At 60.3% G+C, this 57,671-nt stretch carries 49 protein-coding genes and 2 pseudogenes (1 of these 51 cut by a window edge); 13 read left to right on the forward strand and 38 right to left on the reverse strand.

What is annotated here, in order from left to right; genetic code table 11:
• The 10 genes from gspF to ftsY all read right to left on the reverse strand — a co-directional run.
• Nucleotides 1-72, reverse strand: the start of a protein-coding gene (gene gspF, locus CMG77_RS04985) for a type II secretion system inner membrane protein GspF (protein WP_024461571.1). 1,161 nt of this gene lie to the left of the window's left edge; the window shows 72 of its 1,233 coding nt (coding positions 1-72); its start codon is at nucleotides 70-72; the stop codon falls past the left edge of the window.
• Between the two features lie 26 nt (nucleotides 73-98).
• Complete coding sequence (gene gspE, locus CMG77_RS04990) at nucleotides 99-1,646, reverse strand: type II secretion system ATPase GspE (RefSeq protein ID WP_286903725.1); 1,548 nt, start codon at nucleotides 1,644-1,646, stop codon at nucleotides 99-101.
• An 18-nt stretch (nucleotides 1,647-1,664) separates the two neighbouring features.
• Nucleotides 1,665-3,653 (reverse strand): type II secretion system secretin GspD, encoded by a 1,989-nt coding sequence (gspD, locus tag CMG77_RS04995; RefSeq protein WP_286806096.1) that lies wholly within the window; start codon nucleotides 3,651-3,653, stop codon nucleotides 1,665-1,667.
• A gap of 27 nt (nucleotides 3,654-3,680) precedes the next feature.
• On the reverse strand, nucleotides 3,681-4,742 hold the full coding sequence (gene gspC / locus CMG77_RS05000; protein WP_286806094.1) for a type II secretion system protein GspC: 1,062 nt from the start codon (nucleotides 4,740-4,742) through the stop codon (nucleotides 3,681-3,683).
• 302 nt (nucleotides 4,743-5,044) lie between these two features.
• The gene (gene trmB / locus CMG77_RS05005) at nucleotides 5,045-5,770 is read right to left on the reverse strand and encodes a tRNA (guanosine(46)-N7)-methyltransferase TrmB (protein WP_286806092.1); all 726 of its coding nucleotides are present in this window, start codon (nucleotides 5,768-5,770) and stop codon (nucleotides 5,045-5,047) included.
• Between the two features lie 43 nt (nucleotides 5,771-5,813).
• Nucleotides 5,814-6,194 (reverse strand): DUF423 domain-containing protein, encoded by a 381-nt coding sequence (locus tag CMG77_RS05010; protein ID WP_024461576.1) that lies wholly within the window; start codon nucleotides 6,192-6,194, stop codon nucleotides 5,814-5,816.
• 85 nt (nucleotides 6,195-6,279) lie between these two features.
• Nucleotides 6,280-7,137, reverse strand: a complete 858-nt coding sequence (rpoH, locus tag CMG77_RS05015; RefSeq protein WP_286806091.1) for an RNA polymerase sigma factor RpoH — start codon at nucleotides 7,135-7,137, stop codon at nucleotides 6,280-6,282.
• 297 nt (nucleotides 7,138-7,434) lie between these two features.
• Nucleotides 7,435-8,442, reverse strand: a complete 1,008-nt coding sequence (gene ftsX / locus CMG77_RS05020) for a permease-like cell division protein FtsX (RefSeq protein ID WP_286875392.1) — start codon at nucleotides 8,440-8,442, stop codon at nucleotides 7,435-7,437.
• Nucleotides 8,439-9,107: a cell division ATP-binding protein FtsE gene (gene ftsE, locus CMG77_RS05025; RefSeq protein ID WP_024461579.1), complete on the reverse strand. Its 669-nt coding sequence runs from the start codon at nucleotides 9,105-9,107 to the stop codon at nucleotides 8,439-8,441. Before ftsE ends, ftsX begins: the two co-directional genes overlap by 4 nt.
• 17 nt (nucleotides 9,108-9,124) lie before the next feature.
• On the reverse strand, nucleotides 9,125-10,303 hold the full coding sequence (ftsY, locus tag CMG77_RS05030) for a signal recognition particle-docking protein FtsY (RefSeq protein ID WP_286804659.1): 1,179 nt from the start codon (nucleotides 10,301-10,303) through the stop codon (nucleotides 9,125-9,127).
• Nucleotides 10,304-10,505: 202 nt separating this feature from the next.
• Between ftsY and rsmD the strand changes: the two are divergent.
• The 3 genes and pseudogenes from rsmD (at nucleotide 10,506) to CMG77_RS05045 (ending at nucleotide 12,512) form a co-directional block, all read left to right on the forward strand.
• Nucleotides 10,506-10,997, forward strand: a pseudogene (gene rsmD, locus CMG77_RS05035) (16S rRNA (guanine(966)-N(2))-methyltransferase RsmD).
• 82 nt (nucleotides 10,998-11,079) lie between these two features.
• Entirely contained in the window at nucleotides 11,080-11,571 is a 492-nt protein-coding gene (gene coaD, locus CMG77_RS05040; RefSeq protein WP_286903696.1) for a pantetheine-phosphate adenylyltransferase, read from the forward strand.
• Nucleotides 11,572-11,573: 2 nt separating this feature from the next.
• The gene (locus tag CMG77_RS05045) at nucleotides 11,574-12,512 is read left to right on the forward strand and encodes a DMT family transporter (protein ID WP_286903697.1); all 939 of its coding nucleotides are present in this window, start codon (nucleotides 11,574-11,576) and stop codon (nucleotides 12,510-12,512) included.
• Here the strand turns inward: CMG77_RS05045 and mutM are convergent.
• The 5 genes from mutM to CMG77_RS05070 all read right to left on the reverse strand — a co-directional run bounded on the left by mutM (nucleotide 12,503) and on the right by CMG77_RS05070 (nucleotide 17,196).
• Nucleotides 12,503-13,315: a bifunctional DNA-formamidopyrimidine glycosylase/DNA-(apurinic or apyrimidinic site) lyase gene (gene mutM, locus CMG77_RS05050; protein WP_286903698.1), complete on the reverse strand. Its 813-nt coding sequence runs from the start codon at nucleotides 13,313-13,315 to the stop codon at nucleotides 12,503-12,505. The genes CMG77_RS05045 and mutM overlap by 10 nt on opposite strands.
• Before the next feature lie 175 nt (nucleotides 13,316-13,490).
• A complete protein-coding gene (phoR, locus tag CMG77_RS05055) occupies nucleotides 13,491-14,780 on the reverse strand; it encodes a phosphate regulon sensor histidine kinase PhoR (RefSeq protein WP_286903699.1) in 1,290 nt (429 codons plus the stop codon).
• Nucleotides 14,781-14,841: 61 nt separating this feature from the next.
• A complete protein-coding gene (gene phoB, locus CMG77_RS05060; protein ID WP_286875395.1) occupies nucleotides 14,842-15,537 on the reverse strand; it encodes a phosphate regulon transcriptional regulator PhoB in 696 nt (231 codons plus the stop codon).
• Between the two features lie 136 nt (nucleotides 15,538-15,673).
• Complete coding sequence (ubiA, locus tag CMG77_RS05065; protein ID WP_286875397.1) at nucleotides 15,674-16,597, reverse strand: 4-hydroxybenzoate octaprenyltransferase; 924 nt, start codon at nucleotides 16,595-16,597, stop codon at nucleotides 15,674-15,676.
• Nucleotides 16,594-17,196 (reverse strand): chorismate--pyruvate lyase family protein, encoded by a 603-nt coding sequence (locus tag CMG77_RS05070; RefSeq protein ID WP_286805958.1) that lies wholly within the window; start codon nucleotides 17,194-17,196, stop codon nucleotides 16,594-16,596. Before CMG77_RS05070 ends, ubiA begins: the two co-directional genes overlap by 4 nt.
• A 167-nt stretch (nucleotides 17,197-17,363) precedes the next feature.
• Here CMG77_RS05070 and CMG77_RS05075 point away from each other — a divergent pair, with 167 nt between their 5' ends.
• Nucleotides 17,364-18,626 (forward strand): dicarboxylate/amino acid:cation symporter, encoded by a 1,263-nt coding sequence (locus CMG77_RS05075; protein WP_286903700.1) that lies wholly within the window; start codon nucleotides 17,364-17,366, stop codon nucleotides 18,624-18,626.
• 14 nt (nucleotides 18,627-18,640) lie between these two features.
• Here the strand turns inward: CMG77_RS05075 and CMG77_RS15780 are convergent.
• The 4 genes and pseudogenes from CMG77_RS15780 to CMG77_RS05095 all read right to left on the reverse strand — a co-directional run bounded on the left by CMG77_RS15780 (nucleotide 18,641) and on the right by CMG77_RS05095 (nucleotide 24,576).
• A pseudogene (locus CMG77_RS15780) lies at nucleotides 18,641-19,177 on the reverse strand (acyl-CoA thioesterase).
• Nucleotides 19,178-19,922: 745 nt separating this feature from the next.
• Nucleotides 19,923-21,452 carry an aminoacyl-tRNA deacylase and HDOD domain-containing protein gene (locus tag CMG77_RS05085; RefSeq protein ID WP_502691749.1) on the reverse strand — a complete coding sequence of 510 codons (1,530 nt, stop codon included), beginning with the start codon at nucleotides 21,450-21,452 and terminating at the stop codon, nucleotides 19,923-19,925.
• Between the two features lie 100 nt (nucleotides 21,453-21,552).
• Nucleotides 21,553-23,643: an ATP-dependent DNA helicase RecG gene (recG, locus tag CMG77_RS05090; RefSeq protein ID WP_286903702.1), complete on the reverse strand. Its 2,091-nt coding sequence runs from the start codon at nucleotides 23,641-23,643 to the stop codon at nucleotides 21,553-21,555.
• Between the two features lie 12 nt (nucleotides 23,644-23,655).
• Nucleotides 23,656-24,576: a hydrogen peroxide-inducible genes activator gene (locus CMG77_RS05095; RefSeq protein ID WP_024461613.1), complete on the reverse strand. Its 921-nt coding sequence runs from the start codon at nucleotides 24,574-24,576 to the stop codon at nucleotides 23,656-23,658.
• 76 nt (nucleotides 24,577-24,652) lie between these two features.
• Here CMG77_RS05095 and CMG77_RS05100 point away from each other — a divergent pair, with 76 nt between their 5' ends.
• Nucleotides 24,653-25,510, forward strand: coding sequence for an SDR family oxidoreductase (locus CMG77_RS05100; RefSeq protein WP_286903703.1), 858 nt, complete (start codon nucleotides 24,653-24,655; stop codon nucleotides 25,508-25,510).
• Between the two features lie 9 nt (nucleotides 25,511-25,519).
• Here CMG77_RS05100 and CMG77_RS05105 read toward each other — a convergent pair whose 3' ends face one another.
• The 9 genes from CMG77_RS05105 to CMG77_RS05145 all read right to left on the reverse strand — a co-directional run bounded on the left by CMG77_RS05105 (nucleotide 25,520) and on the right by CMG77_RS05145 (nucleotide 42,166).
• The gene (locus CMG77_RS05105; protein WP_286903704.1) at nucleotides 25,520-26,746 is read right to left on the reverse strand and encodes a Dol-P-Glc:Glc(2)Man(9)GlcNAc(2)-PP-Dol alpha-1,2-glucosyltransferase; all 1,227 of its coding nucleotides are present in this window, start codon (nucleotides 26,744-26,746) and stop codon (nucleotides 25,520-25,522) included.
• On the reverse strand, nucleotides 26,743-28,566 hold the full coding sequence (gene recQ, locus CMG77_RS05110; protein WP_286903705.1) for a DNA helicase RecQ: 1,824 nt from the start codon (nucleotides 28,564-28,566) through the stop codon (nucleotides 26,743-26,745). The genes CMG77_RS05105 and recQ overlap by 4 nt, the downstream gene beginning before the upstream one ends.
• A gap of 577 nt (nucleotides 28,567-29,143) precedes the next feature.
• A complete protein-coding gene (locus tag CMG77_RS05115; RefSeq protein ID WP_286903706.1) occupies nucleotides 29,144-31,642 on the reverse strand; it encodes a glycoside hydrolase family 9 protein in 2,499 nt (832 codons plus the stop codon).
• 1,347 nt (nucleotides 31,643-32,989) lie between these two features.
• Complete coding sequence (locus CMG77_RS05120; RefSeq protein WP_286903707.1) at nucleotides 32,990-34,990, reverse strand: glycoside hydrolase family 6 protein; 2,001 nt, start codon at nucleotides 34,988-34,990, stop codon at nucleotides 32,990-32,992.
• 199 nt (nucleotides 34,991-35,189) lie between these two features.
• Complete coding sequence (locus CMG77_RS05125; RefSeq protein ID WP_286903708.1) at nucleotides 35,190-36,587, reverse strand: cellulase family glycosylhydrolase; 1,398 nt, start codon at nucleotides 36,585-36,587, stop codon at nucleotides 35,190-35,192.
• Between the two features lie 522 nt (nucleotides 36,588-37,109).
• A complete protein-coding gene (locus tag CMG77_RS05130; RefSeq protein WP_286903709.1) occupies nucleotides 37,110-39,164 on the reverse strand; it encodes a discoidin domain-containing protein in 2,055 nt (684 codons plus the stop codon).
• A gap of 736 nt (nucleotides 39,165-39,900) precedes the next feature.
• Entirely contained in the window at nucleotides 39,901-40,662 is a 762-nt protein-coding gene (locus CMG77_RS05135) for an ABC transporter permease (protein WP_286903710.1), read from the reverse strand.
• Nucleotides 40,659-41,585: an ABC transporter ATP-binding protein gene (locus CMG77_RS05140; protein WP_286805213.1), complete on the reverse strand. Its 927-nt coding sequence runs from the start codon at nucleotides 41,583-41,585 to the stop codon at nucleotides 40,659-40,661. Before CMG77_RS05140 ends, CMG77_RS05135 begins: the two co-directional genes overlap by 4 nt.
• A 59-nt stretch (nucleotides 41,586-41,644) precedes the next feature.
• Nucleotides 41,645-42,166, reverse strand: a complete 522-nt coding sequence (locus tag CMG77_RS05145) for a GyrI-like domain-containing protein (RefSeq protein WP_286805215.1) — start codon at nucleotides 42,164-42,166, stop codon at nucleotides 41,645-41,647.
• A gap of 252 nt (nucleotides 42,167-42,418) precedes the next feature.
• On the opposite strand from CMG77_RS05145, the gene CMG77_RS05150 reads away from it, so the two are divergent.
• Entirely contained in the window at nucleotides 42,419-43,393 is a 975-nt protein-coding gene (locus tag CMG77_RS05150; protein ID WP_286903711.1) for a helix-turn-helix transcriptional regulator, read from the forward strand.
• Nucleotides 43,394-43,418: 25 nt separating this feature from the next.
• On the opposite strand, the gene CMG77_RS05155 is transcribed toward CMG77_RS05150, so the two are convergent.
• From CMG77_RS05155 to radC, 6 genes are all read right to left on the reverse strand, one after another.
• Nucleotides 43,419-43,763, reverse strand: a complete 345-nt coding sequence (locus CMG77_RS05155; RefSeq protein WP_286805219.1) for a YciI family protein — start codon at nucleotides 43,761-43,763, stop codon at nucleotides 43,419-43,421.
• A gap of 147 nt (nucleotides 43,764-43,910) precedes the next feature.
• Entirely contained in the window at nucleotides 43,911-44,639 is a 729-nt protein-coding gene (locus tag CMG77_RS05160; RefSeq protein ID WP_286805220.1) for an RNA polymerase sigma factor, read from the reverse strand.
• Nucleotides 44,640-44,669: 30 nt separating this feature from the next.
• Nucleotides 44,670-45,251 carry an outer membrane beta-barrel protein gene (locus tag CMG77_RS05165; RefSeq protein ID WP_024461629.1) on the reverse strand — a complete coding sequence of 194 codons (582 nt, stop codon included), beginning with the start codon at nucleotides 45,249-45,251 and terminating at the stop codon, nucleotides 44,670-44,672.
• 192 nt (nucleotides 45,252-45,443) lie between these two features.
• Nucleotides 45,444-45,599, reverse strand: a complete 156-nt coding sequence (gene rpmG, locus CMG77_RS05170) for a 50S ribosomal protein L33 (protein WP_024461630.1) — start codon at nucleotides 45,597-45,599, stop codon at nucleotides 45,444-45,446.
• Between the two features lie 12 nt (nucleotides 45,600-45,611).
• Nucleotides 45,612-45,848, reverse strand: a complete 237-nt coding sequence (gene rpmB, locus CMG77_RS05175; protein WP_024461631.1) for a 50S ribosomal protein L28 — start codon at nucleotides 45,846-45,848, stop codon at nucleotides 45,612-45,614.
• Between the two features lie 382 nt (nucleotides 45,849-46,230).
• Nucleotides 46,231-46,905, reverse strand: coding sequence for a RadC family protein (radC, locus tag CMG77_RS05180; protein ID WP_024461632.1), 675 nt, complete (start codon nucleotides 46,903-46,905; stop codon nucleotides 46,231-46,233).
• Between the two features lie 133 nt (nucleotides 46,906-47,038).
• Here radC and coaBC point away from each other — a divergent pair, with 133 nt between their 5' ends.
• From coaBC to slmA, 4 genes are all read left to right on the forward strand, one after another.
• On the forward strand, nucleotides 47,039-48,235 hold the full coding sequence (gene coaBC / locus CMG77_RS05185) for a bifunctional phosphopantothenoylcysteine decarboxylase/phosphopantothenate--cysteine ligase CoaBC (RefSeq protein WP_286805223.1): 1,197 nt from the start codon (nucleotides 47,039-47,041) through the stop codon (nucleotides 48,233-48,235).
• A gap of 1,001 nt (nucleotides 48,236-49,236) precedes the next feature.
• Entirely contained in the window at nucleotides 49,237-50,748 is a 1,512-nt protein-coding gene (locus CMG77_RS16120; RefSeq protein WP_502691758.1) for a phosphomannomutase/phosphoglucomutase, read from the forward strand.
• Nucleotides 50,749-50,792: 44 nt separating this feature from the next.
• Entirely contained in the window at nucleotides 50,793-51,707 is a 915-nt protein-coding gene (argB, locus tag CMG77_RS05195; RefSeq protein WP_286805227.1) for an acetylglutamate kinase, read from the forward strand.
• Nucleotides 51,708-51,845: 138 nt separating this feature from the next.
• Nucleotides 51,846-52,454: a nucleoid occlusion factor SlmA gene (gene slmA / locus CMG77_RS05200; RefSeq protein ID WP_024461636.1), complete on the forward strand. Its 609-nt coding sequence runs from the start codon at nucleotides 51,846-51,848 to the stop codon at nucleotides 52,452-52,454.
• 16 nt (nucleotides 52,455-52,470) lie between these two features.
• Here the strand turns inward: slmA and CMG77_RS05205 are convergent, their stop codons facing one another.
• The gene (locus CMG77_RS05205) at nucleotides 52,471-53,082 is read right to left on the reverse strand and encodes a hypothetical protein (protein ID WP_286805230.1); all 612 of its coding nucleotides are present in this window, start codon (nucleotides 53,080-53,082) and stop codon (nucleotides 52,471-52,473) included.
• A gap of 41 nt (nucleotides 53,083-53,123) precedes the next feature.
• On the reverse strand, nucleotides 53,124-53,765 hold the full coding sequence (gene pyrE, locus CMG77_RS05210; protein WP_286805231.1) for an orotate phosphoribosyltransferase: 642 nt from the start codon (nucleotides 53,763-53,765) through the stop codon (nucleotides 53,124-53,126).
• Nucleotides 53,766-54,018: 253 nt separating this feature from the next.
• On the opposite strand from pyrE, the gene CMG77_RS05215 reads away from it, so the two are divergent.
• Nucleotides 54,019-54,792: an exodeoxyribonuclease III gene (locus CMG77_RS05215; RefSeq protein ID WP_286805232.1), complete on the forward strand. Its 774-nt coding sequence runs from the start codon at nucleotides 54,019-54,021 to the stop codon at nucleotides 54,790-54,792.
• Between the two features lie 100 nt (nucleotides 54,793-54,892).
• Here the strand turns inward: CMG77_RS05215 and rph are convergent, their stop codons facing one another.
• Nucleotides 54,893-55,627, reverse strand: coding sequence for a ribonuclease PH (gene rph / locus CMG77_RS05220; RefSeq protein WP_286805233.1), 735 nt, complete (start codon nucleotides 55,625-55,627; stop codon nucleotides 54,893-54,895).
• Nucleotides 55,628-55,755: 128 nt separating this feature from the next.
• Between rph and CMG77_RS05225 the strand changes: the two genes are divergently transcribed.
• Nucleotides 55,756-56,622, forward strand: a complete 867-nt coding sequence (locus CMG77_RS05225) for a YicC/YloC family endoribonuclease (RefSeq protein WP_286805234.1) — start codon at nucleotides 55,756-55,758, stop codon at nucleotides 56,620-56,622.
• Nucleotides 56,623-56,875: 253 nt separating this feature from the next.
• Here CMG77_RS05225 and CMG77_RS05230 read toward each other — a convergent pair whose 3' ends face one another.
• Complete coding sequence (locus CMG77_RS05230) at nucleotides 56,876-57,097, reverse strand: MbcA/ParS/Xre antitoxin family protein (protein ID WP_286805235.1); 222 nt, start codon at nucleotides 57,095-57,097, stop codon at nucleotides 56,876-56,878.
• A gap of 85 nt (nucleotides 57,098-57,182) precedes the next feature.
• Here CMG77_RS05230 and CMG77_RS05235 point away from each other — a divergent pair, with 85 nt between their 5' ends.
• The gene (locus tag CMG77_RS05235; protein ID WP_286805236.1) at nucleotides 57,183-57,398 is read left to right on the forward strand and encodes a hypothetical protein; all 216 of its coding nucleotides are present in this window, start codon (nucleotides 57,183-57,185) and stop codon (nucleotides 57,396-57,398) included.
• Nucleotides 57,399-57,671 lie beyond the last annotated feature (273 nt).

Below are 57,671 nucleotides of genomic sequence, written 5' to 3' on the forward strand. Positions count from 1 at the left end.
GGAGTCTCCCTCGAGAATGCCTTTGACCGTTTTACCGGCCTCATTCAATGCTTGATAACTGTAGGCACCCATGGCGTATCGTCTCGCGGTTACGTCGGCTAGCTGGCGGTGGTGACCCGGAGCACTTCCTCCAGGCTGGTCACCCCGTCGAGCACGCACTGGCGACCATCATCACTGATGGACGGACTGTTCTTGCGCGCCTCGGCAATCAGTTCGTGTTCACCGGCCTGTTCGTGGATCAGGTGACGCATCCGCTCATTGATTTCAATCAGCTCGTAGATCCCTTTACGACCCCGATAACCCATGTTGTTGCACTGCTTGCAGCCCACCGGTTTGTAGATGGTGGCTCCCTCAGGCAGATTCATCAGTTCCCGCTCCGCCTGATCGGCCTGATGGGGCTCCCGGCAGGCCTGACACAGTTTGCGCACCAGGCGCTGGGCCATGACCACTTCGAGACTGGAGGCCAGCAGGAAGGGTTCAACCCCCATGTCTTTCAGGCGCATCACCGCACCGATGGCGGTGTTGGTGTGCAGGGTGGAGAGCACCAGGTGACCGGTCAGACTGGCCTGAATGGCAATTTCGGCGGTCTCACCGTCGCGGATCTCACCCACCATGACCACGTCCGGGTCCTGACGCAGAATCGCGCGCAGCCCGCGGGCGAAGGTCATGTCGACCTTGGAGTTGACCTGGGTCTGGCCGATGCCCGGCAAGAGGTATTCCACCGGGTCCTCAATGGTCAGGATATTGCGGCTGCGGGTATTGATGTGGCTCAGGCCCGCGTACAGGGTGGTGGTTTTACCCGAACCGGTCGGACCGGTCACCAGAATGATGCCGTGGGGCTTGAGCAGGGCTTTGGCCAGCCGGTCGCGCACAAAGGGCGGCATGGCCAGCTGGTCCAGGGTCAGTTGCCCGGCCGCCTGGTCGAGCAGGCGCAATACAATCCGTTCACCGTGGGCCGAGGGGATCGTGGACACCCGGATGTCTACGGCGTGGCCCGCCAGGCGCACGGTAATCCGGCCATCCTGGGGCAGGCGCTTCTCGGCGATATCCAGGCGCGCCATAACCTTCAGGCGCGATACCAGCACCGGGGCGAGCTCGGCCTTGGGGGACAGGATTTCACTCAGTACCCCATCAATACGGAAACGCACCGACACCCGATCTTCAAACGGTTCCAGGTGAATATCCGAGGCGCCCTCGCGCACCGCCTGGGACAGGATGGCATTGATCAGGCGGATGATCGGGGCATCGTCATTGCCCGCCAGCAGGTCGGTTCGATCGGCCAGGTCCTCGGCCATGGACGACAGGTCGTACTCGGCCCCCAGATCCTCGGCCGCCTGTTGCGCGGCGCCATCGCCACTTTGGTAGACCTGGGTCAGGCGCCGCTGAAAATCTTCGGTGGGAATTTCTTTCAGGCGAAATTTGGTTCCAAGGTATCGTTGCAGTTCGAGCAATACATTGAGATTGAGCCCGGGACGATAGAGCAGGGTGGCTTCGGTTTCTTCCTCGTCCAGCATCACCCCATGAGTGGAGGCAAAGGAAAAGGGCAGACGCGCGTGGGCCGCGTCCTCACCGGCGCTGGCGGCCTGAACCTCCTCTTCCTCCGGCAGCTGCGGTGAAGCGTTGTTCTCTTCAAACTCGTCCAGCATCGACTCTACCGCCACAGGTTACTCCTCTTCCGCCTCGTCGGCCTGATCGTCCTCGCGCTCCTCGCTCATCATGCGAATGCGTTCGGCATCGTCGACCTTTTCTTGCCATTCGGGCAGCATCGGAATGTCGTCAGTGCTGAACAGCATGCCACCTGCGCGGCGACGGTTTTCCTGCTGTTCCCGCAGCGCCTTGTACTTCTCCGCGGTGGCGCCTTTAAGCAGCTGGTCATCCTCGATCACCGTAGCGCGAATGAACACCAGCAGATTGGTTTTCGACAGGGAGTCCACCTGATTGCGGAACAGGCGGCCCATGATCGGTACATCGCCCAGGAACGGCACTTTCTGCACCGAGGTCTGAATTTCTTCTTCGATCAAACCACCGAGAACCACGGTTTCACCGTTCGCCGCCAACACCTGGGTTTCCAGTTTGCGCTGGTTGGTGATCGGACCGTCGGAGTTGTTCAGGTTGGACAGGCTGGACACCTCCTGGGAAATATCCAGCACCACACTGTCGCCCGCGTTCACATGAGGAGTCACTTCCAAGAGAATACCCACGTCGCGCCGCTCAATGGTCCGGAAGGGGTTGCCCGGGTTGCTGTTACCGCCGGTGGAGGCGTAGGAGCCGGTGGCGAAGGGCACGTTCTGGCCCACGGAAATCGACGCTGTGTGATTATCGGTGGTCAGCAGGTTGGGCGTCGAGAGAATATTGGTAGAGCTGTTTTCCTGCAGCATATTGAGAATGCCCAGAAAATCGGTGCGCTCGCCAAGTCGACCTATGCCGAATATCTGTCCCTGAGTCTGGGACAGTGTCCCCGCCAGACTGACCAGTCCGTTGTCGTTATCATCATTATTGTCCAGTGCACCAACACCAATAGCGCCAAGCTGACCGCTACCAGTGGTGGAGCTGCCGAAGCCGCGCTTGTCGTCGCGGTACATCCACTGAATGCCCAACTCCCGACCATCAGTGTCTTCCACTTCCACGATGATTGCTTCGACCAGCACCTGGGCGCGACGAATATCGAGGCTGTCGATCACCGCCAGCAGTGACTCCATGGTATCGCTGTTGGCGGTGATCAGCAGGGAGTTGGTGTCTTCATCGGCCTGGACATTGGTCTCCTGACGACGGGCATTGTTGTTGCCGCCCTCTTCCGAACGGGCGATGTTCTGCATCACGCCGTTGAGCACTTGCGCCACATTTTCCGCTTTCGCGTACTTGAGATAGACCACCCGAACATTACTGTCTTTGGTGCGCGGCCGGTCCAGACGCTCAACCAGTTGGCGAATGCGTTCGCGCTGGAGATCATCGCCGTGCACCAGCACCGCGTTGATCCGGTTGTCCGGCACCACGGTGAGTTCGGATTGACCGCCGTCTCCGGCGCCGGGCTTTTCAATCTGGGTCACGGCGCGGGCCACGTCTTCGGCCAGCGCAAACTCCAGCTCGATCAGCTCGGTTTCCACCACAGAGGACTGATCAATCTGGGAAATGATTTCTTTCAACCGAAGGATATTGGAGCGGGTGTCGGTGACGATGATGGCATTGCTGGGATCGTAGGCGGACAGGTGGCCGTGTTGGGGAACCAGCGGACGAAGGGTAGGCAGTACCTTGGAGGCACTGATATTTTCCAGCTTCAACACCTGGGTCACGTAGGTGTCATCCCCGAGCGGGTTGGAGCCCAGGTCCGTGGGGACCGGCAACGACCGGGCGTCCCGGTTGGGAACGATACGCACCACATTGCCATTCTCAACAGCGGTGAACCCCTGCACATCCATCATGGACAGGAACAGCTCGTACAGCTCTTCTTTATTGACCGCGTCCTGGGACATGACCCGCACCTGGCCCCGCACTTTGGGGTCCACCAGGATGGTCTTGCCGGTGGCATCCGCAACGAACTTGATCACTTCCTGGATGTCGGTGTCCTTGAAGTTCACCGTCCAGGTCTGCTGCGCCCAGGCATTGAGGCTGACGCAGAACAGAGCCGCTGCTAGAGTTCCTGCCAGACGTTGCACACACACTTTCACTGGTCTTCCTCGCTGTTATTCGAGCTCGATGTCGATTGAGACTTCCTGGCCATCCCGGTCAATCAGAAGGCTGGCGGAACGGGCATCACCCATTTCGCGATAAATTTCCATGACGCGCTGCGGGCTGGTGAGTTCAACCCCATTGACCGCCTTGACCACGTCGTCGGCCTGCAGGCCAAGTGAATCAAACAGTTGCCGATCCCGACCGGGGCGGATCTTGTACCCGACGATCTGACCGTTCTCCCGGTGAATACTCATGGACACCACATCGGACAATGACTGGCTGCCCACCCGTGCGGCAACCTCATCGGCGGCGTCTTCAAGCTCCTCCTGCGGCGCTTCCCCGGTGTTACCGGGCGTCTCCGCCGGGGTATCGTAGACCGGCTCTTCGTCGCCCTCCCAGCTGCGCCCCGGGGTATCGGGCACTGGTTGGCTGGCAGCGAGGCTGCTGCTCCAGTCGTCGTCGGTATAGAGCCACAGAGATTCGTAGCGCCCGGCGTTGTTCAGGATGACCCGCAGGGGCAGTACCTTTTCCAGGGTCACGCTGCCTCGCACCGGCAACTCGTCACCGGGCGCATATATCGCCTGGTCTTTGCCATCGGCAATGATCGCACGGGCAGCGGTCTCGTCATTACTGCCCATCACGCCCCGCAGTACCAGCTTAAGGTCGGTATCTACCGCCTGATCCTCAATACTGGGGCCGCTCGCGGGACCCGCGGCTTCCCCGTCCAACGCACCGGGCTCCTCGTCGGCCGAGGCCTCTCCAAAGATATTGAGTGACGCCAGCGCCGCGATATCCACGGCTCTGGCCGAGCCGCCACTGCGCTCGGAGGTCACCGCATTCGGCGCCACTTGCGCTTTGGGAATCTCCGGCGCCGGTATCAGTACCCACAGCAGTTGGGCCAGGGTGTAGCTGAGCCACAGGACAATGAGAAATTTGGCACCAAAACGCCAGACACCGGACGGCACCCGAGCCAGCCATACGCCACCCTGACGCAGCCACTCGGCCAGTCGTTCACTGCGCCAGTCGGTCCCTGCGGATGCCGACGGATTGTGTTTCCTTTCTGTGTTCGACAATTGACTACTCCACGCACGCTCGAACGCGCTACCACTGGCGATCTGCCTGCGCCACGATGGTTTTATTCTTATCCGGCCACGACCACGGATTGTACCCCAGATCAGTCAGGCCAGGAAAAAGACGCCAAAGCGCAAGAGGCCTTGTAACCGATGGTTATGACACTATTATGCCAAGGTAAATTCCGCTCGCGGAAAAAACGCTCGGCGAGCATACCGTCTCTGCCCCGGAATTGAAACCGAAACCCCTCCGGAATCGCGACCAGGGTCACGTTTGGCGGGGTCTGCCGGCCATTCCCGGGCCGCTACTCAGAGGCCGGGGCCCGGTACAACAAATCCCACACACCGTGCCCCAGACGGGCACCGCGCTGTTCAAATTTGGTGATGGGGCGGTAGTCGGGACGCTCCGCGTATTGCCCCGGTGCCACCGCATTGGTGAACCCCGGAGCCGCCTCCATCACCGCCTGCATATGCTCGGCGTAATTCTGCCAGTCCGTCGCCAGATGAAAAATACCGCCGGGCTTGAGCTTGGTGCGCACCTTTTCGACAAAAGCCGGCTGTACGATACGCCGTTTATGGTGTTTCTTTTTGTGCCAAGGATCGGGGAAATACAGTTGAAAGCGATCGATGCCGCCCTCCGGGATGCAGTCATCCAGCACATCAATGGCGTCCGCCATATACACCCGGAGGTTATCCAGCCCGGCATCGGCGGCGCCTTTGATGAGTCGCCCCACGCCGGGCGGATGCACCTCGATGCCGATAAAGTCTTTGTCCGGTTCCTGCTGTGCCATGGCCAGCAGGGAATCTCCCATCCCAAAACCGATTTCCAGCACCCGAGGGGCCACGCGGCCAAAAGTGGCCTCCAGATCCAATCGTCCATCGTGAAGGCTCAGCCCGTAACGGGGCCAGCAATCGTCAAAGGCCGCCCGCTGCCCCTCGGTAATCCGCCCGGCCCGAATCACGTAGCTTCGAATGGCCTTGGGTTTGTACTCCGGGCGAATCATCAGCCGGCTGTCATCTTGTTCAGTCATGAATTCCACTATCGTCGAATGAGTTGAGGCTTCCCAGGTCGCCTCAGGTTTTCAGGGCCCGAATGCCCACCGCCAGCAACAGGACCCAGCCCACCATGAAACACAGGCCACCCAGAGGTGTCACCGGCCCCAGCCAGCGCGGACCGCCCAGAGCCAACCCATAGAGGCTACCGGAGAACAGCAACACCCCGAGGACAAAGGTCCAACCGGCGGTCAGCAGGGAGAGCGTCGGGCCGAACCAGCGCAGCAGCGCAACCACCGCCAGCAGCGCCAGAGCGTGGTACATCTGATACTGAACCCCGGTCTCAAACGCCGACAGGGCGGACGCCGGTAGCCGGGCTTTCAGCCCGTGGGCGGCGAAGGCGCCGAGCATGACCGATAGCAGACCAAACAACGCGGCCAACACCAAAAACACAGCCGCCATAGCGCACCGCTCCCCATAAAAAGTTCAGTTACACAAAAAAGCCGCGCGAGGCGCGGCTTTTTCGAGGGCCATTGGTAGCGCTTGATCAGGCAGCCAGTATGGCAGTTTTCACCTTCTTCATGGCGTTCTTCTCCAACTGACGGATGCGCTCGGCGGATACGCCGTACTCATCGGCCAGCTCGTGCAGGGTGGCCTTGCTTTCGCTCAGCCAGCGCCGCTGCAGAATCGCCCGGCTTCGATCGTCCAGGGTTTCCAGCGCCTTTTCCAGGTTATTGACGCTGTTTTCCTCCCAGTTGGCGTCTTCCAACTGGGTGGCGGGATCGTACCGCTTGTCTTCGAGGTAGTGGACCGGGGCCACGTAATGGCTGTCATCATCGTCTTCTTCACCGGCATCGAAGGCCGCATCGTAAGAGGAAAGACGTCCTTCCATCTCACGCACGTGCTTGACATCAACGCCCAGATCCTCGGCCACCGCTTCGGCTTCATCGTTGTTCAGCCACGCCAGGCGCTTTTTGGCACCGCGCAGGTTGAAGAACAGCTTGCGCTGGGCCTTGGTGGTAGCCACTTTCACAATGCGCCAATTGCGCAGAATGAACTCGTGAATCTCCGCCTTGATCCAGTGCACCGCAAAGGACACCAGACGCACGCCCTTCTCCGGGTTGAACCGCTTGACCGCCTTCATCAAGCCAACGTTGCCCTCCTGGATCAGATCCCCCAGGGGCAGGCCGTAACCGTTGTAAGAACGAGCGATGTGTACCACAAAGCGCAGGTGCGACATCACCAAGTGACGCGCCGCCTCGAGGTTGCCGTTGTAATACAGGTCCTCCGCCAGCTTCTGCTCCTCTTCCGCGGCCAAAACCGGGAAGGCGCTGACAGCCTGAACGTAGGCATTTAAGTTTCCACCGGGAGACAGTACCCCGGCCGGCATCAGGCTAGTGCTCATTCACTTACCTCCTGAGAATTTTTGGACATTGAGTGTAGCACTGCAGGGTTAGACTGCCAAGCCCTGAAAAGTTCCCTTGCCTTAGCATAAAAACCTTATGAATCAGTGAGTTAAGTTAAAAATAGAGATTGGGGTGACGGTGGATGCGGGTTTTGCCGCTGCGCTCGGACCCTGCGGTTGACGGCGGATGCGCTTCGCTTATCCGCCCTACGGCCGAGCGCAGCGGTATAAATCCACGTAGGGCGGATAAGTGCGTAAGCACGCATCCGCCGCCACCACGCTATGACACTGAATACGTCAACGCGGCTCTATCTGGATCAAATGCCGCGCCACCGCCAACCAGGCCCCCACCAACCCGAGCAGGCCGGACAGCAGCACCAATTGCAGGCTCTGGGTCAGGTCCAGCCCCCGAAGGCGAAAGTCACTCTGATACAGATCCGCCAACCGGGCCACGGGCCCGGACAGCCACCACAGGCCCAACGCCAACAACCCCAGCGCCAGAACGCCGCCTCCAAGTCCGTACCAGAAGCCGGTGTAAAGAAAGGGGCGACGCACAAACGCATCGGTGCCGCCCACCAGCTTGACCACCAGAATCTCGTCCCGGCGGTTCTCGATGGCCAGGCGGATGGTATTGCCCACCGCCAGCAGCACCCCCAGGGCCAGCAGCGCCGCCAGCGCGAGCACCACCCGCTGGCCTAGCACCATCATTTCTTGCAGGCGCTTGACCCAGGCCATATCCAGGCGCGCTTCGGCCACGATGGCCTGCCCGGACAGGTGATCGCGCAGCTCGGTGAGCGCCTCGGGGTCATTGGTGGCCGGGCGCACCAGCAGCACATCCGGCAGCGGGTTTTCATCCAGCCCTTCCAGCACCCGGCCGAGGCCGGAGTAGGACTTGAACTCCTCCAGTGCCGCACTGGGCGGCACATGCTCCACCTGGTCCACTCGCGCATCCTCGTTCAGGGAGGTGCGCAGCGCTTCAATCGCCTCGGGACGGGAGTCGCGCACCAGAAACACCGACATCTGCCCGGAGTCCTGCCAGCTGTAGCCCAGATTCTGGACGTTGCTCAACACCAGGTACAGCGCGGCGGGCAGGGCCACGGCGACGGCCACCACCAGCCACGTAAGAAGGCTCTGCAGGGGCGTGCGAAACAGCCGCTGCAGACTCTCCACTGCGGTGGTGCTGTGGTGGGCCTGCCAGGAATCCAGTCGGTCGGTCAGGCGGGTACGACTCTGGCTCGCGCCCTGGCTGCGAGGCTTCGCCGCCGGAGCGGCGGTTTTACGGGCGGTGGGTCGACGGGGGCTCACGGCAGGACTCCATCGTGAGCCACCTGACCGCCGGAGAGGCCGAGCACCCGCTTGTTCATACGCTTGAGCAGGGCCAGGTCGTGGCTGGCGATCATCACCGTCACGCCCACTTCGTTGAACTGTTCGAACAGATTCATGATGTCGGCAGACAGTTCCGGGTCGAGGTTACCGGTCGGCTCATCCGCCAGTAGCAGCGGCGGTTTGTTGACCACGGCCCGGGCAATACCCACCCGCTGCTGTTCACCGCCGGAGAGCATGATCGGATTGTGCCGCTCTTTACTGAGCAGCCCCACCTTGTCCAGCGCCGCGCGCACCCGACGGCCCACTTCCGAGGCCTGATAGCCGGCAATCTGCAGGGGCAGGGCGACGTTATCGAACACCGTGCGGTCGAACAGCAACTGGTGGTTCTGAAAGACCACGCCCACCTTGCGGCGGAAGTAGGGAATATGTCGGCGGGACAGCCGGTTGAGGTTGCGATCGTCGATGAACACCTGCCCCTGGGTGGGCCGTTCCATCAGCATGATCAGCTTCATCAGGGTACTTTTACCCGCCCCGGAGTGACCGGTGAGAAACAGCATCTCCCCCCGGGCCACGTCGAAGCTGACCCGGGAAAGGGCATCCTGGCCGCTGCCGTAGCGTTTGCTGACGTTATCGAACCGAATCACGCGGACACTCTCCTCGGTCAGCCGCGCTGCTCGCCAAACAGGGCATTGACGAACGGCTCGGCGGCGAAGGGTTGCAGATCATCCACCCCCTCGCCGACGCCGATAAAGCGCACCGGCAAATTGAACTCCTTGCTGAGCGCGAAGATCACACCGCCCTTGGCGGTGCCATCAAGTTTGGTCAGCACCAGCCCGGTGACGCCGGCGGACTGAATGAATTCCCGCGCCTGACTGACCGCGTTCTGGCCGGTGCCTGCATCGAGCACCAGGAGCACTTCATGGGGGGCGGTCTCGTCAATTTTGGCCATGACCCGTTTGACCTTGGCCAGCTCGTCCATCAGGTGACTTTTGTTGTGCAGTCGACCGGCGGTATCGGCAATCAGCACGTCGGTACCGCGGGCCTTGGCGGCCTGTAGCGCGTCGAACACCACCGAGGCGCTGTCCGCCCCGGTGTGCTGGGCGATCACCGGCACATTATTGCGTTCACCCCAGACCTGGAGCTGCTCGACGGCGGCCGCCCGGAAGGTATCCCCGGCGGCGAGCATGACTTTTTTGTCCTGGTTTTGCAGATGCTTGGCCAGCTTGCCGATGGTGGTGGTTTTACCCACGCCGTTCACACCCACTACCAGAATCACGTAAGGGGTTCTGGATGAGTCAATCACCAGGGGCGACTCCACCGGCGCCAGCAGTTCGGACAACTGCTCGCGCAGGGCCTTGAAGAGGGACTCGGGGTCATTCAACTGCTTGCGGGCGACCCGGTCGGTCAGGTTGTCGATGATGTCGGTGGTGGCCTCATAGCCCACATCCGCCACCAGCAATTGGGATTCGATTTCTTCCAGCAGCTCATCGTCGATGGTCTTGCTGCCCAGAATTAGATTCCCCAGCCCCTCGGAAAAGTGGCTGCTGGTGCGGCTCAGGCCGGCCTTGATACGGGCGAACAGGCCTTTTTTGGGCTTGGGGTCTTCCGGGGTGTCGCGGGCCGGGTCGGACGCAGCCTCTTGGGGCTCTGCCTCTCCAGACTCTGCGGGCTCTCTATACGCTGAGGGCTCCCCAGACGCTGAGGGCTCTTCAGGCGCTGAAGGCTCTCTATACGCTGAGGGCTCTACCGACTCAGGCGCCTCCGGTGACGATGCCTCGGATGAGGGTTTCTGGCCTTCGGACGCCTCGGGCGTAGGCTTCTTGCGTTTGAAAAACAACATAAGCGAACGGGTCTACCTTTAAGGAACGGGCGGAAAGGCGCTATCCTACCACTTCTACCCGGTTCAGAGAGAGGCCCCATTGACCCGCACCCGAAAAGCGCCCCAGCGAAGCGTGACCCAATCCGCAAAACCCACCCCGGGCAGCCAGCCCCTGCGCATTATTGGCGGTCAGTGGCGGGGCCGCAAACTCACCTTTCCGGCGGTGGACGGGCTGCGCCCGACCGGCGATCGGATTCGCGAAACGCTGTTCAACTGGCTGGCCCCCTTCCTGCCCGGCGCCCACTGTCTGGACCTGTTTGCCGGNTCCGGNGCCCTGGGGTTTGANGCCCTGTCCCGGGGCGCNGATGAAGCCCTGCTCCTGGAGCGNGANNCCANCGCCGCCGCTCAGTTGCGCGANAANCTCAANACGCTNAAAANTACCGCCGGCGAGGTGATTCAGNCCGACAGNCTCGAGTGGCTCACCACCGCGCCGGCCACNCCGTTTGATGTGGTCTTTGTCGACCCGCCGTTTCAACACNACCTCTGGCAGATCAGCATCGANCGCCTGNCCGAGGGCGGNTGGCTGACNCCGGATGCCGCGGTCTATATCGAGTCAGAACCGGACACCCCCATNGTCGTCCCNGANCACTGGCACCTGCANCGGGACAAAANCAGCGGNCAGGTGCGCTATCGNCTATATTTCGTAGACCGCTGACCGNCNNGCACCGGAAACTGGCGCCCCGGGGGCAAATTCATTACCATCACCGCCTTTGATGACCGCAACCAAGAGACTTCCCATGCGCACAGTGGTTTATCCCGGCACTTTCGACCCGATTACCAATGGCCATANCGACCTGGTGGANNGGGCCTGCCGACTGTTTGATCGGGTGATTATCGGTGTCGCGGAAAGTCCGCGTAAGCGCCCNCTNTTCAGNCTGAACGAGCGCGTCTCCCTGGCCCGGGACACCCTCAGCCACCTGAGCAACGTCGAGGTGTGCGGTTTNGATTCNCTNCTGGTGGACTTTGTCCANGANAAAAANGCCCAGGCCGTGCTGCGCGGTTTACGNGCGGTTTCCGATTTCGAATACGAATTCCAGCTGGCCAATATGAATCGCGCCCTGGAACCCAACATGGAAAGCCTGTTTCTGACGCCCGCCGAACACCTGTCTTTTATCTCNTCATCNATTGTNCGGGAGATCGCCAGCCTCAACGGCGACGTCAGCAAGTTTGTTCCCCACCAGGTTGAAACGGCNCTGGCCCANAAGTTCGGCCACAAACCCCACCACTGAGNATGATCCGCGACTCGCNNTTCGGTCGCCGCCNCTGGGTCATCGCCACGGCGGTGTTCTGCTGTTTTCTNTGGGGTAGCGCCTATCCCGCGATCAAAACCGGCTACCAGTTGATGGCCATGGCGGCCNCCGACACCGCCTCCCAGATGCTGTTTGCCGGCTACCGGTTTCTCGGCTCCGGCGTCATTCTGCTGGTATTGGCGGCCCTGATGGGCAANTCNCTGTGGCGNTTCTCCGCNCGCGANTGGGGNCANCTCGCNCTGCTAGGGCTGCTGCAGACCACGCTTCAGTATGTGTTNTTNTANATTGGCCTGGCNNACGCCACNGGCGTCAANGCGGCGNTCATGAANTCCACCGGCACCTTCTTTACGGTNCTGCTCGCGCATTTNATTTACCGCAACGACAANCTNAGNACCGGCCGNAGCCTCGGATGCCTGATCGGCTTTGCGGGGGTGGTNCTGATCAACCTGGGGCAGGGNCCNCTGGACTTTGATGTCACNCTGCTGGGNGAGGGTTTTATCGCCATCGCNGCCCTGGTGCTATCGATCTCGCTGATCTACGGCAAGCGCTTNTCCCAACACATCGACCCGATGGTCATGACCGCCCAACAGNTGACCATCGGCGGCGTGGTTCTGATTGGTATTGGGTTGAGCGGCGGNGGAGANATTCCCCGGCTTACTGCCACCAGCGGGGTGTTGTTTTTCTATCTGATGGCACTGTCCGCCGCGGCCTTTGCGCTGTGGAGCTTCCTGCTCAAGCACAACCCCGTGGGNCAGGTGATTCCCTTCCAGTTTCTGATTCCGATCTTCGGCGCGGGCCTCTCNGCGCTGTTTCTCGGGGAAACCATCCTGGCCTGGAAAAACCTGCTGGCNNTGNTNTTGGTNTGCGGGGGGATCTGGTTGGTGACGCGGCCCGCATCACCCGTGANCGTTCAGCGCTGACAGTCGGTGCAATACACCGTCGTCCGGTTNTTCATCCGGATTTCTTTCAGCGCCTTACCGCACTGCTTGCAGGGCTCGGTGCCTCGNCCATAAACCAGCAACTGCTGTTTGAAGTAGCCCGGCTGGCCATCGCCGCCAACGAAGTCCCTCAACGTAGTGCCACCTTGATCAATGGAGCGTTGCAGCACAAATCGAATTTGCGCAACCAACAGTTCGCTCTGCCGCTTGGTCAGCGTTGAGGCTTTCCGGATGGGCTTGATTCCCGCCATATACAGCGCCTCGTTGGCGTAGATGTTTCCCACCCCCACGACGGTTTTGCTGTCCATCAGAAACTGCTTGATGGGAACCCGGCGCTTGCGGCTGCGCTGGAATAAGTANTCAGGCGTAAAGTCCTCTCCCAGCGGTTCCGGCCCGAGGCTTGCCAGCAGGCTGTGCCCGTAGGGGTCCGATTCTACCCAGAGCAGACAACCAAACCGGCGCGGGTCACAGTAGCGCAGCACACGGTTGCCAAAGGCGATATCGAAGTGATCGTGAAAGCGCGGCGGCTCGTCAGGTTTTACGATGCGCAGACTGCCGGACATACCCAGGTGAATCAGTGCNGTGCCACTGTCGAACCCCAGCAGCAGGTATTTCCCCCGACGTCCGACCTCGCGCAGTCGCTTGCCCTGTATTGCCGCCGCGAGCGGTTCGGATACNGGCCAGCGCANCTTGGGNTGNCGGANNGCGACCTCGGTAACGNTTCGGCCTTCGATNTGGGGNGCGATGCCCCGGCGGGTGGTTTCGACTTCGGGTAGTTCGGGCATAGNNNNCTGGGNNNTGNNNNTTTGAGNNGAGCNTACTATAGCACGCTCNGNGGTNGNGTTNANCGNNGGNGGTTTTATGNNANGNCNTGCGNGNCCTGCGGTTGGGTNACGGCGGATGCGGCTNNGCCTTATCCGCCCTACGCGGCCCACGGGTGTGGGGCGCCGCATGGGCGCCTTACTCGGTGGGGGGCTGGCTGAAGATGCAGGTGAAGGTGCTGCCCACGCCCACTTCGCTGCTGATCTGCAGCTCGCCGTCGTGGCGCAGCAGGACGTGTTTGACGATGGCCAGGCCCAGGCCGGTGCCACCGGTGCCGCTGTTGCGGCTCTGTTCCACACGGTAAAAGCGCTGGGTNAGGTGCGGAATGTGTTTGCTATCGAAACCCGGGCCGTTGTCCTGCACGGAGAAAAAGATCTGCCGGTGCGCCTGCCACAAGCGCATGGCAATCTTGCCACCGGCCGGAGTGTATTTCACGGCATTGGTAACCAGGTTGGAGAAGGCACTGTGCAGTTCTTTTTCGTTGCCCATAAGCTGCAAGTCGGGCGACTCGCATTTCAGTGAAATTTCATGCCCCCGTTCGCCACTGAGAGCCGTGGCCTCGGAGCGAATCGCTTGCAGTAACGGTTCCAACTTCACCGGCTTGTGGTTGTAACCCGACTCCGTGGTTTCGAGTTTGGACAAGGTAATCAAGTCGTTGATCAACAGCGACATGCGCTTTGATTGCTGCTGCATCTGATCCAGCGCCCGCCGCCATGGCGGCGTCAGATCGGTACCGCTGTCCGACAGGGTTTCCAGGTAGCCACTGATGACGGTCAGCGGGGTGCGCAGCTCGTGGCTGACGTTGGCCACAAAGTCCTGACGCATCTGTTCCAGCTTATGCAGTTGAGTCACATCACGCACCACGATCAGTCGTTCGTTGCGGCCAAAGCGGGTGATCTGAAACTGCAGACGNTTGGAGGTGAAACGTGGCGAGGGAATTTCCAGCGGCTCGCTGTAGNTGCCCTCTTCGAAGTAATTCACAAACTTGGGGTGGCGAATGAAGTTGATGACCGATTTGCCCTGNTCACTGCTGTGAAANCCGAGCANCCNTTGNGCNGAGGGNTTCCACCANTCCAGACAGCCGCGCCAGTCGAGCACAATCACGCCATCGCGCAGCGCCGCGCTGGTTTCCTGAACACGGTTGATGACCGCCTGCAGGCTGTTTTTCTCCTGCACCTGACGGCGTTGCAGGTGATAGATATTGTCGAACAGGTCGCCCCANATACCGCTCGATTCCGGTGGCGGCTCGTCATTGTTACGCAGCANCCATTTATTCAANCGGCGGATCTGCCACACCATCCAGGAGACGTACAGNAGACTGCCCGCCAGTAGNGCCCACACCACATGNTCGAACCAGAAGCCGACCAGGGCGCACAGGNAAAGGATTATCAGCAGGCGCCGAACTTCGACGCTGTAACCACGCAGCAAAATAACCGGCCTCTTCAGGGAGCCAATGCACAGGCCCCGCGATTCAACGGATGTTCAGGGATCAACCTGCCTGGGTCGAAAACCGGTAGCCGGTGCCGCGTACGGTCTGCACCAGATTCTCGTGGTCGTCTATGGCCAGAGCCTTGCGCAGGCGCCGGATGTGGACATCCACCGTGCGCTCCTCGACATAGACATTGCCACCCCAGACATGATCGAGCAACTGGCTGCGAGTATAAGCTCTTTCCTGGTGCGTCAGGAAGAACTCCAGCAACCGATACTCGGTCGGGCCAATATCCACCGGCCGGTTGTTGATGGTGACCCGGTGGCTGGCGGGGTCTAGGCACAGGCCCTGAACCCGGATGGGATTGCCGTTGACCTGAGGGTCGGCCCGGCGCAATACCGCTTTGAGGCGCGCCACCAACTCCCGGGGAGAGAAGGGCTTGGTGATGTAGTCGTCGGCACCGACCTCCAGCCCCTGGATCTTGTTATCTTCCTCACCCTTGGCGGTGAGCATGATGATCGGAACTTCCGCGGTCACTTCCTCACGCTTGAGCCGGCGGGCCAGCTCAACGCCACTGGTGCCGGGCATCATCCAGTCCAGCAGCACCAGGTCGGGCCGCTCGTCGACGATCAGCTCCAGCGCCTCCTGGGCATTGCTGGCTTCAAGACACTCGTAATCCGCCATCTCCAGGGCCACCCGGAGCATGTCGCGAATTGCGGCTTCGTCGTCAACTATGAGAATCCTGCGCCCTGCCATAATACCTGCCTGTCATCAGTGAACGATCGGGACGGCGGCATAACGCCGGCGCCCCGAGGTTGGAAATCAACCTTCGCGCCAGCGTATTTAATAAACTCAGTGTTACACAATTATGACAAAGCGGAAATGAATAAGGTTATTGTGACACCATGAAGTCAATCACGATGCCCGCAAAAATGACAAAGCCCACCCAATTGTTGTTCAGAAAGGCTCGAAAACAGGGGTCCCGTTCCCGAAAGCGGATCAGGTACTGATGGTAGCCAAAGAGCCCGGCCGCCGCGACCAGCCCCAGATAATAGGGAACACCCAGCTCAAAGCGCCCGCCCACCATCACCAGCGCGTACAGGGTCAGCCCCTGCAGCACCGCCACCATGGCCCGGTCCAGATCGCCAAACAGGACCGCCGTGGACTTTATGCCCACCTTGAGGTCATCGTCCCGATCCACCATGGCATAGAGGGTGTCATACACCACCGTCCAGAGCAGCACGGCGGTGTACAGCAGCCAGACATCCGTGCCCAGACTGCCGCGCTGGGCGGCAAACGCCATCGGAATCGCCCAGGCAAACGCGGCCCCGAGCACCACCTGGGGCAAGTGGGTGTAGCGCTTCATGAAGGGGTAGCAAAAGGCCAGGGCGACCCCGCCCAGGGAGAGCTTCACGGTGAACGCGTCGGTGAACAGCACCAGGACAAAGGCCAGCAGACAGAGCCCCACAAACAGACTGAGCGCTTCCCGCTCCGAGACTTCGCCAGTGGCCATAGGGCGGGCTTTGGTCCGTTTGACATGGCCATCGAAATGCCGATCGGCATAATCGTTGATCACGCAACCAGCCGAGCGCATGACAAACACCCCCAGCACAAAGATGACCAGCAGATCCCAGTCCGGCAGGCCGCCGGCCGCCAGCCAGAGCGCCCAGAGGGTAGGCCAGAGCAACAGAAAACTGCCGATGGGACGGTTCAACCGGGTCAGGCGCAGATAGGCGGACAGCCTCCCGCGCCAATCGATTCGGGACGAACTCGAGCCACCACGACGGCGGGGGCTTTGAGCTGACGGTCGTTTCATAGACTTACACGCTCCAAAAAGGCGGGCAAAAACACTTCACTGACCAGCAGCGGGCGCCCCTCCAGGCGAAAGACGGACCGCCTTCCCCATAGGGTCTCACCCCGCTGCAATGACGGCGGCACATAGCGCTGGCCGGGCTTCAACCGGCTGATTTCCATCGGCTCGCGCTCCAGGTCGGGCTGGCGAAACAGAAAGCCCCCCAGGGGCCGAGTGTTCAAATGACGCAACTGGCGCAACCGCCCCTTGAGGCTGCTCAGGGGCAGGAGGCTGCGGGCAAATACCCAGGGTTCGCCCTTGCCCATCAGGATCACTTCCCGCACCAACACCCAGCGGCCGGGGCCAACCCCCAGACAGCGGCGCTCGGATACATCCGGCCGGGCCAACCCCTGACGCAACACGCGGACCCGGAACTCCCCCTGACTGAACGCCATCAGCTTGGCCGTCAGAGAGCCCCGATCCAACAGCCAGGGCCTGAGGGCCACCGGCCAGCAGCCCTGTCGACCCTGGCGGGCCGGCTGCCAGCGCGGCGCCTGCAGGCCCGGCGCAAATCCTCCGGCCGCCGGGCGACTGGCCGGTAATACTGGAATGTCCTGTGTCAAAAATGCCTCCCACTGGCATGGCGTTCGCCGTAGCTGGCCGGCGCTGCATAAGCTCACATCGGCGGCTATTCTAACAGCTTCCCTCAGCCCTGCAGGCGGCGGGCGACTTTACCCGGCCGGCCGGGATTGCTTTAATGGCCGATTCTTTATACCGATAAGAGTCCGCTATGACCCTGACCAAACGCATTCTGCTCGCCATGATTCTCGGTGTCGGCACGGGGGTGCTGATTCACCTGATCGCACCCTCCGAGGATCATTTTCTGCGCGCCTGGCTGGCCCGGGGTCTGTTCGATGGCGTCGGCCAAGTGTTTATCGCCTCCCTGACCCTGTTGGTGGTTCCGCTGGTATTCGTCTCTCTGGTGTGCGGTAGCGCCGCGCTGGGAGGGCACAGCCGCATGGGAGCCCTAGCGATCAAGACCATTGGCCTCTACCTGGCCACCACGGCGGTGGCCATTACCCTCGCCCTGGGCATTGGGCAACTGGTGAAACCGGGGGAAGGCATTGACATGCCCGGTGAAGTCGAGGAGTTTGAAGTCGCCGACAAGCCGTCCCTGAAAGACACCCTGGTAGGCATCTTCCCCAGTAACCCGGTGGAGGCCATGGCCGAGGGCAACATGCTGCAGATCATCGTCTTTGCCCTGCTGCTCGGCATCGCCATCTCCCGCAGTGAGCACAAAGCCTCCCACTACATGCAGGAATTTTTCGGGCACCTGAACACGGTGGTCCTGAAGCTGGTGATGATTCTGATGCACCTGGCGCCCTACGGTGTCTTCTGTCTGCTCGCCAAACTGTTTGCCGATCTGGGCTGGAGCGCCATCGCCGACCTGGCCCTGTACTTTTTTACCCTGCTGTTTGTGNTGCTCNTNCAGNGGCTGGGGGTTTACAGCCTGTTGCTCAAACTGCTCACGGGGCTGAGTCCGGCGATTTTTCTGCGCAAGATGCGCTCGGTGATGGTGTTCGGTTTCAGTACNGCNTCCAGCAANGCGACCATACCCGTNACCCTGCGNACNGTGGAACAGGANCTNGGGGTGGACAACCGGGTGGCNTCNTTNTCNGTGCCGCTGGGNGCCACCATCAATATGGATGGCACCGCCATCATGCAGGGCGTNGCNACNGCNTTTATCGCCCAGGTGTACGGTATCGATATCGGCCTGATGGGTTANCTGATGGTGGTGCTGACCGCGACCCTGGCGTCGATCGGGACCGCCGGGGTGCCCGGCGTCGGGATGATCACCCTGGCGATGGTGTTGCAGCAGGCCGGCCTGCCGGTGGANGGCGTCGCGCTGATCATCGGGGTGGACCGGNTGCTGGATATGGTGCGTACCGCGGTCAATGTGACCGGTGATGCGATGGTGTCGACGGTGGTGGCNAACAGCGAAAAGCTGCTCGACCGGAAGCAGTTCGAGCNCCCGATCTCCAACGAGGACTGACGCTCACNACTCAATCAGGAGGCAAACCACGCCCGAACGGANTCGGGCANNGGNCGGGATTTNCCNTCGGCACCGACCCAGACCACCTTGGANTGGGCTTCNGCGCAGGGNTGTTCNAGGTTGTCGGTGGTATANAGCNNGTANNAGGCCACAAAACTGGAGCGNCCCGGCTCCGCCGCGTAGCAGTCGATACGGANGGTCGCCGGGTANACCACCGGNCGCAGNAAGGTACATCCNACGGTCACCACCACCGGGTAGCTNTCCGCCGCCAGCGTGATGCCAGCNCGGGACAACCATTGNAAACGNGCNTCTTCGCAATAGCGCAGATACANCGTGTTATTGACGTGCCCNAAGGCATCCATATCNCCCCANCGCAGNGGAATATCACAGGAAAANTTGGGTTNTTCGGGTAACTNGTCGGCTTTCATCCGGCGTNTCTCCGNCCCTGAATCACGCTTCAATGCGNGCCTTNAATGACACGCTGATTTCCCCCAGCTCACCGAACTGGACCCGCACCGGCTCNTCCATNGGCGCCTCGAGCACNCCGGCATAGGAGCCGGTAATGATGATNTCACCGGCTTTCATNCCNTGCCCTCGGCTGCGCAGGAANTCCACCAGCCAATACAGCGGCGCCCGAGGCNGGGTNTTGGGATGGCGCCCCTGGTGGTGCTCGGGNCCNGCGCTGCGGGTGTGCAGNGTNATGGGNAGCTCGCTCGCNTCCAGNGCCAACTCCGGGTCCACTTCCGGGCCGATGAACANNCCCTGATTCAGCAGGCCGTCAGCCANCATNTCGGGAAACGCCGCNTCGGCCGGATCNGCGTANCGGCTGTGAATCANNTCGAGNACCANGTGGGTGTGGGCAATGGCCTGATCCACTTCGCTATCGCTGTAGGGGTANTCTCTGGGCGGCAGGNCCCGACCCAGCACAAAAGCCAACTCCGGCTCAATCCGCGCAAANCCCTCCGGCGCCCANACNGAAACCGGGGNNCCCCGGTGAATGTCCTCNGCATGAATCGGTGCCACCACCAGGCGGCCNGGCGGTGGNTCNAGGCATTTCCAGCCACCGANCTNCGCCCCCAGATCCCGGGTGACCTCGGCCTGAATGGCNAGGGCAGACTCAAGATCCTCGGGGCGACANTCCTTGGGCAGGCGTTCCGCCTGAACNCCACTGCGACGTCGTTCTGCCAGAATACGGGCCGCCTTGGCGATCCCTGACGGGTNCAACATAGCGTCTTCTCTCGACTGAAGGAGCCACCTTGGTGGTTGGCCCCGCGCTAACGATGGTGGCGACGGCGGTTAGCGGGGGCTGAGCTGTAAAGCAATGTGGTCCAGATCGTCCAGGGNCTCCATCACGTTAGTGACGGTCGCCTGAGCCTTGTCCGGATCGAGGTGCAGATCGGCAAACACCGAGGCCGGGATTTCCAGCTTCGGCCCCAGACCCACGCCCTGCTGAAGCAATAACCGTTCGGCGACATAAATCAATTTGGCGTACTGGTGGTGCTCGCCCTGGTAGCGGGGATTGTTCTGGTGACGCAAGGCAACAACCACCTCGTCCGGCATGGACCAGAGCGACATCAGGGTGCTGGCGAGCTGCTCGCGAGTCACNCCCAACAGGTGTCGTTCGATCGGCTGGTGCGTACTGTGCGGATTGGCTTCGGTCATCCGGCAGTACTGACTGAAGTAGGGGGGAAACAGCTCTGCGAGAATCAGGAAGCCGAAGTTATGCAGCAGACCGGACAGGTAAGCCATGCCGAACGTGGGNCGCTGCTCTCGGGGAATCGCGGTCACCAACCCTTCAATGGTGGCCGCCATGTACACCGACTTTTGCCAGTAACCCAGATACCCCTCCGGGCCGTCTTTGGGCATGCTCAGGCTTCGTCCCAGGGCAAGNCCCAGNGCCAGGTTGAGCACCATATCAAAGCCCAGTACCCGGACGATGGCNTCGTGNATGGATTTGATTTTGCCGGGGGCGGAATAGTAGGGCGAAGCCGCCCAGCTCACCACCTGAGCGGCCAGNCTCGGGTCGGTTTCCACCACCTGGGCCAGGTCGCTGATGTCGGCGTTGGGNTCCACCCGCAGGTTGATGATCCGCTGCGCCGTTTCGGACANNGGCGGCANNTCCAGNGTTTCCTCCAGGCGCTGCCGNNTNCGNAGNTGCGTAAAGTTNCGCACCGCNCCGAGAATCTGTTCCTCATCCCGCTCCGCACTGATATCCACTTCCAGTGGGTCCAGAGGCGTGGCGATATCACAGATGATGGCGTCTTCNAGAACCTGCTGAAAATCATCCCGGTTGATGTGCAACAACTGGGNATCGTCNCCGGAGTCGAGCAGCAGNCTTTCCCGGCNNANCAACTGTTTGTCCACCANCGTTGGNAGACCGGCCAGNTTGGGCAGCGCGGGCACCGACTGCAGGCTGTAGGTATCACAGAACTGACGCACCGCANCCTGATTGGTCGCCCGAAGCTCCCGATCCATCTGCCGATTGACGGCGTTCAGATCGAGCAGCGTGTCGGCGGAAATCACTGCGAGGATGCGACCTTTTTCNTCTTCNAGAAGAACCGCTTTGGCGGCCCCGACATTGCGCAGATGCTGNTCGTGCCACAGCGGTTGATTGTTGGNATCCACCGGGGCGGTGGCCAGGTCATAGTGNATATTTTGGCTGTTCAGCAACGATTCNACGCTGGTGGGTAGCGGCACGTTTGACTCCTTTTTGTTCAACAGACGCCCGTTCTTGATCTGGCTTCGGCCAGTGTCGCCGAAANTTACGACTCCAATGTGACGTTCAGTGTGTAAGAAGCCGGGCGCTTGATCAAGCGTTTTATGCACAGGTTCTGTTTATTGAAGCCCGCCAGNCGCGGGCTGTATCTGTTNTTCAGTTTAGTCGATGTCCGCCGGACCGNTGTCGACTGGTGCACAGTTTGGCGTCTTATACCTGAAAATATCGTCGGTTATCCCCCANCCAACGTTCCATGATGGCATTGCACAGCGCCGGGTGCCGACCGAGCAGCTGTTGGGCNCCCGCCTGNACGCGGGGTAACAGATCGGCATCGCGCTGCAGATCCGCNATCCGGAACTGCATCTCCCCGGTCTGCCGGGTGCCCAGCACCTCACCGGGGCCGCGCAATTCCAGATCCCGCTCGGCAATCACAAAACCATCGCTGGAATCGCGCATCACCGCCAGNCGCTCCCGACTCTGGCGCGANAGCGGCGAGCCGTACAATAAAACGCAGTGACTGGCCTCGGAGCCNCGCCCCACCCGNCCGCGCAACTGNTGCAACTGNGCCAGGCCGAGTCGNTCGGGATTTTCGATGATCATCAAACTGGCGTTGGGCACATCCACNCCCACCTCGATCACCGTGGTGGCCACCAGCAGATCCAGCTCCGCCGCCTTGAACGCCGCCATCACCGCCTCTTTTTCCTTGGCCTTGAGCCGACCGTGCACCAGCCCTACCCGCAGGTGCGGCAGGGCAGCCGCCAGGTTCTCCGCNGTGGCNTCCGCCGCCTGGGCGGCCANNGTTTCGGATTCCTCAATCAGCGTACAGACCCAGTANGCCTGNCGGCCCTGCTCACAGGCACGGCTGACCCGCTCAATCACTTCCGGACGGCGTTGCTCGCTGATCACCACCGTGGTCACCGGCGTGCGGCCCGGGGGCAACTCATCAATCACCGAGGTATCCAGATCGGCNTAGGCNCTCATCGCCAGGGTCCGGGGGATGGGTGTGGCGGTCATGATCAANTGNTGGGGNCGCAGCCCGGTGCGACTGCCTTTCTGNCGCAACTCGAGGCGCTGGTGCACCCCGAAGCGATGCTGCTCGTCGATAATCACCAGCCCCAGATTGGCAAATTCGACCTCCTCCTGAAACAACGCATGGGTGCCCACCACAACCCTCGCCTCGCCGCTTGCCAGGCGGGCCAATTGCTCCCGGCGCCGGGCGGCGGTCAGCCGTCCGGTCAGCCAGCCCAGCTCAATCCCCAAAGGCTCAAGCCAGNCGCCAAAGTTGTTGCGGTGCTGCTCGGCCAGGATTTCCGTCGGCGCCATGATCGCCGCCTGATAGCCACTGGCCACGGCGGTCAGCGCCGCCAGAGCCGCCACCAGGGTTTTGCCCGAACCGACNTCCCCCTGAACCAGGCGCAACATGGGGATGGGTTTGACCAGATCTTCGGCAATCTCCCGGCTGACCCGCTGCTGCGCNCCCGTCAGNTGAAAGGGCAGCTGGCTGAGAAACTGTTTGTGCAGCGCCGGATCCGGGGCCAGCGAGGGCGCACCCTCCGCCTGGGTCTGCTGACGCAGTACCAACAGGCTCAGGTGATGNGCCAGNAGCTCTTCAAACGCCAGNCGCTGCTGNTAGGGATGGGTNCCGTCCATCAGCCGCGCCACATCCGCCNGCCGGGGCGGCGCGTGCAGGTAGCGCAGGGCATCNGCCANGGGNACNTGATCCANCTCNCGNCGNAGATCNTCNGGCAGNAGCTCGGTCAGCGGNTGTCGATCGAGAAAGGTCAGGGCCTGGCTGGCCAGAGCGCGGATGCGCTGCTGGGTGAGCCCCTCGGTGGCGGGATAAACCGGGGTCAGCCGGTCATCCAGGGCCACGGCCTCGGCGCCGTCGAGAAATTCATACTCCGGGTGATAGAACTCCAGACCCGAGGCGCCCCGACGGCTCTCGCCAAAACAGCGCAGACGGGTACCCGGAGTCAGGCGCTGCTTCTGGGCGCCGGAGAAGTGATAAAACCGCAGGGTGGTGGTGCCCGAGCCGTCCTGCAGTCGGCAGACCAGGCTGCGGCGGCGTCCGTAGACCACATCCACCGCCCGAATCTCACCCTCAATCACGGCATTGACGTTGGGCTGCAGGGCCCCGATGGGGGTCACCCGGGTGCGGTCCAGGTAGCGCAGCGGCAGATGAAACAGCAGATCCTGAAGGGTGTTGATCCCCAGCTTGCCGAGCTTTTCCGCCAACTTGCCACCGACGCCTTTCAGGGCGGTGACGGATACTTGATCCAGGTTGGCCGGGTCCTTGGTCACGCAGCGCTCCGGTTATTTGGCGTCGGCGAGCCGGCACATATTGATGGCTTTGCGCAGTGCCTCAATGGCCTTGTAGCGAGGGAAGCTGGCCCGCCAGGCCAAGGCCACGGTGCGACTCGGTGCCGGCTGGGTAAAGGGACGCGTCACCAACATGTTGTTGGAGTAGTTGGCCGTGACCGCCGCAGACATCGGCAGAATGGTGATCCCCAGCCCGGAGGCCACCATATGGCGCAGGGTTTCCAGAGAGCTGCCCTCGGCGGCGGTGCGGATGCGGCTGTGGGGGTCGTCCATGGACGACTGCAGGTTCGGGCAGGTGGCCAGCACCTGATCCCGGAAGCAGTGTCCCTCGCCGAGCAGGAGGACATTTTCGGCGTCCAGCTCGTCGGGGTGGATCGCCTCCTTTTCGGCCAGCGGATGATCGTGGGGCATCAACACGACAAAGGGCTCGTCGAACAGCGGCTGGGTCACCACGTCCGCCTCGGTAAAGGGCAGGGCCACAATGATCACGTCCAGCTCGCCTTTGCGCAATTTCTGGCGCAGCGTCGCGGTGTAACCCTCTTCCACGTACAGCGGCATTTTGCTGGCAATCTTCTGCAGTTCAGGGATAAAGTGCGGCAACAGGTAGGGACCGATGGTAAATATGGCCCCCACATGCAGGGGGCTGCTCAGTTGGTCCTTGCCGGCGTTGGCGATATCCTTGATGGCGGCGGTCTGCTCCAGCACCAGATTGGCCTGGGCGACGATCTTCTCCCCCAGAGGTGTGGCCTGGACCCGGGACTTGGACCGCTCGAACAGGGCAACCCCCAGTTCTTCCTCCAGTTTCTTGACCGCGATGCTGAGGGTCGGCTGACTGACAAAACAGCGCTCGGCCGCGCGACCGAAATGCTGTTCCTGAGCGAGGGTTACGATATAGCGCAGTTCTGTTAAGGTCATGCTGATCCCGTAGTAGCTCTGACGCCCGGCGGAACCGCCCGGCACTCCGATAATCTGACCACAAGTTTGCCCTGTTATGATCGAAGACGCAAAGGTAAATAGCCAGAAACTATTGATTGTCGGTTGCGGCGATCTGGGCCGTCGCCTGGCGGAGCGCATGGCGCCCCTGGGGTACCGGGTCACCGGTCTGCGCCGCCAGCCGCCCGCCGACACCGAGAGCCTCCATTACCGGGCGGTGGATACCGCCGATGCGGTCGCACTTGAGCAGGTTCTGGCCGAGGGCTTTGACGTGATTGTGGTGACCATGACCCCCTCGGAGCGCGGCGATGAAGGCTACCGCCGGGCCTATGTGCAAACCTGCGAGCATCTGATGGCCGGGCTGAACGCCACCGNAGCCGNGCCNCGNCTGATTCTGTATGTGTCCAGCACCGGTGTCTATGGCCAGAGCGACGGTGAGTGGGTGGATGANCANAGCCCAACCCAGCCAAGCCGCGCCAGCGGCGANCGTCTGCTGGANGCNGAACAGATNATTGCCCGGAGCGGTTTCGAGCACTGCNTTGTGCGCTTCAGCGGNATTTACGGCCCCGGCCGGGACCGCATGCAGACGCTGGTGCGCCAGGGCCGAGCCACCCTGAGCGGCCGCTACACCAACCGCATCCACGCCGATGATTGCGCCGGGGTGATGGCGCACCTGATTGAACGCCATCGCCAGGGACGCCCCATAGAATCACTGTATCTGGCGAGCGACGACGAGCCCGCCCCCATGGCGGAGGTGGTCAACTGGCTGGCCATGCAGATGAAAGTGGATCAGGCGCGCTTTGCTCCGGATGACGGCGGCCTCGGCAAGCGCTGCNACAATCGTNNGCTCAGAGCCAGCGGCTACGAATTNCGNTATCCAAGCTACCGCGAAGGATATGAGGCGTTGCTCAGGTAGGCCACTGGATTACAGGAAAAATAGCCCGGTTACCGTGCCATACATGANAAACGCCGCCAGGGGAATGTATCCGGCGAGCGTCGCNAGCTCCACTCCCTGTGGCAGCGCGGGTCGCCACAGNTTGATCAGCAGATANGCCGGNAAATAGTAGCGCGGGTCCACCATCGGGTGCGCCACCACGGCCAGAGGCGCAATGAGCAACAACCAGTAGCAGCGCCGATCCGGGTAGGGCATGACCGCCAGCGTCAGCGCCATCCAGGCCATGGGCACAAANAGCAGCCCACGCAGCCACAGATACTCCTCCAGCAGATGCAGCCAGCCNTTGTGCACAAAGAAGGTGTANTGNGTNCGGTTATAACCGTGNTCGTTCGNNTANAAGCTCATATAAANCGCGAACGCCNCCAGCAGCAGCCCCCATACCCAGGGGCGCCGCANCAGNCGGACAATGCGGGGCANCTGCTGAAGGCACAAGGGCAGAAACAGCANCCAGGCACAGAACAGAAAGCCATAGAGGTTNCTGAGGTTGAANCGCATCATNGGGTGGCTGCCNCTGTCCCCGATCGCCACNCCACCGTTGATCANCACAAAACCGATGAACGCNNCAAACAGCGCCAGAAAAACCGCCCCCCGCAGCANCGCATCCCGAAGCACGGCACGCCANGCAAAAGGNCGACTCAGCGTCAGGTGTTCCGTGGCCATATACAGGTAGGCNAGCCCCAGCCAGATGATGGCATCCTGNCGGATCAACACCGCCCCGAAACCAAACANGCCTGCCAGCCAGGGCCTGCGNTCAAGCACCGCCAGAAANCTGAGCGCAANAAGCAGCAGTGCCCACAGGTCGGTGTAGACCAGAAAGTAATAGGGAAATATNAGCGGTGCGAACAANAGTTGCGCGGTNCGGGCCGAGGCGGTGGCGGGCCGATAACGNCGCACCATGCGGTNAAACACCGGCAANAGNCACAGCGCCACCAGCAGNTTGACCAGGCGCAGCAGATAATCGTGGTAGTANCCGATCAGGTTCATCACCGAGGCGATGATCTGGTGATAGAAGGTGGGCGTGGTGATGGTGTCAAAGGGCTCGTTGCCCCCGACGTAGTAGTGCCAGATCTGATGCGCGTGGAAGCCCTCGTCCGAGGCCGGTCCACCCAGCACGCAGGAGGCCGCGTAGCCGAAGACCACGCCGGCCCAGACAACCAGCCAGAGCGCACCGCGGTTCGCCCCGGCGTCTGCCGTCACTGGGCGTGCTCCACAGCCTCCGGAGTGCCCTGGAGCACCTCGAGGAAGTCGGCGCCAAAGCGCTCCAGCTTGCTGTCCCCCACACCGCTGACATCGAGCAGCTCACCCGGGGTCTGGGGCCGTCGCTCCAACATATCCCGCAAGGTCACATCGTGAAAAATGACGTAGGGAGGCACCCCGTGCTCTTCCGCCAGCCGGCGCCGGCAGGCGCGCAACGCCTCCCACAAAGGACGATCCGCCTCGGTAATATCGGCATCGGGGCGACGGGCGGTGCGGGTGCTGGTGGGCTTGCGGGTACGGATATCCCGGCGCAGGTGCACCCGCTGCTCGCCGCGCAGAATCGGTCGGCAACTCTCGGTCAGTTGCAGCCCGCCAAAGCCTTCCGGGTCCACATCCAGATAACCGGCCGCGACCAGTTGGCGCAACACGGCCCGCCACTCATCGGCGCTCATATCCTGACCAATACCGTAGGTGGACAGCTTGTCATGCCCCTGAGNCAGCACTTTTTCGTTACTGCTGCCGCGCAACACATCGACAATATGGGTGGCGCCAAAACGCTGGCCGGTGCGGTACACGCAGGAGAGTGCCTTCTGCACCGCCTCGGTGGCATCCCAGGTCTGGGGCGGGGTCAGGCAGGTGTCGCAATTGCCGCAGGGCTCATCCAGCGTATCGCCAAAATAGCGCAGCAGAATCTGCCGTCGGCAACTGGTGACTTCACACAGGCCCAGCATGGCGCTCAGGCGCTGCTGCTCCTGGCGTTTGAACTGGTCATTGCCTTCGGACGCGCCCATCATCTGGCGCAGCTTCACCACATCCTCCAGCCCGTACAGCAGCAGCGCCGTGGCGGGCTGGCCATCGCGTCCGGCCCGGCCGGTTTCCTGATAGTAGGCTTCAATGCTTTTGGGCAGATCCAGATGGGCGACAAAGCGCACATCGGGTTTATCAATGCCCATGCCGAAGGCGATGGTGGCCACCATTATGATGCCGTCCTCGCGCAGGAATCGGCTCTGGTGGGTTTCCCGCAGGTTCCCCGGCAGGCCCGCGTGGTAAGGCAGGGCGTTAAACCCCTCTTTCTGCAACCACTCGGCGGTCTGCTCCACTTTTTTGCGGGACAGACAGTAGACGATGCCCGCCTGCTGGGGGTACTCGTCTTTGAGAAAACCCAGCAACTGGCGGCGCGGATTGTCTTTCTGCTGCACCCGATACTGAATATTGGGCCGGTCAAAGCCGACGATAAACTGCCGGGCCTCTTCGAGCTGCAGCCGCTCAATGATCTCTTCCCGGGTGCGCATATCCGCGGTGGCGGTCAGGGCGATACGCGGTACCTGGGGGAATTCGTTGTGCAGCAGATCCAGACGCAGGTAGTCGGCCCGGAAATCGTGCCCCCACTGGGCCACGCAGTGCGCCTCGTCAATCGCAAACAGGGCGATGTTGGCCTGGTGCAGNAGATCAAGGGTGCGCGGCTGGATGAGTCGTTCCGGGGCGATGTACAGCAGGTCCAGCTCACCATCGAGCAGGGCCCGCTCGGTGTCCACTACATCGGGCCAGGCGAGGGTGGAGTTCAGAAAACCGGCGCGCACGCCCAGCTCCCGCAGAGCGGTCACCTGGTCTTGCATCAGGGCGATCAGGGGGGAGATGACGATACCGGTGCCCGATCGGGCGAGAGCAGGAATCTGATAACAGAGGGATTTGCCGCCGCCGGTGGGCATGAGCACGAGGGCGTCCTGGCCTTCGATAACGGCGTTGACGATGCGTTCCTGCTGGCCGCGAAAGTCGTGATAGCCGAAGACGTGCTGAAGAATGTCCTGAGGGTTCTGCATGGCGGGCAGTATACTGGGCGCCCCCTTTAAATGGTAGGCCACCCGAGGAAGAACGCGTAGGTCGGATTAGCGATAGCGTAATCCGACGAATGGTTTTTGGACTTCGCTCCGAATGCTACGGGAGGGTATACCTGTCCAAGACACGGACTCAGCGCATCTCCACACAAAGCCTATCGGTTTGCATCACGTTCGGGCCAAGGAGGGGAAGCCCTTTCAAGACACGCCGTAAACCCGGTCCCCTTCGCGCTCCCGGCGCTTCGGGACACTTCCCACATCCATGTGGGGCGTCCACGGGGGCTCGACGCGCGGAGTCCCTCCGCTTACGGTCTTGAAAGGGCTTCCCCTCCTCGGCCCTAAATGCCTAATCTAACCCTATTTATGAACACCATAAGTGTCAAAACAAAAGGGGCTATTTCCCGAGACGTAAAGCCCGCTCCGCGGAGGGAGGGTATACCGTTTCGGGACCGTCACCCGCCTGGACGGCGGGTGTCGAGCCCCCATGGATGGGTTTACGGCGTGTCCCGGAACGGTATACCCTCCCGCAGCACTCTAGTCGAAGCACAATGCAACGACAGAGTCAGTCACACACGCTTCCATTTACCTCTGGCACTTGCGCGGAACCGCTGCCGCCCTTGCTCACCTGGAAGCCGAACTCCACGGACTGGCCCGGTTGCAGGGTGCCGTTCCAGCCCAGATCGGTGGCGGTATAAGGGTTGCTGCCAGAGACCTGTGCGTTCCAACTGTTGGTGACCGACGAGCCATCCGAATACTCCCAGTTCACCGACCAGCCATTGATCGCCTGGGCTCCCGTGTTGCTGATCAGAATAGCCGCAGTGTAGCCCGTGCTCCACTCATTGCTGATCTGATACTCACACTCGGCCAGGCCACCATTGTCGGAACTTGAACTCGAGCTGGACGACTCACTGCTCTCGGATTCGCTGCTGCTCTGACTGCTCTGCGAACTGGAGCTGGACGAGGAGCTGCTGTCGTCACCGACAATACCATAGGGGTCCGGCTGGGACTCGCAGGTGCTCGGCGCGATGCAGCTCTGGTTATCCTCCCAACCCCAACCGCTCTGGGTCTGTTCGCACAGCGGGTACAGCGTGCCGTACCAGTTGCACTGTTGCCCTGCGGGTTCGGAAGACGAGGAGCTGGACGACGAACTGCTGGAGCTGCTACTGGAACTAGACTCGCTGCTCGACGAACTGGAGGATGAACTGCTGGACGAGGAGCTCGAGGAAGAGCTGGATGAATTGCCCCCTTCGGCGTAGTCATCATGGAAGGCGAGCACCCAGGCCAGCGCACTGTTCCAATTGATGGTGATCTCGTTGGTGGACCAGGCCTCGATATCATCCAGGTAGCAGGTGGCCGGAGCCGATTCGCAGCCGCTCAGGGCATTGCGGGAAACGTCGTCCTCCAGGCCGTANTTCGGNCCGCCNGCCAATGCACCGGGCGGTAGCCACGGATAGCTGCCATCAAGNGCGCCGGCCCAGAACCGGTGGTGCGGTTCGGTCAACGCGTCTTCGCCGTGCCCGGAGACAAACGAGAACGACAGGGTATTGCGACCGAAGAGGTAATCAATCCCCGAACCCACACCGTGAGCATACTGATCGTCTCCGGTGAAGTCGTAGGCCANCCCCAACAGGAACAGCTTGTTGGCGATCACATTGTTCGACCCCCAATAGTATTCCTCATCAGTATTGGGCACCCGATAGCCGGTGTTGGCAATGGTGATCAGATGCGTGTCGGCCACCGACTGGATGTACTGTCGTGCATCGCTGCGCAGGCTGGCGGTGTGCTCGGNCGGCACCGTGGCAAGGGACATGACCCCNGGCAGTTCCGTATCGGGCCAACCCCAGTCGATACGCTCCAGTTCATAGTTCTGCAGCGTCGGCAGGTAACGGCTGTCACCCGTGGTGATGTAAAGCTCTGCGGCGGCCCAGTAGAACTCATCGGCGGGNTCGTCGTCGCCGTAGGCGCCGCCACCGTTGTCGTAACCGCTGGTGTAGACATCCCCCGGATTCGCCTCGGCGGCNTCCCAGGCGCGCTCGGCGGCGGTCAGGCAACGATCGGANAANTCNCTGTCGATGNCGGCCCANATACGGGCACATTGCGCCGCTGTTGCCGCCAGGTTCAGGGTGGCGGTCACACTCGGNGGTACCAGNGCCCGGGCACTGCTGTCTTCGTGCGGCGCCANNGGCAGACCGGTCCAACCAACNTCATGCATTTTGTGGTGCGCCATACCGGCTTTGGCTTCNCCCTGNGGNACCTGCATGGACAGCAGGAACTCCATTTGCCANCGCACNTCGTCGAGCAGATCGGGGNTNCCGTTACCGCTCTCGGGAATGTTCANCGTNCCGTCGGCAAAGCGATCCAGGTTGCCGCCCAGGTGCAGNGCGCGCTCATACATATTGAGCAGCTTCCAGGCNGAGATGCCGCCATTGACCACATACTTGCCGTGATCGCCNGCGTCATACCAGCCNTTGGTCACATCGAGGGAATAGTTACAGGTNCCNTCCCAACAGGGNACNTCGTANTCGCCCTGNTTGACGCCCTGNTTCAGATGGCCGGCCGGACGNGNCCAGCGGGCATCGCTCGCGTAGCTGGTGTTGCCACCGCCGGTGTACTGGGTTTCGATCTCGATGCCGCTGCGGTTGTGGTAAAANTATTTCAGCGAGTCNTATAANGGNCCGGTNAAGTTNTCGGCCNAAATGGANAACGGGTAGCTCTCATCNCCGTCGATCATCAGCACATAGCCGTCNCCTTCCACCGTGACATCGGAAAAGCCCAGNTGGTGTACGTGATCACCGGACGCCGGNTCCTGGCCGACCGGCACGGTTGTGCCNTCGGCGACCAATGAGCCNTTCTGATACAGACNCCAGGCTTTGCCTACCGTGCTGTCNCTGACATAGGTNGCNACTTTNTCGCCGTTGGGCAGATANCCCACCTGNTTNACCCGGGGGTTACCGACNTCNGCGAATGCCTGNGAAGCCGTTGCCANNANTACCGCNCTGGCNAGGGTGTTACGAGCCACGGTNAACCGTGACGATTGCCGATTTGAAGCNGTTACCTTCATGNTTATTATCTCCGATTATTGTTGGCGGTTCAGTTCCATTGCAGTAACGACTCGGGGGCGACGCGCTGATGCAACTCACGCACCTCCNTGCCCTCGAGNTCCATCGTGCGCACAGACAAANTNCGCGCATCGAGTGTNTCGGCGNATAANAANCCGATGNGNCGCNCGTCCGGGGAAAACACCGGCGCCCCATGTCGGCCTTCGCCCTGAGTGAGCTGACGGGCATTGCCCNACCGGTCNCTGAGAAAAATCTGCATNCTGCCTTCGTANACCTGTTCGCGNTGCGNCTCGTCGTAATGGAAATCAAAATCCACCAGNGCNGCATAGAGCAGNNCATCNCCGTCCGCCGACCATTGCACNGGGTTCTGTACNTGNTGCTCCGGNTTNGATANACGCCGNCNNTNCCCNNTNNNCAGGTCATNCANNTATAACCGGCGGGCNCGATCCGGGCTNTTGACGATGTAGGCCACNGCNGAGCCNTCNGGGGACCANCTNACNCCGGTAATGACAGNGCCNNNCTNTTCNGGCTGCAGANTCNGNAAGCTCNGGNTCNNNNTCCCCCGGGGCCGCGACNAACTNCAGGCGCGATCGACCGGGATCAAACACCACCACCGCAAGAGCACGTCCNTCGGGAGCCCAGGCGTAGTCGAGAATGTCCCGGGCCTGAGTNACCGGAGTCGCGCCGCGCGCATTGAGCTCGANCACTTCCAGTGCGGCNTTCCCGGGCCGGGCGTGAATNTAGGCCACCGCCTCNCCGNTCGGGCTGAAGCGGGGCGATACCGCACTGTCGTCAGTGTCGCTGATGAGCTCGGGCTCGGCATTGCCGGGTTCGAGCAGGAAGATCTGCAAGCGTTCGCGATCTTTGTCCAGATGNATCTGATCGCGACCGTGACGGTTGGACATAAACACCAGCGTTCCCTGCGGCGACCAGTGCGGTTGTAAATCCCGCCAGCGCTCGCTGACCAGNACCGGNCCGCTTTNCCCGGTCGGGGACACCCGCTGCAACTGGGTCACCGGGCCCATCTTTTTCTGTACAAACGTCAGTTGGCCGGCCGCTGTGGCCGACGAGTGGGATGTGGTCTGACAGCCCGTCAGGCCGNTCAGCACCAGAATCAGNNCNCCGAGNNCNCACTGAAANCNNGGGNAATATTGANANCGTAAANNTNNNNTNNTCATGCAATAACGCTCAATCAAAGCCTGGCTGATTGTTGGCTGGCAAACAGAAGCGAGACGCCTCTATTGCGATTCGTACATCGGGAAGCACACCACCGCCCGAAGGCAGTGGTGTGCGACCGGCGGCGAAAGGGGGGAACACCGCCGGTCAATTTCACCTGTTTCCGCNCAACATCAATCCAGCGGCGGATAGGCGTTCTGCAGGTACAGCTCGAAGGCCTCCGGGAACCAACGACCGGCATGCGGTGCATTGGGCAATGCTCCGGTGGGAACCCCGGCGTCTTCGTTGTTTTCATTGGGGTTACACATGCCATCGTGCTGCTTGGCCGGATCGTTCGGATCTGGCTCGAAATCCGGATCGGAGATACCGTCGGATTCACCCTGCGGTTTCACCCAGACATAGGCGTCGANNCCCGGAGCCGGNTTGGCTTGGGGACGCTCGCCCACACCACCGGGCTGGTTACACCAGTTCCCGCGATGGTGACGACGGTCGATGCGCGACTCATCCACATAGGTATCCAGATCCGTGCTGGNCGACACGCCCGTGGGACGATCCGGTCCACCCCAACCGTTACGGCCGGTGTCGATCAACATACCGATGTCACTCGGGAAGCCCTGNTGGATCATCGCCTGACGCCAGTCCTGCGCGAATTCGATTTCCCCGAAGTAGGGGTTCCATTCATAGAAGGAACTGGAGCGAACCGGCTGACCACCCACCTGCAGGCTGGGNTCGGGCAGATACGGCTCTTCCAGCGGCGTGTAGTTGGCCGAGTTGGTGACAAAGCCCGCGATGCTGTCCACACCTTTGTCAGTGCCTTTGATGGTATTGCCGATAAGCTGAACGGCCTCGCTGAAGTTGTCGCTCCAGCCCAGCCAACCGCTGTGGGCAATATCAACATAGGAATACACATTGGGCAGGGTGCTCAACTCATTGAGCGCGTNCTGAATGCCATCCTCGTAACCACCGGGTCCGGCCGCTTCCTGACAGTCGGGTTCATCCAGGTTGGTGACCAGNTTGGGCAGGGAGTCGACTTCCACAATGGCGACGATGTGCAGGTCGCTGTATTCCGGCTGACCCAGCAGTTGCACGATCGGGGCGATATAGTCCTGCTGATANATTTCGAAACCGTTCTCCGAAATCCGCANCTCGCCGTTGGACGCCANGGCGGCACAATCGCGATTGGGCAGGTTGTACACCACAAACATGAAGGTGTCCGCGCCCTGATTGACCGCTTCATCCAGGTGACCTTTCAGGCCGATACCGTCGGTGATCGCACCAATGCGATCCATCCACACGGCGGTATTTTCAAAGGCNATGGCCTCGCCACCGGGTTCCGCCAGTGCTTTTGCAGACCAGACCGGATCGACGTACAGGGTGGTGCCGTCAAATGGGTTGTCGACACGCGTGTAATCGCCATCGGAAGATGAGCTGCTGGAGGACGAACTGCTCTCGCTGGAGCTGCTGTCACTGCTTGAAGAATCAGAGCTGGAGGAGTCCGAACTGGAAGATTCCGAGCTGGACGACTCGCTGCTCGATGAGGAAGAGCTCGACGATGAAGAAGAGCTGCTGCTCCCGTCGCCATCGATCACCCCATAGGGGTCCGGTTGCGCCTCACAGGTGCTGCGGGCGATACAGCTTTCATTGTTTTCCCAGCCCCAACCACTGTCGGTGGTTTCGCACAGGGAGTAAGTCGTGCCGTACCAGTTGCACTGCTGCCCCGCGCCGCCCGGGTCACTGCTTGAGGAAGCACTGCTGTCACTCGATGAGGACTCGGAGCTCGAGCTGGAGGACGAACCGCCGTCTTCACAGAGCGCGCCCTCCAACGTCGGCTGTTCCGCCGCGCCCCCGTTTTTGTCCACCTGAAAACCGAAGCTGACACTCTGCCCCGGCTGGAGCGTGCCATTCCAGCCCATATCACTGGCGGTATAGGGATTGCTTCCGGAGAATTGGGCGTTCCAGCCGTTGGTCATGCGGTTGGCGTCAAACGTCCAACTCACATCCCACCCGCTGACGGCGCTGGCACCGTCATTGGTCAGGGTGACCTCGGCGGTGTAGCCGTTATCCCATTCGTTATTGACCGAGTAGGCGCATTCGGCTGACGCGCCGTGACTGGCGGCGGCAATAGCCAACCCCAGCAACGCCAGACCACTGCCTTTTTTTACTGTCGTTATCATTGTATTGGATCTCCTTAAAACGTACTTGGAAAGTTAAGTACTGCGTCGCAAATGCCACCACCTCCCGGTGAGTCCGCCGACGAACTTTCGCCGATGGTTGTCGTTTCCCTGACAGGCCAGGAAGCACGGGCGATCGAACCGACCCGCGCAATTCAAGCTCAGGCGACGCCCTGCAACCCGCGCCGCCCGACTAATCCGTTCAGTCACACAGCGGGCCAGACAGGCTTGGCGCTTGGGCATCCGCGCCCCCCTTGCTGACCTGAATGCCAAACTCGATGGTCTGTCCGGGTTGCAGGACACCATTCCAGTCGAGATTGGCTGCCGAGTAGGGGTTATTACCGGACAGCTTCGCGTTCCAACTGTTGGTGATACGTGAGCCGTCGCTGTACTCCCAGCTCACTGACCATCCGTCCACGGGCTGCGTACCGGAGTTGGTCAACCGAATGGCACCGATATACCCCGAACTCCATTCATTGGTGATCTGATACTCGCAATCTCCAGCACCTGGCTGTGCGCTGCTGGACGATGAATGACTGCTGGAACTGCTGCTTGAAACGCTGGAACTTGACGATGAGGAACTTGAAGAGGCGTCGCTACTGGACGATGAGTTTTGACCTTCGTAGACCGTCGCTGTCTGGGCCGTCTGGCGCAGCCCGTTACTGCTNTTGATCAGAAAATCGCCCCAGGAAGACAGATTGTCAACATCCCAGTTCAACGTGATATCCAGCGAGGCAACNTCGCTGCTGTTACCCGACCAGGACCACCCCAGATAGCCAATGCCATAGTCTTCGGCCACGGACAGAACCGACGCTTCATCAACCTCATTGCCGTAGTGATCCGCCCCGAATTCACCCACAATCAGCGGTAAATTATGGGTGGACAAGAATGTGGACACATAATTCTCAATAGTGGAACGGTCCTGGTACACCTCGTACATGTGNACGCTGAACAACGTGTTATTGCGCTCATCCGCGGCGGCCACGGTGGAGGCGTTATCGCGCATCACACCCTGCCAGTCCTGTCCCCAGTTGGCCGCATCCACCAGCAGTGTGTGGGTCAGGCCGGCTTCGCGCAGGCGCTGGATAGCGTCGACATGCTGATCCACCCAGGTACTCGCGGCCACCCCGTTTCCNAATGGCTCGTTGGCGATATTGATGATGACGTANTCTTCCTGCCCCTCAAGTACCGGAGCGATGTCGAGCCAATAGTCGACAACATTTTCCAGCGTTCCCGCACTGTCCTGCTCGCCATAACCGGTGGCGTCATGCACCTCCAGTACCGCAATCAGCTCGTTGTCTTTACACCATTCAATCACCTGCGCCACATCGGCGGCACTGTTGCGCGTCCACTGCTGGCCATCGGACAACACTATACGGACGGTGTTGGCNTTGACGCTGGCGATNTCGGACAGCGCCTGCTCGGTGCGACCGGTAAACCAGGTGTGAGGGTGGTTCACTCCGCGCATGATGAACGGATTGCCATTGCCATCCAGCAGTTGGGTTCCCNATACCTGAAATCCTGNCTGTACACCGATTGCAGCCGACAGGGCACTGGCACCCAAAGCGGCGCACGCGAGGGTTTTCTTGATAGCGTTCATGGTTCTTGCCTCTTTCTTTTATGAAATGGAGCAACGTTAAAACCCGAGTGTTTGAANCGTTCGGGTCTAAATTGCTTTCAACGTTACCCAAGCGTGAACCGGTCGCGCCGATTGTCGTCCCNGACGGCGGCGCGTTTTATTGTTTTATGATTTTCGGTGACCGAACGCGTCTCTTTATCGAATGCTTTGCAACGCGTTTTGTCTCCGANCCGGCGACACCCTAAAGTACTTTTTGACCATAAGACAATCCTGAAAACGCGATCGTGGCGCGNAATAGCGTGTNCTGTGTCACGAATCAAAAATGTCAACGTCGAGGCGGGGNATGGATCACATAAGCATTGTCGTTTCAATCAAAAATGGCGGGATTGAGTGCAACTGTTTCTTAATAAATAACATTTTCCGTTATTTGAATTTTTGCTAACAGCTGTAGGGAAGGTGGTTTAATCCGACACAAAAAAAGCCGGCACAGAGGCCGGCTAAGTNAAAATGTTTTTTTNAGATGCTTCACATCAGCGCAAGGCGTTATGGAACCGGATCAATCGGTACAAACTGACTGTAAAGGCCATTGACGTCAAAGACAGCAATGGAGAACTCGTAGATTCCGTCTNCNAGATTCAGNTCATGAGACGTGGCGTACGCATCGTTCACCACAACCGACTGAGACTCNCCANCGGCGCCCTGCTGNTAGCGGATNTCATAGCCGCCAATTTCATNCANCTCCAGGTAGCTACCATTTTCGCGCTGATCCGGNGTCGTCCACTCCAGGACCACGCCGTCACCCACAACCTGCTCACTGTTGGTGGTGACCACCAGCGTGGTGCTNTTTTCGGACCANTTGCCCGCCGCATCNCCCGCGCGCACCGAATACTGATAGGTGGTTCCTGNGGACAAGCCCGTGTCGGTGTAGCTGGTCTCGGGCGCCAACAGTTCCGTGATTCGGGCGCCATCGCGATACACCTCATANCTCATCACCGCNTCGTTATCANTGGATTCCGNCCAGGACAGGGTCACGTAAGAGGTGCCAACCGCGGTATCGTTCAGTGAACCCGGCGCCGTNGGTGCCGTCGTATCNACCGTTTCCTCTTCAGTGGGTTCTNCCTCGCCGGTAGAACCATCACCGGTGGAGCCATCATCAGAGCCGGTGTCGGTATCAGAGCCGGTGTCGGTATCAGAGCCAGTGTCGGTCTCGGAGCCNGTACCGTCATCAGTGGAGCCATCGGTGCCATCGGACGGTGAGNCGGCGCTGTCGNNCGGATAACCGAACACCTGCATTTCCCACAGTGAGTGACCCCAGGATGTCGCCCGGGCCAGGCCCATCATGCGNACATAGCGACCGTGACCGTCGACGACGAGNTCATCGGTACCGCCATTGCCATCGACAATGTGCTCGACCGTTGTCCAACTTTGGCCATCGTAGGACGTCTGAATCTGGTATTCACTGGAATACGCNGTTTCCCAGTCAAGGTTAANNCCGGTGANCTGATGCGCCTCGCCCAGATCAACCTGCAGCCAGGCGGTATCNCCGTAAACNCTGGCCCAACGTGTACTGCCGCTACCGTCAAAGGCATTNTCCGGCGCGTANGCATCNCGNTCNGTGGACGAGGCNGTTGCCGGNCGTCCCTCGGANACCAGTTGCGGNTCNGGNGCNACGTAGGGTTCNGCTCCATANACTTCNAGNTCCCACAGNGANATGCCCCANNGGGTNGCGCGCTGNACGCTCTGAATNCGGACGTAGCGACCNGTTGCGCTCAGCTCAACAANGTCCTCNCCACCATCGCTGTTCGTGACCGANTGNACCGTCTGCCAGTCGTTNGCGTCCGNCGACACTTGAATATCGTAGNCTTCGGCGTGCGCCACTTCCCAGCGAAGAANCAGGGAGGAGAGATCATAGGTCGCNCCAAGATCCACGGCGATCCACTGATCTTCGCCGTACTCACTGGCCCAACGCGAATTCATGTCGCCGTCGACCGCCTCTTCGGGCAACCGGCTGCTGTTCTCGGAGGAAGAAGCGAACATCGTCTGGTTTAACGCCAGATTCGCGCCGTCCCCTGAGGTGGTTTCGGAATCGGTTGTGGATTCAGGTTCAGTTTCGGGCTCGGGCTCGGGCTCGGGCTCGGGCTCAACACCGTAAACTTCCAGCTCCCACAGGGATACACCCCACTTGGTGGCACGCTTGACGCTTTCGACACGAACATAGCGCGCGGACCGGGTCATGGCGAAACTGTCGACACCGCCGTTGCTGCTGGTNACGGCGCTGACGGTTTCCCAATTGCTGCCGTCCAGCGAAACCTCAAGATTGTACTGCTCGGGATAGGCCGTTTCCCATTGAAGTATCACNGAAGAAATGTCGTAAACACTCTCCAGGTCAACAATGATCCAGTTGCCATCGGAAAAATCGCTGCTCCAGCGAGTACCGACATTGCCATCGACGGCAAACTCGGCNTCACGATTTCTGTTCTGGGAGGAGGAGGCGGACACCGGCTTGTCCAGGGCCANATTTGACGGCGCGGCAGCCACCGCGCCATAGGCGGGGGCCAGCAGTGCGGCGGCCAATACNGCAGAAGCAATGTATTTCATTGAATACCTCGAAAGTGTTGATTGCTACCGCTCACTTTCGAGGTGCGTTGCGTCAGGTGCGGCCGGACATACTCCCGCCGTCACCTTCCGCACTCCGGAAGGAAGCGATAACCCAGTTACTGATGCAACCCATGGAGCTATTCATAAATGGAATCCATCCGACCGTTAAATAGCTTTGAAAGAGAACGAGTGGCCCGGGAGCCATTCGCGTTGGTGGCAAGAATAGGGATCATTTTTCGTCTGTCAATCGACGGAAGGAGTTCACAATTTCAGAAATCTTTGCGGGGCGATATNCATTGATAGCGAGTGATCAACCACAGCGTAAAATAGGTTGAGCTGCTAACCAATTAGCATCGCTCATGTGATGAAAGTCCGCACCCGGAAGGACACAGGCCCAGATCGTCGTTTTAATAAACAGGNGTATAACCGGGAGTTTGGATGTTGNTTACGGACNGGGGAACCGCGTCGCACTTTTACCGGTNAACCATCGGGCGGNGGCNNCTCAAAAATGTGAACTGTTATATAAAGACANNCTTGACATTTCTTTTCCTGNTAAGAAAACAAGGNATCAGGTCGNCATTTCAAGACCATTTNGCGATAAAAACANCCGTTCTATAATTAAAAAATTGAATAAAACGGAAAAAATCTTCGGCTTTCCTGCTTGAAACCCCGATTTTTGTGGTTTGGCGCGACAACCTCCGAGATGGGCNCCGTCGAACGATCGCCGCCACCCTCATCATGGCTTGATTTTATAGCCGGTTTTGAAGAGCCACGCGATGACCCCGAGACAGANCAGCATAAACACCAGAATCATGGTGAGACTCAGCCCGACTCCCACATCGGACACGCCATAAAAACTCCAGCGNAAACCGCTGACCAGGTACACGACCGGATTGAACAGGGTAATGGTCTGCCAAAGNGGAGGCAGCATNTTGATGGAATAGAANCTGCCNCCNAGNAACGCCAANGGNGTGATCACCATCATGGGNACNATCTGCANCTGCTCAAANCTCTCCGCNACCACNCCNATGATNAANCCCAGCAGGCTGAAGCTCAGCGATGTCAGAATCAGAAACGCCAACATCCAGAAGGGATGNTCGATGGAGTAGTCCACAAACACCCTCGCGGTCAGCAGGATGATCANNCCCAGGATGATGGACTTGGTGGCCGCCGCGCCNACNTAACCAATGACAANCTCNAGNGCNGAAACCGGGGCGGACAGTATCTCGTAGATGGTGCCGGTNAACTTCGGCATATANATACCGAACGATGCGTTGGAGGTGCTTTCGTTCAANACCGTCAGCATGATCAGNCCCGGAATGATGTAGGCNCCGTANCTGACGCCGTCGATCTCNACCATGCGCGAGCCGATCGCAGCCCCGAATACCACAAAGTAAAGCGAGGTGGACAACACCGGCGAGGCAATACTCTGCATGAGGGTGCGCCAGGCCCGCGCCAGTTCAAACAGATAGATCGCCCGAATCGCATACCCGTTCATGCGCGCTCCTCCACGAGGCTGACAAAAATATCTTCCAGTGAGCTCTGGGACGTGTGCAGGTCCCGATAATCAATATTGAGTTCGGCCAGTTGCCGTAACAGCCGGGCAACCGCCACCGGATCACCCTGCGCATCGTAGGTATACGTCAGTTGATAACCATCATCGGACAAGGTGGTCTGTTCCGCGGGCAGAGCGGTCGGCACCTGATCCAGGGGTTCACTGAGCTGAAGGGTCAGCTGTTTCTGTCCGAGCTTCTGCATCAACGCGGCTTTTTCATCCACCAGGATGATCTCGCCGCGCTGAATGACCCCCACCCGATCGGCCATATCTTCGGCCTCTTCAATATAGTGGGTGGTGAGAATGATCGTTACGCCGCTGTCGCGCAGTTGACGGATCATCCGCCACATATCCCGGCGCAACTCGACGTCCACACCGGCGGTGGGCTCATCGAGAAACAGAATGCGCGGCTCATAGGCCAGGGCCTTGGCGATCAGAACCCGACGCTTCATGCCACCGGAGAGCGCCATGATCCGGCTGTCTTTTTTATCCCACAGCGACAGATCTTTCAGCAGCTGCTCCAGGAACGCATCATTGGGTGGCTTGCCAAACAGGCCCCGGCTGAATCTGACCGTGCTCCATACGGTTTCAAAAATATTCACGGCCAATTCTTGCGGCACCAGGCCTATTTTCTGACGGGCCGCCCGATACTCTTTCACAGTGTCGTGGCCATCGGCCAACACTCGACCGCTGGTCGGATTGACGATGCCACAGATGATGCTGATCAGCGTGGTTTTACCGGCGCCATTGGGCCCGAGTAACGCGAATATTTCGCCGGGGTTGATGTCCAGGCTGACATCCGTCAGCGCCTGAAAGCCCGATCCGTATACCTTGCTCAGGCCCTGAACTGAGATTATCGGTTGCACAAGTACTCCTGATGGTTTCCCTGGAAAGTCGCCAGTGTACGGGGTAACGCCGGCCAGAACTACGCCCCGACCACCTCTTCCTGCAGGGGCACCCAGATCTGGATACCGCCCCACCCAGTGCGAAAATCAAACTCGGCGCCATAGCGTTCCAGGAGCAGGGGGCCATTGCGACGCTGGGGGCTTAAATTGAGCCCCGGCAGGCTATGGGCAAAAATGGTGTGCAGGGCCGGGCGCAACTCCGACACATGATCCCGGTGCAGAAACACCGCATAGCGCTGCGCCGGCACCGTCAGGCGATCCCAGTCATCATTGATTCTCTGGAAACCGGGCACTTCCACCGCGGTCATATAGTCGAAACCATCCGGCGAGTCGGCGGCGGGTAATAACACGCCATAACTGTGTTTATCGGTCTGATCCGGAATCCAGCCCCGGTAGGGCGAAAACTTCTCCCAGAACCCCGGAATCGCGGTCGATGGTAATCCCTGGATTTTTCGCCTCAGCCCCACCAGCCGAAATCCTGACAGCGACTCCACTCCCAGAAGTCCGGGAACGGCCGTAGCGGGCGCTTTGAATGAATGCATACCTGTCATGAATCTGTCCCCATCATTGTCACCGGAATAAACCTTTTCCTGTCTGACGCGCTAACCCGCTGCACCGGATTCGGCTTCGGGAAGAACGGACAGAGCGTCAGCGTGCTCGCAATCTCCTCACCGATACGGTCGACTGCACACCCCCAATATCGACAGACCATGGAATTTACCGGACAAATACGACATTATTTGACGTACATCGCCCCGACAATGGCAACGAACCAACACCGAGGGGTCAGCCCCATGGCGAATACCGCGACACGCCTGTTCAATCTGATTGCTTATCTGCAGCGCCACCCCAACAGTTCGGCCTCACAGCTGGCCGAAGCACTGGATGTTTCGGCGCGCACCGTGCAGCGCTATATCGTTATGCTCGAGGATATGGGTATTCCGGTGTACGCCGAGCGCGGTGCCCAGGGTGGCTATTCCCTGGTGCGCGGCTACCGCATGCCACCACTGATGCTCTCGCCGGAAGAAGCCGTGGCGGTACACCTGGGGACCGGACTGATCGAGTACGTGTGGGGCAAGCTGTTCCGGGGGGCGGCATTGAGCGCCATGACCAAAATCGAAAACGTCCTGCCGGAAGAACAACTGCAAGAAATCGCCTGGGCTCGTGGCAACCTCATCACCCAGGGCATTCCGCGGATCAACCCCAATCTCGATATGGAACAACTGGAGACTCTCTACCAGGCCGTTCGGCAGGGTTTTCAGGTGCGGGTTCTGTATCAGGGCAAACAACAGCCCGCCCCTCAATGGCGAACCATCGAGCCCTATGTCCTGGTCTACAGTTGGGGCCAACAGTATTGCATCGCCTATTGCCGGTTGCGCCAGGCCATGAGGTCCTTTCGGGTCGACCGGATTCAAGCGATGGAGCGGCTCACCGAGACGTTCAACAAGCCACCCGAATTTGACCCGGCTCAGTACCTGGACGAGCACTTTGAAGGCCAGTCGTCCTACGAAGTGCGGCTGTTTTTCTCCGCTGACACCGCCAGCGTGGCGCAGGATTACCGCTGCTGCTGGGAAAGCTTCGAAGAGCGCCCCGATGGATCGGTGGTGGCGGGCTTCCGCGCCAGCGACCTGGACACCGCGACCCGCCGTGTCATGTGTTTTTTACCGGACGCGCGGGTGCTCGGCCCCGCAGAGCTCAAGCACCGAATTGCCTCGACCAGCCGGGCCATTGCCGAACAGTACGAACCGGATACTGCCATGGCGCGCTGACTGCCATGGCGCGCGGAAGAGCGCGCTAGACCTGAAGCTGGCGAATCGGACGCACCTCAACGCTGCCCACCCGCGCCGGAGGAATACCGGCGGCGATGGTGATCGCTTCATTGAGATCCTTGGCGTCGATCATGTAAAAACCCGCCAACTGTTCTTTGGTTTCAGCAAAGGGCCCGTCGGTAATACTCACCTGCCCGCCACGTACCCGCACGGTGGTCGCAGTAGCAACCGGCTCCAGCGCCTCGCCGGCCAACATATGACCACGCTCGGCGAGGCTCTGGGCGTAGGCGTGGCACTCGGTATCTTCCGGGCTGTCGGGCAGACCGTGGAGATCCTGTTCATCACTGTACACAAGACAAAGGTATTTCATGGGACGTTTCCATTTTCAGGGCTAGACGTTAGGTGGCAACCCGCGTGGTTACACCGTCGGGCACCGTTCAGCTACCAGTAATCAGTCGTTTCCGGCCCGGTGAATTCGACACCGGGTGAACGCTCCACTCCGAAACCCCGGCTGTTGTTATTGCAGTGCCTTCAGACGCCCCTGGAGATAGCGTCGCTCCGGCTCCTGTTGAACCAGCGCCAGGGCCTCGCCATAGGCCTCCCAGGCCTCCCGGTCGCGCCCCAGTTTCGCCAACAGGTGCGCCCGGGCGGCGGGCAACAGGTGGTAGCCCGCCAGCGCACCCTGATCATGCAACTGGTCCATCAATGCCAGGCCCGCCGCCCAGCCGTCGCGCATGGCAACGGCGGCGGCCCGGTTCAGCGCCACCACGGGCGAGGGCGACACCTGCAGCAACAGGTCGTACAGGCCGACGATCTCCTCCGTGCTCAGGTCACAGACCTCCCGCAGGGTTAAGGCGATCTGGGCGTCGGGGGACAGACTGGGGTGACAACAGGTAAAGATCAGGCGCAGGCGGTCGTCTTCAATCCGATCATCATCGGTAAGCAGGTCGCGCTCGGTCTGCTGATACAGGGAATCGGCAATCGCCTGCTGAGACTCGTCAAAGCGGGCCCGTCGGCGCAGCTGATCAATCGCCTTGAAACGACCCGTGGACACCAACCAGGCGCGCGGGTTATCGGGAACCCCCTCACTGGGCCACTGGGTCGCCGCCACCATGAAGGCGTCATGCAGCGCCTCCTCGGCCAGATCAAAGCTCCCCAGCAGCCGGATCAGCGTGGCCAGTACCCGGCGCGACTCCCGCTGATACACCTCGGCGAGCTGTTGCTGACTGGAACCCTGATCAAGCATGCTGCCCCTGCCGACGTCCGATCACCGACCTCAGAAACGATAATCCCATTGCAAGGTGTAGGTTTCAAAACGGTAGTCATCGGTTTTGACCAACTGGCGATATTCGATATTGAAGTTCAACCGCTTGTTCACAAACCAGCCCATACCAATGCCATAGGATGTGCCCGACAGAGAGTCGTCGGCCTGGGTGCCGGTATTGCCCTGCCAGCGCGTTACCTGGGTATCCAGCTCTGCGTAGCCCAGCAATCCATACAGCCGAGCTACCTCATTGGTGATTTCCGGGCGGTAGTACAGGGCCGAGTAGGTCTTTACCTCGCGTTCGATCTCGCTCAGGCTGGCATCGGTTGCCTGCTCAGCCAGAAAATAATCCGAGCTGATGTCCCGGTCGTCCTTCAGTCCCGCACCCAGTCGAGCCTCGAGCCCCAACAGGCCGTTGTACTTGTATCCCGCCGAAAATTCGACCACCGGCATCTCGGCTTCATCGTAGGGGGTGCGGGCGTCTCCGGTGACCACCCCGCCACCAATACCGGCATAGAAACCCCGGTGGTTATCCGCAAGCGCGGGGACGGCCAACAGCACCAGTGCGGCGCCAATACTCCAAGCGGTTTTCATAAGCAGCTCCCTGAGGTGGGCGTTATCGGTCATTGTCACTTGGCGGGAAGTATCGCACAGCGGCGCGGGGGATCAACGGTCGGGGGACGATTTTCGAACCGGATTCACGTTTCAGTGGCGCAATTCCTACCCCTGAAACGACAGAACCCGGCACAGGGGCCGGGTTCTGATCGGAACGAAGCACAAAATCGCTTACTTGATTTTGCCTTCTTTGTAGACCACGTGCTTGCGGGCAACGGGGTCGAACTTTTTGATTTCCATTTTCTCGGGCATGTTCCGCTTGTTCTTGTCGGTGGTGTAGAAGTGACCGGTGCCCGCGGTGGAGTTCAAACGAATCTTATCGCGCATGGGAGTTCTCCTTTAAACTTGTTCGCCGCGAGCGCGCAGATCGGTCAGTACGGCGTCAATGCCGCGCTTGTCGATTACACGCATACCTTTGGAGGAAACCTTCAGCTTCACAAAACGCTTCTCGGATTCCACCCAAAAACGGTGAGAATGCAGGTTGGGCAAAAAACGACGCTTGGTGTGGTTTTTTGCGTGAGATACATTGTTTCCAGTAACGGGACGCTTGCCGGTTACCTGACATACCTTGGACATGGTCTTGCCTCGTCGTATTCAGCGCGCTGCGCTGCGGGTTGGTTGCTGCCACACCACAGCCCAGCACGGGGTGTTTTTGTAGCCTGATTCGATCAATTTGCGGCCCGGGGACACGAGGTCCGGGGGCGGCTCCTGGCGCTATGGCCGGCTACCCAGCCGCATAAGGGCGCGTTTTATACCAAAACCGACGAGCAATAGCAATGTTTTCTCCCGATTTTGGTGATTTTTTAGTCAACACCTACGAGTGGGCTTCACGTCCGGTCCGGTGTCGGGTGTACTGTTTCTGAACACGCCGTACATACGTCCCTGTAGGCTCGGATCGCGGGTCCCCGCTCTACGGTCCAGAAACAGTACACCCGACACCGGACCTCAGTGCCATTCTTCACAACCAACCGCGCTCGGCGAACGAGACGACTTCACCGTCACCGACCACCATGTGGTCCAATACTCGCACCCCCACCAGATCCAGCGCCTCCCGCAAGCGCTCGGTGATCCGGCGGTCCGCCTGGCTCGGCTCCGCCACGCCAGAGGGGTGGTTGTGAGCCAGAATCACCGCGGCCGCATTGTGAGTAAGTGCTCGCTTTACCACCTCTCTCGGGTAAACACTTGCGCCATCAATCGTGCCCTGAAACAACTCATCAAAGGCCCGGAGTCGGTGCTGGTTGTCCAGAAACAGCACCGCGAACACCTCGTGCGGGCGATGGCGAAGCTGGGCGCTGAGGTACTGGCGGACCAGATCCGGGCTGGTCAGGGAATCGCCCGCCTCCAGGCTGGCGGATAAATGGCGGCGCGCCATTTCCAGTACGGCCTGTAACTGGGCGAACTTGGCGCTGCCCAGGCCCTGCCCCCGGCAGAACGCGGCCTGCGAGGCCTCCAATAACGGGCGCAGGCCACCGAATTCGGCCAAGAGCTCCCGCGCCAGGTCCACAGCGGATTTGCCGGCGCAGCCGGTACGAAGAAAGATGGCCAGCAGTTCGGCGTCGGAGAGGGCGGCGGGGCCGCGGCTGAGCAGTTTTTCCCGGGGGCGTTCGGCCTCGGGCCATTGGGCAATGGACATGATGTGACTCCCTGTCTTGAAACGTCTGGTCTTGAAACCGGCTGGAAACGCGTCGTCCTAGTGATTCGGGGCTAGAGAATGGTATCTTAGCCGGTTCAAGTCAAGCTGTCAGACCTCCACAGACCGGATCGCCATGAGCTCACTGACCAACAAACGTATTCTGTTAGGTGTCACCGGCGGCATCGCCGCCTATAAGAGTGCCGAACTGGTGCGCCGCCTCAAGGAGCGGGGCGCGGATGTGCGCGTGGTAATGACCGCTTCGGCGCGCGAGTTCATGACCCCGCTGACCTTTCAGGCACTGTCGGGCAACCCGGTACATACCGATCTGCTCGATCCGGCGGCCGAGGCGGCCATGGGGCATATTGAGCTGGCCCGCTGGGCGGACCGGATTCTGGTGGCGCCAGCCAGCGCCAACTTCATGTCTCGCCTGGCCGAGGGGCGGGGCGATGACCTGCTGACCACCCTCTGCCTGGCGACCCGGGAGCCCATCGTTCTGGCACCGGCCATGAATCAGGGCATGTGGCAGAATCCGGCGACGCAGGCGAATCTGGAGACCCTAAAAGGGCGCGGTATTCACTTGCTCGGGCCCGGCGACGGCAGCCAGGCCTGTGGTGAAGTCGGCCCCGGCCGGATGCTCGAACCCGACACGCTGGCGGAGGCCATGGCGGCCCAGTTTGCCACCGGGCAGCTGGCGGGTCGCCACGTGGTGATCACCGCCGGCCCCACCCGGGAAGCCATCGACCCGGTGCGCTACCTGAGCAACCACAGCTCTGGCAAAATGGGCTACGCTTTAGCCGAAGCGGCTGTTGAAGCAGGCGCCCGGGTGACACTGATCAGTGGCCCCACCGGGTTGCCGACCCCCGAGCGCGTCACCCGTATCGACGTGACCAGCGCCCTCAAGATGCTTGAGGCCAGCCTGGCGCAGGCACCTCAGTGCGATCTGTTTATCGGTGCGGCCGCCGTGGCGGATTACCGCCCGGCCGACTATCAGCCGCAGAAAATGAAAAAAGGCAATGAGGACACACTGCAGATTACGCTGACCAAAAACCCGGACATTATTGCCGCCGTTGCCCAGATAGAAAACCGGCCCATCACCATAGGCTTTGCCGCCGAGAGCGAACAGCTGCTCGAATACGCCCGCGGCAAACGGGAGCGCAAGGGGCTGGATGCGATCATTGCCAATGACATCAGCCGCGAGGGGCTGGGCTTCAACAGTGATGACAACGCGGTCACCCTGATCGATGCCGAGCGTGAGCTGGCCCTGGGCCCGATGAGCAAAACCCGGCTGGCCCGCGCCCTGATCGCTGAGCTCAGCCGCTATACCCGCTGACTGACGACAACCATTCCAGAGACCGACAACGGGAATCCGATACCGTGGCGAACCGAACTTCCAAGGAACAACGACAAAAGCAGGCACGTCTGGCGCGCCAGAAGCTGATTGGCGCTCTGGTGCTGGGGGTACTCGTGCTGAACGGCCTGCTGGGTTACTGGCTGTACGGCATTCTGGTAACAGATGTTCAGGATCGTCGCCTGGAGGCGGCAGTGGAGGCTCAGGCCGAGCAACGTGCGCAGCCACTGCAGGATTATATTCGGGAGCTGCGGCAACGCGTGGCGGCACTGGCGGCAGAACCGGCCACCGCTGAGGCGCTTCAGGGCTCGACGGAGGTCCGACAGTCAGCGGCAGAAGCGATTGCCGCGCGCATTGAGCATAGCATTGCCGCGCGCCTGATTCCGGCGGGCAGCGCTCGGGTCGAACGCGACCACCCCGCCCCCATCCGATTTGCCGAGCTCGATCTGATCCGCCGGGCGGAGCGCCGTGACAATCACCTCCCGGAGCTGGCCAAAGTGGATCAACAATGGCAGTTGCATGTCATTGAACCCATTCCGCCGTCCGCCGACGAGCCTGTGGAGGGAACCCTCCTGGTCACACTCAATGACACCGGCTGGCGCTCGCTACTGGATGCCGCCAGTAAAAGCCTGGGGCGCACCGAGCTGCACCAACAGATTCCGGGCAGCAATCCCCTGGCGGTCTACCTGAGCGGTCAGGGGGAAGGCGGCGCCAAGCACTCCGTCGCCATCCCCAATAGCCACTGGCGCCTGAGCTTCACGGCCTCGCCCGAGCTGGTGGCCCAGACCCGCGAGCTTCCGACGCTCTGGCTGCTGGTCCTGTCCACCACCACCATCGGCGGATTGCTGCTGGCCTGGTTCAGTGGCCATATGATTGAGCGCCGACAGCGCCAGAGCGCCCGTCCCATTCAGGTGCCCGGCGCCGCGCGCTCGGGCGGCAAAAACGCCGACGCGCAAGACGAGCACGGCGAAGAAGAAATCGGCATGATCAACACGCTGTACCAGAACCAGGACATTCTGGACCTGGATGTCAGCGACGAGGACGAAGACATTCTCGCCCTGGACCAGGCACCCACCAAAACGGCCGCCGCCGACGCGACCCAGGCGGGCCAGTCAGGCCCGACCATCCCCGAGGGGATTTTCCGCTCCTACGACATTCGNGGNCTGNCCGATACCGAAATCACCCCGGAGCTGGCCGAGCATATCGGGCGGGCNCTGGGCAGCGAGGCGCTGGATCACGGCGAAANCGATATGGTGCTCGCCCGGGACGGCCGGACGCACAGCCCGGTATTGGCCGAANCCCTGCGCAGCGGGATTGCCAGCACNGGTTGCAACGTNATTGATCTGGGCACNGTACCCACCCCCCTGATGTACTTCGCCACCCATCACCTNAGCGAAACCAGNAGNGGCGTCATGGTCACCGCCAGCCANAACCCCGGNANCTACAACGGNTTCAAAATGATCATCAACGGGGTCACCCTGGCCGANGATGCGGTNCTGGATGTNCGCTCGCGGATTCAGCGCCAGCANTACCACCAGGGCGAAGGGGAGACCCGNAGCCACGACATCATNACCGACTATATCGAACGCATTTTCTCCGACGTCGCGCTGGTCGGNGCCGTNTCGCTGGTGATCGACGCGGGCAACGCGGTCCCCGGTGTGGTGGCGCCCCGGCTGTTCGAAGAGCTGGGCTGNGATGTGACACCGCTGTACTGCGACCTGGACGGCACCTTCCCCAATCACGANCCGGACCCGACTCAGGANGCCAACCTNCAGGANCTNATTGCCAAGGTNCAGGANGTCGGNGCCGATCTCGGCGCNGCNCTNGATGGCGACGGCGANCGCCTGATNNTNGTCACCCCCNANGGNCGGATCATCTGGCCGGATCAACTGNTGATGCTNTTTGCCCGNGACNTNCTCGGACGCAACCCCGGNGCCGATGTNCTGTTCGANGTGAANTGCTCCCGCCAGCTGAACCANCTGGTNACCAGNTATGGCGGTCGGCCNATCATGTGGAAAACCGGNCACTCCCACATGAAATCGAANATGATCGAAACCGGNGCNCTGATCGGNGGNGAGTATTCCGGCCANATTTTCATCAAGGACCGCTGGTACGGGTTNGATGACGGTNTNTACACNCTGGCNCGTCTGCTGGANATCATCACCTTGCGCGATCAACCCATAGACGATATCTTCGCCGCCTTTCCGATTCTGCCCTCCACCCCGGAGCTGAAAATTCCGGTGCAGGACGACCAGAAATTCGCCCTNGTGGACCGNTTGATTGCCGAGGGCGACTTCCAGAGCGGCAAGCCGAGCACCATTGACGGGCTGCGGGTGGACTTTGCCAAAGGCTGGGGGTTGGTCAGAGCCTCGAACACCTCCGCGGCCCTGACCCTGCGCTTTGAAGGCGAAACCGAGGAAGCGCTGAATAAAATTCAGCAACTGTTTAAACGCGAGCTGTTGAAAATCGACAGTCAGCTCCAGATCGACTTTTAACCAACGTACCCTCAACAAGGTACTTTTAAACAACGGACCCCGCTATGTCACTGAACCGCACCCAGGCCATGAACGTGGCTCAGGTACTGACCGAGGCGCTGCCCTACATTCAGCGCTTTACCGGCAAGACCATTGTGATCAAATTTGGCGGCAACGCCATGGTGGACGAAGAACTGCAGAACAGTTTTGCCCGGGATATCGTGCTGATGAAACTGGTGGGCATGAACCCCATCGTGGTCCATGGCGGCGGGCCCCAGATTGGCGACCTGCTCAAGCAGCTCAACATCGAATCCGAGTTTGTCGGTGGCATGCGGGTGACTGACAGCAAAACCATGGACGTGGTGGAAATGGTGCTCGGTGGCACGGTGAACAAACAGATCGTCAGTCTGATCAATCACAACGGCGGCCACGCCATCGGCATTACCGGCAAGGACGGGCAACTGATCCGGGCCAAAAAGCTTTCGGCCAAGCGCCAGACGCCGGATATGCAGGCACCGGAGATCATCGACATCGGTCACGTAGGCGAGGTCGCCAGTATCAACACCTCGGTGATCGACATGCTGATCAACAGCGACTTCATTCCGGTGATTGCCCCGATCGGGGTGGGCGATGACGGCGCGTCCTACAATATTAACGCTGACCTGGTGGCCGGCAAAATTGCCGAGGTATTGCAGGCCGAGAAGCTGATGCTGCTGACCAACGTGGCCGGTCTGCAGGACAAGAGTGGCGAGGTCTTGACCGGGCTGACCACGCAGCAGGTGGACAGCCTGATCGCTGACGGGACCATTTACGGCGGCATGCTGCCCAAAATCGGCTGTGCGCTGGATGCGGTGAAAAGCGGCGTGAACAGTGCCCACATCATTGATGGACGGGTTGCCCACGCGGTTCTGCTGGAGATCTTCACCGACGCTGGCGTCGGCACGCTGATCACCAACAAGGCGCAGCAAGCCGCTCAATAACGCGCCCGAAAGCCGCACTGATCATTGAAAACCGGAGGCGATGGGGCAAGCCCCGCATCCTGTGCTAGGATATCCCCGTCGCCTGAAACGTCCTGAGGCCGCGCCGAAGGATTCACCCCTGACAACCTATGGACCGCCATGAGCAAGCCCACCGCCAAATCCTCCCGCCGCCAACAGATTCTGGAATCTCTGGCTCACATGCTGGAAGCCAGCCCCGGTGCCCGTATCACCACGGCCGCCCTGGCTCGGGAAGTGGGCGTCTCGGAAGCGGCGCTGTACCGCCACTTCCCCAGCAAGTCCAAGATGTTTGAAGGGTTGATCGAGTTTATCGAAGACACGATTTTCACCCGCATCTCCCTGATCCTGTCGGAGGAGCCGGCCGCTTTGCGCCGGTGCGAAAAGATTCTGCTACTGCTGCTGACCTTCACCGAACGCAACCCCGGCATCACCCGGTTGCTCACCGGCGACGCCCTGACCGGAGAAACCGAACGGCTTCGGCTGCGCGTCGCCCAGCTTTTTGAGCGGGTGGAAACCCAGTTGAAGCAGGTGTTGAGAGAAGCGGAATTGCGAGAGGGGTTACGGCCCAATTTGCCCTTGTCGGCCGCCGCCAATCTGTTGATGGCCTGCGCCGATGGGCGGATCACCCAGTTTGTGCGCAGTCAGTTCCGGCGCCCACCGACCGAGCACTGGGCGGAACAGTGGCCGGTATTGGTGAGCGGCCTGATGCGCGAACAGGTTCCGGCCTGATTCGCACCTCGGGGGTTCAGCGGCGGCCCTCGGCCGCCCGTATCTCGGCGAACGCCTCAATGTCCTGATCAAACTTGTCCGCCACCTCGTCGTACTCCTCCTGGCGATGGCGGATCTGCGCCTGTATTTCCTGAACTTCGGTTTTCAACGTCCCCAGATTGACCAGTACCGACTCGGGCACCTCCTGGCCGCTGCGCTCCAGACGCGCGGCCCGACTCTCCAGGTCCCGAATCTGCAAGCGCACATTGCTCAGGTTACTCTCCAGAATACTGATATTACCCTGCAGCTCCGCCAGACTGCGCCGCTTTGCATCCTCGATATCCTTGACCGTGCTGTACCGACGCTTCAGTTCCTGCTCGTAGGCCTCACGTTCCTGTCGAGCCTGCCGTTCGCGTGCTTCGGTTTCCAACTCTTCGTCGCTGGGCGCTGGAGGCACGGTTCTGAGCACCTCCCCATACATGGACACGACTTCGTAACCTTTCGGGACGTACTTCGGAGGGATGCGATCTTCCAGCACCTGCACGCCTTCATCGTTGGTGTATCGGTAGTACACTTTATCCTGCGCCTGGGCCAGCGACGCCAGGCCCAGGAGGCAGGATACCGAGAACCACAACACTGATTTACGCATAACGCCCTCGTTGCTCCATCGCGCTTGGGCGCGGATTCTGATTACACGCCGTACTCGGCGCGATAGGCTTCAATGGCCGCCACTACCTCTGGGCGGGCCTTGTCCGCTTTCAGATAGGCCACCACATCGTCCAGATTGACAATACTGACCACCGGAATGCCGTACTGCTGCTCCACCTCCTGGATCGCCGACAGGGAGCCCTTGCCGCGCTCCTGACGGTTAAGACCAATCAACACCCCCGCCGGTTCAGCGCCCGCCGAACGAATCAGTTCCATGGACTCACCCACGGCGGTTCCCGCAGTAATCACATCGTCCACAATGAGTACCCGACCGTCCAGCGGCGCGCCCACCAGAGAGCCGCCCTCGCCGTGGTCCTTGGCCTCTTTGCGGTTGAACGCGTAGGGCAGATCCCGACCATGCTGGTCGGCCAGGGCCACGGCCGTGGTGGTGGCCAGGGGAATCCCCTTATAGGCCGGGCCGAAAATCAGATCCACCTCCACCCCGGAAGCCATCAAGGCCGCTGCATAACACCGCCCCAGCCTGGCCAGCGCCTGGCCGGTCTGGAACTTGCCAGCGTTGAAAAAATACGGACTGACCCGGCCGGATTTCAGGGTAAACTCGCCAAAACCCAGGGCCTGGTGCTCAATCGCCAACTCGATAAAGTCGCGCTGGTAGTTCTCCATGCAAAACTCTCATAAATACGCTAGATTAAAAGTATCGGCTAAACCGGTAGGGCCCGGCATCAACCAACGGTCACTCTTGTGACCCCAATTATAACCGTCGCGCCCACGCCCGCATTGCCCAGCCGGCAATCCGTCCCGAACTAAAGTGCGGAAATGGCCTCCAAACGGCGAAATTCCGGGGTTTTTCTGTCACTAATTAACACAAAGATAACAAGCTCGGGTATCATACACAGTCCGTTAACAAGGGGCTAATATGAGAGTTATCAGTCTTAGCGTCGATGGTGTTTTCCAGGCGGCTCAGCGCGGTCTGTTTGACTGGCTGGACAGCCAGGATGCAGACGTCATCTGTCTGCAGGATCTGCGCGCACTGGAATATGAACTGGAAGACAAGCCGGTATTTCAACTGGACGGTTATTTCAGCTACTTCTTCGACTCCGGGACACCGCACTACAATGGCGTGGCCATCTACACCCGCAAGCAGCCCAAGGCCCTGATTTTTGGCCTGGGGTTCTCGTCCGGCGTGGATATGGAAGGTCGTTACCTGCAGATTGACTACGAGCAGCTGAGCATTGGCTCAATGCTGGCGCCCAGTGCTACCTCGGAAATGGAATCCCAGGAAGTGAAGATCAAGTTCTTCGACGATCTGCAGGCCCATCTGGACAAGATTACCCGCAAGCGCCGCGAGTTCATCTTCTGCGGTAACTGGGCCATGGCCCACACTCCCCGGGATGTGACCAACCCGGAGAAAAATGAGCACGAATCCGGCTTTCTGCCCCACGAGCGGCAGTGGCTGAGCCAGGTGTTCAACCAGATCGGCTATGTGGATGCCTTTCGCAAGGCCAACAAGGACCCGGACGAATACAGTTGGTGGCCCAGCGGCAAGATCAATGACGGTGAGGGCTGGCGCACCGATATGCAGATCGTGTCAGCGCCCATTGGCCAACGGGTCGAACATGCGGCCATTTACAAGATTCAGCAGTTTTCCAGCCACCTGCCGGTGATTGTGGACTACGATATCGAGCTTTGATCGGTCGGGTGGGGTAGCGGCGGATGGGGTAACGGCGGATGCGCCTTCGCTTATCCGCCCTACGCAACCCTCGGTTGCATCCATCGCAATCCGGTCCGGGTTACTCCGCCAACGCCGCCTGCTGCAACCGATTCAACTCCCCAATCCCTTTCTTGGCCAACGCCATCATGGCTCCGAACTCGGCCTCGGTAAACGGCTCGGCTTCGGCGGTGCCCTGGATTTCGATGATGCCACCGTCATCACCCATGACCACGTTCATGTCGGTATCCGCACTGGAATCCTCTGGGTAATCCAGATCCAGCACCGGCACGCCCTGATAGATGCCAACGGACACCGAGGCAATGGCGCGCTTGAGCGGACTGTCCTTCACCAACCCCTTCTCCTGCAGAAACGCGACCGCATCGGCCAACGCCACCCAGGCACCGGTAATGGAGGCGGTACGGGTGCCGCCATCGGCCTGAATCACATCGCAGTCGAGCTGGATGGTGTTCTCGCCCAGCGCGTCGAGATCAATCGCCGCACGCAGGGAGCGGCCGATCAGACGCTGGATTTCCACCGTGCGCCCCCCTTGTTTGCCACGGGCCGCTTCGCGATTCATCCGCGAGCCGGTGGAGCGGGGCAGCATGCCGTACTCGGCGGTCAGCCAGCCCTGGCCCTTGCCGCGCAGAAAGGGCGGCACGCCCTCGACCACGCTCGCGGTGCAGATCACCTTGGTGTCCCCAAATTCCACCAGCACCGAACCCTCCGCGTGCTTGGTGTAACGGCGGGTCAGGCGCACATCGCGCAACTGGTCGGGCTGGCGGCCACTGGGGCGCTGAACGGTCGTCTCGGTCATGATCGGAATCCTGTACTGTCAAAGGGTTTGAAAAAGTCGTCTGTGGTAACATCGCCGGTTTAATGGGAGCGAAGCCTACCAGCTCCGCCCCCACAGTGTCACCGCCGCATTCAGACAGAGGATCGCCCATGCCACGCAGTATGACCGGTTTTGCCCGCACATCGCAGCAATATGACTGGGGCACACTCACCTGGGAGATCCGCAGCGTCAACCACCGCTACCTGGAGCCGGCCTTCCGCCTGCCCGACGATCTGCGCGAAATCGAGCCCCATCTGCGCGAGCGCATCCGCAAGAGCCTGCACCGGGGCAAGCTGGAAATGAGCCTGACCGTGCAGAAGGAAGAGGGCGCCGACCAGGCTCTGGGCATCAACCTGCCCAGAGTCCGCCAGCTCGCCGAAGCGGCGCACACCATCGGCAACGAGCTGCACGATGCCGCACCGATCAACCCGCTGGAAGTGTTGCGCTGGCCCGGCGTCTTGCAACAGGCCGAACTCAATCGCGAGACCCTGATTGAAGCCGCCCTGGCGCTGTTTGACCAGACCCTGAAACAACTGCTGGAACATCGCACCCGCGAAGGTGGCGAGCTGGTGCAGTTCATTCACCAGCGGTTGGACAGCATCAGCGCCGAGGTGGTGAAACTGCGCGAGCGGTTACCGGAAATACTGACCGCCCAGCGCGAGAAGCTGCAGAGCAAAATCGAAGCACTGAAGGTCGACCTGGACCCGGAGCGTCTGGAGCAGGAGATCACCCTGCTGGCACAGAAAGCCGACGTGGACGAAGAGCTGGATCGCCTAGACACCCACGTCGCCGAGGTGAAGCACACCCTGACCCAGAAAAACTCCCTGGGCCGCCGGCTGGATTTCCTGATGCAGGAGCTGAACCGCGAGGCGAATACGCTTTCATCAAAAGCCATCGTAGCAGACACCACTCAATCGGCGGTGGAGCTTAAGGTATTGATTGAGCAGATGCGGGAGCAGATCCAGAATATTGAATGACCATTTTTTGCTTTCCCTTGGTCGACTTTCCCTTCCTTTTTTCATGCAACATACTGATTTATAACAATATATTGGTTTCAAGCCATTTCACCCTGTTTCAGGCCGTTTCAAATAAACGGTGAGTAACATGGTGAGCAAATCGGAGTTTGGTACGCCTCTCAATACCAGATAAGTTACCAAATGGGTCGCAAGGGGGGTGAATCAAACTGGGCAAAACTGGCACCCTAACCAATAAGGGTATTGCCGGCGCACCTTAAGCGGAAAATCCAGCGTCAATCCTATACAGTAGTTCCTCCACCGCTTTAACGCCCTCGGTGTCCTTCAGAGCCTCTGTGGGTGCTAAACCATCCAAGGCCTTGCAAGGCGCATTCATCCAGCGGTTCGAAATATCATCACCGCCCAAGATATGTATAGCCAGCCGCTCAACACGACGTCGCTCCTCGTTGTCACTTGTCTCTGCTTCGTTTCGGTTCATGTTCACTCCCTACTTGAGCCACCATAGATGATGCATATACTCTAGCTTAGATGAGATCCATCACTATTATTCCGCAGGAGGAAAGGTGAAAACCTACGAAATTTCATTCTCTGATAGAGAAACGCTGCCCACTCACCTGGAGTCTGTGGCGGCGTCGCTGGAACTTTCACCCGAGGAGTTAATCAAGCGATTTATTGTGGAAGGGATGAGGCCATACAACTCAAATTTCTGCCCTAGCATACCCGGAACCTCTTTGGAGGATTTTTTTGTTCAAAATGGCGTTCTCAAACCAAAGGGTTGATCAATATGGTATTTAAAACCTCCACCTTCCCGATTTAGCCTCTGAAAGACTCCCATTCACCCCTATCGAAAAAATTTCTTTCGAGCCCAAGTTTCAAGGTTATCGCCTTTATATAAACCGACAATACAAACTGTCGAAATGGCAACGATAAACGACATATACCCAATTAGACCTGCCAGCATGTTCATTGTTTATCAACACCTTTACATAAATGCTCAGTAGATAATTGTCATCCAGCGTCACCTTGACGTCAAGATGCAAGTAATATCCGGA

The sequence above is a fragment of the Marinimicrobium sp. genome (assembly GCF_002695945.1).
GTDB classification, from domain to species: Bacteria; Pseudomonadota; Gammaproteobacteria; order Pseudomonadales; family Cellvibrionaceae; genus Marinimicrobium; species Marinimicrobium koreense.

Coding starts and splice junctions, on each gene's coding strand:
- gspE (WP_286903725.1), bottom strand. CDS start 1,646: ATGCTGGACGAGTTTGAAGAGAACAACGCTTCACCGCAGCTGCCGGAG.
- trmB (WP_286806092.1), bottom strand. CDS start 5,770: ATGACTGAACAAGATGACAGCCGGCTGATGATTCGCCCGGAGTACAAA.
- CMG77_RS05010 (WP_024461576.1), bottom strand. CDS start 6,194: ATGGCGGCTGTGTTTTTGGTGTTGGCCGCGTTGTTTGGTCTGCTATCG.
- rpoH (WP_286806091.1), bottom strand. CDS start 7,137: ATGAGCACTAGCCTGATGCCGGCCGGGGTACTGTCTCCCGGTGGAAAC.
- ftsY (WP_286804659.1), bottom strand. CDS start 10,303: ATGTTGTTTTTCAAACGCAAGAAGCCTACGCCCGAGGCGTCCGAAGGC.
- phoB (WP_286875395.1), bottom strand. CDS start 15,537: ATGGCAGGGCGCAGGATTCTCATAGTTGACGACGAAGCCGCAATTCGC.
- ubiA (WP_286875397.1), bottom strand. CDS start 16,597: ATGAAACGACCGTCAGCTCAAAGCCCCCGCCGTCGTGGTGGCTCGAGT.
- CMG77_RS05095 (WP_024461613.1), bottom strand. CDS start 24,576: ATGACCTTAACAGAACTGCGCTATATCGTAACCCTCGCTCAGGAACAG.
- CMG77_RS05145 (WP_286805215.1), bottom strand. CDS start 42,166: ATGCATTCATTCAAAGCGCCCGCTACGGCCGTTCCCGGACTTCTGGGA.
- CMG77_RS05150 (WP_286903711.1), top strand. CDS start 42,419: ATGGCGAATACCGCGACACGCCTGTTCAATCTGATTGCTTATCTGCAG.
- CMG77_RS05155 (WP_286805219.1), bottom strand. CDS start 43,763: ATGAAATACCTTTGTCTTGTGTACAGTGATGAACAGGATCTCCACGGT.
- CMG77_RS05160 (WP_286805220.1), bottom strand. CDS start 44,639: ATGCTTGATCAGGGTTCCAGTCAGCAACAGCTCGCCGAGGTGTATCAG.
- CMG77_RS05165 (WP_024461629.1), bottom strand. CDS start 45,251: ATGAAAACCGCTTGGAGTATTGGCGCCGCACTGGTGCTGTTGGCCGTC.
- rpmG (WP_024461630.1), bottom strand. CDS start 45,599: ATGCGCGATAAGATTCGTTTGAACTCCACCGCGGGCACCGGTCACTTC.
- rpmB (WP_024461631.1), bottom strand. CDS start 45,848: ATGTCCAAGGTATGTCAGGTAACCGGCAAGCGTCCCGTTACTGGAAAC.
- radC (WP_024461632.1), bottom strand. CDS start 46,905: ATGTCCATTGCCCAATGGCCCGAGGCCGAACGCCCCCGGGAAAAACTG.
- coaBC (WP_286805223.1), top strand. CDS start 47,039: ATGAGCTCACTGACCAACAAACGTATTCTGTTAGGTGTCACCGGCGGC.
- argB (WP_286805227.1), top strand. CDS start 50,793: ATGTCACTGAACCGCACCCAGGCCATGAACGTGGCTCAGGTACTGACC.
- slmA (WP_024461636.1), top strand. CDS start 51,846: ATGAGCAAGCCCACCGCCAAATCCTCCCGCCGCCAACAGATTCTGGAA.
- CMG77_RS05205 (WP_286805230.1), bottom strand. CDS start 53,082: ATGCGTAAATCAGTGTTGTGGTTCTCGGTATCCTGCCTCCTGGGCCTG.
- pyrE (WP_286805231.1), bottom strand. CDS start 53,765: ATGGAGAACTACCAGCGCGACTTTATCGAGTTGGCGATTGAGCACCAG.
- CMG77_RS05215 (WP_286805232.1), top strand. CDS start 54,019: ATGAGAGTTATCAGTCTTAGCGTCGATGGTGTTTTCCAGGCGGCTCAG.
- rph (WP_286805233.1), bottom strand. CDS start 55,627: ATGACCGAGACGACCGTTCAGCGCCCCAGTGGCCGCCAGCCCGACCAG.
- CMG77_RS05225 (WP_286805234.1), top strand. CDS start 55,756: ATGCCACGCAGTATGACCGGTTTTGCCCGCACATCGCAGCAATATGAC.
- CMG77_RS05230 (WP_286805235.1), bottom strand. CDS start 57,097: ATGAACCGAAACGAAGCAGAGACAAGTGACAACGAGGAGCGACGTCGT.